General features: G+C 64.2%; 50 protein-coding genes (2 of these 50 only partly in view). 30 read left to right on the top strand and 20 right to left on the bottom strand.

Translation table 11 applies throughout. From position 1 onward, the window contains the following. The 8 genes from ercA to exaC all read right to left on the bottom strand — a co-directional run. Positions 1–637, bottom strand: the 5' portion of a protein-coding gene (gene ercA, locus AC0ZJQ_RS09350) for an alcohol dehydrogenase-like regulatory protein ErcA (RefSeq protein WP_008567771.1). 527 nt of this gene lie to the left of the window's left edge; only the first 637 of its 1,164 coding nucleotides appear in the window; the start codon lies at positions 635–637; the stop codon falls past the left edge of the window. Positions 638–738: 101 nt separating this feature from the next. Continuing rightward, complete coding sequence (locus AC0ZJQ_RS09345) at positions 739–2,634, bottom strand: alpha/beta hydrolase family protein (protein ID WP_008567772.1); 1,896 nt, start codon at positions 2,632–2,634, stop codon at positions 739–741. A gap of 5 nt (positions 2,635–2,639) precedes the next feature. After that, a complete protein-coding gene (pqqE, locus tag AC0ZJQ_RS09340) occupies positions 2,640–3,794 on the bottom strand; it encodes a pyrroloquinoline quinone biosynthesis protein PqqE (RefSeq protein ID WP_008567773.1) in 1,155 nt (384 codons plus the stop codon). Next, entirely contained in the window at positions 3,766–4,044 is a 279-nt protein-coding gene (gene pqqD, locus AC0ZJQ_RS09335; protein ID WP_008567775.1) for a pyrroloquinoline quinone biosynthesis peptide chaperone PqqD, read from the bottom strand. The genes pqqE (AC0ZJQ_RS09340) and pqqD (AC0ZJQ_RS09335) overlap by 29 nt, the downstream gene beginning before the upstream one ends. 108 nt (positions 4,045–4,152) lie before the next feature. Then, positions 4,153–4,905, bottom strand: a complete 753-nt coding sequence (gene pqqC / locus AC0ZJQ_RS09330; RefSeq protein WP_008567777.1) for a pyrroloquinoline-quinone synthase PqqC — start codon at positions 4,903–4,905, stop codon at positions 4,153–4,155. A 57-nt stretch (positions 4,906–4,962) separates the two neighbouring features. Next, the gene (pqqB, locus tag AC0ZJQ_RS09325) at positions 4,963–5,874 is read right to left on the bottom strand and encodes a pyrroloquinoline quinone biosynthesis protein PqqB (protein WP_003291120.1); all 912 of its coding nucleotides are present in this window, start codon (positions 5,872–5,874) and stop codon (positions 4,963–4,965) included. Positions 5,875–5,921: 47 nt separating this feature from the next. Beyond that, entirely contained in the window at positions 5,922–5,993 is a 72-nt protein-coding gene (gene pqqA, locus AC0ZJQ_RS09320) for a pyrroloquinoline quinone precursor peptide PqqA (protein WP_003291121.1), read from the bottom strand. 305 nt (positions 5,994–6,298) lie between these two features. Beyond that, a complete protein-coding gene (gene exaC / locus AC0ZJQ_RS09315; protein ID WP_102828411.1) occupies positions 6,299–7,819 on the bottom strand; it encodes an acetaldehyde dehydrogenase ExaC in 1,521 nt (506 codons plus the stop codon). Between the two features lie 419 nt (positions 7,820–8,238). On the opposite strand from exaC, the gene pqqA (AC0ZJQ_RS09310) reads away from it, so the two are divergent. The 6 genes from pqqA (AC0ZJQ_RS09310) (at position 8,239) to AC0ZJQ_RS09285 (ending at position 12,281) form a co-directional block, all read left to right on the top strand. Next, on the top strand, positions 8,239–8,313 hold the full coding sequence (pqqA, locus tag AC0ZJQ_RS09310) for a pyrroloquinoline quinone precursor peptide PqqA (RefSeq protein ID WP_003296405.1): 75 nt from the start codon (positions 8,239–8,241) through the stop codon (positions 8,311–8,313). Between the two features lie 49 nt (positions 8,314–8,362). Further along, positions 8,363–8,656: a pyrroloquinoline quinone biosynthesis peptide chaperone PqqD gene (pqqD, locus tag AC0ZJQ_RS09305; protein WP_008567781.1), complete on the top strand. Its 294-nt coding sequence runs from the start codon at positions 8,363–8,365 to the stop codon at positions 8,654–8,656. Further along, complete coding sequence (pqqE, locus tag AC0ZJQ_RS09300; protein ID WP_167135256.1) at positions 8,625–9,770, top strand: pyrroloquinoline quinone biosynthesis protein PqqE; 1,146 nt, start codon at positions 8,625–8,627, stop codon at positions 9,768–9,770. The genes pqqD (AC0ZJQ_RS09305) and pqqE (AC0ZJQ_RS09300) overlap by 32 nt, the downstream gene beginning before the upstream one ends. A gap of 85 nt (positions 9,771–9,855) precedes the next feature. After that, positions 9,856–10,359, top strand: coding sequence for a urate hydroxylase PuuD (locus AC0ZJQ_RS09295; protein ID WP_003291238.1), 504 nt, complete (start codon positions 9,856–9,858; stop codon positions 10,357–10,359). Further along, positions 10,340–11,440, top strand: a complete 1,101-nt coding sequence (gene serC, locus AC0ZJQ_RS09290; protein WP_476477720.1) for a 3-phosphoserine/phosphohydroxythreonine transaminase — start codon at positions 10,340–10,342, stop codon at positions 11,438–11,440. Before AC0ZJQ_RS09295 ends, serC begins: the two co-directional genes overlap by 20 nt. Then, positions 11,433–12,281: a dihydroorotate dehydrogenase gene (locus AC0ZJQ_RS09285; RefSeq protein ID WP_476477719.1), complete on the top strand. Its 849-nt coding sequence runs from the start codon at positions 11,433–11,435 to the stop codon at positions 12,279–12,281. The genes serC and AC0ZJQ_RS09285 overlap by 8 nt, the downstream gene beginning before the upstream one ends. A 6-nt stretch (positions 12,282–12,287) precedes the next feature. Here the strand turns inward: AC0ZJQ_RS09285 and glgB are convergent, their stop codons facing one another. The 3 genes from glgB to AC0ZJQ_RS09270 form a co-directional block, all read right to left on the bottom strand. After that, on the bottom strand, positions 12,288–14,498 hold the full coding sequence (gene glgB / locus AC0ZJQ_RS09280; RefSeq protein ID WP_476477718.1) for a 1,4-alpha-glucan branching protein GlgB: 2,211 nt from the start codon (positions 14,496–14,498) through the stop codon (positions 12,288–12,290). Further along, positions 14,495–17,818 carry a maltose alpha-D-glucosyltransferase gene (treS, locus tag AC0ZJQ_RS09275; RefSeq protein WP_476477717.1) on the bottom strand — a complete coding sequence of 1,108 codons (3,324 nt, stop codon included), beginning with the start codon at positions 17,816–17,818 and terminating at the stop codon, positions 14,495–14,497. Before treS ends, glgB begins: the two co-directional genes overlap by 4 nt. Positions 17,819–17,945: 127 nt before the next feature. Next, a complete protein-coding gene (locus tag AC0ZJQ_RS09270; protein WP_476477716.1) occupies positions 17,946–19,949 on the bottom strand; it encodes an alpha-1,4-glucan--maltose-1-phosphate maltosyltransferase in 2,004 nt (667 codons plus the stop codon). 281 nt (positions 19,950–20,230) lie between these two features. Between AC0ZJQ_RS09270 and AC0ZJQ_RS09265 the strand changes: the two genes are divergently transcribed. After that, entirely contained in the window at positions 20,231–20,395 is a 165-nt protein-coding gene (locus AC0ZJQ_RS09265; RefSeq protein ID WP_476477715.1) for a hypothetical protein, read from the top strand. A gap of 45 nt (positions 20,396–20,440) precedes the next feature. Here AC0ZJQ_RS09265 and ligD read toward each other — a convergent pair whose 3' ends face one another. From ligD to AC0ZJQ_RS09245, 4 genes are all read right to left on the bottom strand, one after another. Next, positions 20,441–21,370, bottom strand: a complete 930-nt coding sequence (gene ligD, locus AC0ZJQ_RS09260; protein ID WP_476477714.1) for a non-homologous end-joining DNA ligase — start codon at positions 21,368–21,370, stop codon at positions 20,441–20,443. Then, positions 21,367–22,332 carry a non-homologous end joining protein Ku gene (gene ku / locus AC0ZJQ_RS09255; RefSeq protein WP_476477713.1) on the bottom strand — a complete coding sequence of 322 codons (966 nt, stop codon included), beginning with the start codon at positions 22,330–22,332 and terminating at the stop codon, positions 21,367–21,369. The genes ligD and ku overlap by 4 nt, the downstream gene beginning before the upstream one ends. Positions 22,333–22,356: 24 nt before the next feature. Further along, entirely contained in the window at positions 22,357–23,211 is an 855-nt protein-coding gene (locus AC0ZJQ_RS09250; RefSeq protein WP_476477712.1) for an SDR family oxidoreductase, read from the bottom strand. Positions 23,212–23,298: 87 nt separating this feature from the next. Then, positions 23,299–24,312, bottom strand: a complete 1,014-nt coding sequence (locus AC0ZJQ_RS09245; protein ID WP_102828399.1) for a zinc-dependent alcohol dehydrogenase family protein — start codon at positions 24,310–24,312, stop codon at positions 23,299–23,301. 250 nt (positions 24,313–24,562) lie between these two features. Between AC0ZJQ_RS09245 and AC0ZJQ_RS09240 the strand changes: the two genes are divergently transcribed. The 5 genes from AC0ZJQ_RS09240 (at position 24,563) to AC0ZJQ_RS09220 (ending at position 32,858) form a co-directional block, all read left to right on the top strand. After that, complete coding sequence (locus tag AC0ZJQ_RS09240) at positions 24,563–25,480, top strand: LysR substrate-binding domain-containing protein (protein ID WP_165595490.1); 918 nt, start codon at positions 24,563–24,565, stop codon at positions 25,478–25,480. A 303-nt stretch (positions 25,481–25,783) separates the two neighbouring features. After that, positions 25,784–27,013 (top strand): multidrug efflux RND transporter periplasmic adaptor subunit MexE, encoded by a 1,230-nt coding sequence (gene mexE, locus AC0ZJQ_RS09235; RefSeq protein ID WP_155552741.1) that lies wholly within the window; start codon positions 25,784–25,786, stop codon positions 27,011–27,013. Between the two features lie 95 nt (positions 27,014–27,108). Further along, positions 27,109–30,279 carry an efflux RND transporter permease subunit gene (locus AC0ZJQ_RS09230; protein ID WP_476477711.1) on the top strand — a complete coding sequence of 1,057 codons (3,171 nt, stop codon included), beginning with the start codon at positions 27,109–27,111 and terminating at the stop codon, positions 30,277–30,279. Then, on the top strand, positions 30,276–31,658 hold the full coding sequence (locus AC0ZJQ_RS09225) for an efflux transporter outer membrane subunit (protein ID WP_476477710.1): 1,383 nt from the start codon (positions 30,276–30,278) through the stop codon (positions 31,656–31,658). Before AC0ZJQ_RS09230 ends, AC0ZJQ_RS09225 begins: the two co-directional genes overlap by 4 nt. 207 nt (positions 31,659–31,865) lie before the next feature. Continuing rightward, positions 31,866–32,858 (top strand): TRAP transporter substrate-binding protein, encoded by a 993-nt coding sequence (locus AC0ZJQ_RS09220; protein ID WP_476477709.1) that lies wholly within the window; start codon positions 31,866–31,868, stop codon positions 32,856–32,858. Between the two features lie 49 nt (positions 32,859–32,907). Here AC0ZJQ_RS09220 and tusA read toward each other — a convergent pair whose 3' ends face one another. Then, on the bottom strand, positions 32,908–33,159 hold the full coding sequence (gene tusA, locus AC0ZJQ_RS09215) for a sulfurtransferase TusA (RefSeq protein WP_003289923.1): 252 nt from the start codon (positions 33,157–33,159) through the stop codon (positions 32,908–32,910). Between the two features lie 206 nt (positions 33,160–33,365). On the opposite strand from tusA, the gene acnA reads away from it, so the two are divergent. Both acnA and AC0ZJQ_RS09205 read left to right on the top strand, forming a co-directional pair. Further along, positions 33,366–36,041 carry an aconitate hydratase AcnA gene (acnA, locus tag AC0ZJQ_RS09210; protein ID WP_476477708.1) on the top strand — a complete coding sequence of 892 codons (2,676 nt, stop codon included), beginning with the start codon at positions 33,366–33,368 and terminating at the stop codon, positions 36,039–36,041. A gap of 341 nt (positions 36,042–36,382) precedes the next feature. After that, positions 36,383–37,951, top strand: a complete 1,569-nt coding sequence (locus tag AC0ZJQ_RS09205) for a methyl-accepting chemotaxis protein (RefSeq protein WP_314020159.1) — start codon at positions 36,383–36,385, stop codon at positions 37,949–37,951. On the opposite strand, the gene AC0ZJQ_RS09200 is transcribed toward AC0ZJQ_RS09205, so the two are convergent. After that, complete coding sequence (locus AC0ZJQ_RS09200) at positions 37,948–38,679, bottom strand: alpha/beta family hydrolase (protein WP_314020244.1); 732 nt, start codon at positions 38,677–38,679, stop codon at positions 37,948–37,950. The two genes, AC0ZJQ_RS09205 and AC0ZJQ_RS09200, sit on opposite strands and share 4 nt — an antisense overlap. A gap of 62 nt (positions 38,680–38,741) precedes the next feature. On the opposite strand from AC0ZJQ_RS09200, the gene ccoN (AC0ZJQ_RS09195) reads away from it, so the two are divergent. From ccoN (AC0ZJQ_RS09195) to AC0ZJQ_RS09140, 12 genes are all read left to right on the top strand, one after another. Further along, positions 38,742–40,166, top strand: coding sequence for a cytochrome-c oxidase, cbb3-type subunit I (gene ccoN, locus AC0ZJQ_RS09195; RefSeq protein ID WP_003289928.1), 1,425 nt, complete (start codon positions 38,742–38,744; stop codon positions 40,164–40,166). A 12-nt stretch (positions 40,167–40,178) separates the two neighbouring features. Further along, the gene (gene ccoO / locus AC0ZJQ_RS09190; RefSeq protein ID WP_003289929.1) at positions 40,179–40,790 is read left to right on the top strand and encodes a cytochrome-c oxidase, cbb3-type subunit II; all 612 of its coding nucleotides are present in this window, start codon (positions 40,179–40,181) and stop codon (positions 40,788–40,790) included. A 95-nt stretch (positions 40,791–40,885) separates the two neighbouring features. Continuing rightward, positions 40,886–41,821, top strand: a complete 936-nt coding sequence (ccoP, locus tag AC0ZJQ_RS09185; RefSeq protein ID WP_003289930.1) for a cytochrome-c oxidase, cbb3-type subunit III — start codon at positions 40,886–40,888, stop codon at positions 41,819–41,821. A 352-nt stretch (positions 41,822–42,173) separates the two neighbouring features. Next, positions 42,174–43,601, top strand: a complete 1,428-nt coding sequence (gene ccoN, locus AC0ZJQ_RS09180) for a cytochrome-c oxidase, cbb3-type subunit I (RefSeq protein WP_155552727.1) — start codon at positions 42,174–42,176, stop codon at positions 43,599–43,601. A 14-nt stretch (positions 43,602–43,615) separates the two neighbouring features. Further along, on the top strand, positions 43,616–44,227 hold the full coding sequence (gene ccoO / locus AC0ZJQ_RS09175; RefSeq protein WP_054093035.1) for a cytochrome-c oxidase, cbb3-type subunit II: 612 nt from the start codon (positions 43,616–43,618) through the stop codon (positions 44,225–44,227). 6 nt (positions 44,228–44,233) lie between these two features. Continuing rightward, complete coding sequence (locus AC0ZJQ_RS09170) at positions 44,234–44,419, top strand: CcoQ/FixQ family Cbb3-type cytochrome c oxidase assembly chaperone (RefSeq protein WP_008567805.1); 186 nt, start codon at positions 44,234–44,236, stop codon at positions 44,417–44,419. Continuing rightward, a complete protein-coding gene (gene ccoP, locus AC0ZJQ_RS09165; protein WP_167135224.1) occupies positions 44,420–45,337 on the top strand; it encodes a cytochrome-c oxidase, cbb3-type subunit III in 918 nt (305 codons plus the stop codon). It abuts the gene before it with no gap. A gap of 138 nt (positions 45,338–45,475) precedes the next feature. Continuing rightward, on the top strand, positions 45,476–46,888 hold the full coding sequence (ccoG, locus tag AC0ZJQ_RS09160) for a cytochrome c oxidase accessory protein CcoG (protein WP_476477707.1): 1,413 nt from the start codon (positions 45,476–45,478) through the stop codon (positions 46,886–46,888). A 12-nt stretch (positions 46,889–46,900) separates the two neighbouring features. After that, positions 46,901–47,401, top strand: coding sequence for a FixH family protein (locus AC0ZJQ_RS09155; protein ID WP_155552723.1), 501 nt, complete (start codon positions 46,901–46,903; stop codon positions 47,399–47,401). 7 nt (positions 47,402–47,408) lie between these two features. Continuing rightward, entirely contained in the window at positions 47,409–49,808 is a 2,400-nt protein-coding gene (locus AC0ZJQ_RS09150; protein ID WP_476477706.1) for a heavy metal translocating P-type ATPase, read from the top strand. A gap of 62 nt (positions 49,809–49,870) precedes the next feature. Then, positions 49,871–50,083, top strand: a complete 213-nt coding sequence (gene ccoS, locus AC0ZJQ_RS09145; RefSeq protein WP_008567810.1) for a cbb3-type cytochrome oxidase assembly protein CcoS — start codon at positions 49,871–49,873, stop codon at positions 50,081–50,083. Then, the gene (locus AC0ZJQ_RS09140) at positions 50,076–50,786 is read left to right on the top strand and encodes a sulfite exporter TauE/SafE family protein (RefSeq protein ID WP_476477705.1); all 711 of its coding nucleotides are present in this window, start codon (positions 50,076–50,078) and stop codon (positions 50,784–50,786) included. The genes ccoS and AC0ZJQ_RS09140 overlap by 8 nt, the downstream gene beginning before the upstream one ends. Before the next feature lie 36 nt (positions 50,787–50,822). On the opposite strand, the gene nadE is transcribed toward AC0ZJQ_RS09140, so the two are convergent. Next, positions 50,823–51,650, bottom strand: a complete 828-nt coding sequence (gene nadE / locus AC0ZJQ_RS09135; protein WP_155552717.1) for an ammonia-dependent NAD(+) synthetase — start codon at positions 51,648–51,650, stop codon at positions 50,823–50,825. A gap of 196 nt (positions 51,651–51,846) precedes the next feature. Here nadE and hemN point away from each other — a divergent pair, with 196 nt between their 5' ends. The 4 genes from hemN to AC0ZJQ_RS09115 all read left to right on the top strand — a co-directional run bounded on the left by hemN (position 51,847) and on the right by AC0ZJQ_RS09115 (position 55,266). Further along, positions 51,847–53,229, top strand: a complete 1,383-nt coding sequence (gene hemN, locus AC0ZJQ_RS09130; RefSeq protein WP_476477704.1) for an oxygen-independent coproporphyrinogen III oxidase — start codon at positions 51,847–51,849, stop codon at positions 53,227–53,229. Between the two features lie 105 nt (positions 53,230–53,334). Next, entirely contained in the window at positions 53,335–54,072 is a 738-nt protein-coding gene (gene fnr, locus AC0ZJQ_RS09125) for a fumarate/nitrate reduction transcriptional regulator Fnr (RefSeq protein ID WP_008567816.1), read from the top strand. Positions 54,073–54,089: 17 nt separating this feature from the next. Beyond that, positions 54,090–54,638, top strand: coding sequence for an adenine phosphoribosyltransferase (locus AC0ZJQ_RS09120; protein WP_167135211.1), 549 nt, complete (start codon positions 54,090–54,092; stop codon positions 54,636–54,638). 28 nt (positions 54,639–54,666) lie between these two features. Next, positions 54,667–55,266, top strand: a complete 600-nt coding sequence (locus AC0ZJQ_RS09115) for an SCO family protein (RefSeq protein ID WP_476477703.1) — start codon at positions 54,667–54,669, stop codon at positions 55,264–55,266. Positions 55,267–55,275: 9 nt separating this feature from the next. On the opposite strand, the gene AC0ZJQ_RS09110 is transcribed toward AC0ZJQ_RS09115, so the two are convergent. Then, complete coding sequence (locus tag AC0ZJQ_RS09110) at positions 55,276–55,938, bottom strand: type 2 periplasmic-binding domain-containing protein (protein WP_476477702.1); 663 nt, start codon at positions 55,936–55,938, stop codon at positions 55,276–55,278. 11 nt (positions 55,939–55,949) lie between these two features. Beyond that, positions 55,950–56,467, bottom strand: the 3' portion of a protein-coding gene (locus AC0ZJQ_RS09105; protein ID WP_043295583.1) for an ABC transporter permease. 256 nt of this gene lie beyond the right edge of the window; the window shows 518 of its 774 coding nt (coding positions 257–774); the start codon falls outside the window, past its right edge; its stop codon occupies positions 55,950–55,952.

Raw genomic sequence — 56,467 nt, 5'->3', positions numbered from 1 at the left:
CGTGGCCAGTGGAGACGAATGCCTCGATGGCATGCACCAGCGCGTCGATGCCGGTACAGGCGGAGAGGAACGGGTCCATGCTCAGGGTGGTTTCCGGGTCGATCAGCGAGACGTCCGGCACGGCGGCCTTGCTGACGATGGAAAACTTCATCCGCTCGTCCTGATTGGAGATGATCACGAACTGCGAGACGTCCGCCGAAGTGCCAGCAGTGGTGGGAATCAGGATCAGCGGCGGACTGGGAATCCGCAGGGTGTCCACGCCTTCGAACTCGACGATGTGGCGGCCGTGAGCAACGACAATGCCGATGCCCTTGGCGCAATCCATCGGGCTACCGCCACCGACGGCGACGATCACGTTGCAGCCCTGGTTGCGGTAGGCCTCGGCGCCGAGCATTACCTCCTCGCAACGGGGATTCGGCGATACCTCGGTGAACAGGTGGTGCTCGATGCCCTGGCGCTCCAGGCTGGCCTGCACATCGGCCACCCAACCCGCAGCGACCACGCCGGGGTCGGACACCAGCAACACCTTGCGCGCGCCGAAGTTGCTCGCGCAGGTGCCGACGCTGTGCCGACAGCCGGCGCCGAAGACGATTTCAGGGGATACGAATTTACGCTGAAGGCTGATATTCGGGCTCATGACTGCGGCCTTTTTATTTTTTGTTACAACGGCGCAAGCCTACTGCATTACCCAGCTAAAGCAATCCACCGAAAGACGACCGACCGTCGCCGGCCCGCACCTCACAGCAACCGCTGGTAAAAGCGCCATTCACCAGTAAACGCGTCAGCCAAATGGCGCGCCTGGCGGAAGCCGTGCCGTTCCTTGGGATAGAGCCGGTACTCGACCGGAACGCCGCGTGCGCGCAAGGCCGCAACCATCGACTCGGTCTGACCGGGCAGCACCACGGCATCGCGGCCGCCCTGGAAGAAGATCACCGGCGCCTCGATCCGCCCGGCATTGTGCAGTGGCGCGCGCTGCTGGAAGCGCTGCGGCACCAGGCACGGATCGCCGATCAGCCAGTCCAGGTAGTCGCCCTCGAACTTGTGGGTGCCGCGCCGCAGCGCCAGGGGGTCGCTGACGCCATACAGGCTGGCGCCGCCGCGCCAGCGCGAATCGGCGGCCAGGGCGCAGAGCGCGGTATAGCCGCCAGCGCTGGACCCGCGGATGAAGGCCCGCGTGGCGTCGATCCAGCCGCGCTCGGCCAGCGCATCGACCACCCGGCAGGCATCCTCGACATCCAGCACGCCCCACTGCTCGCGCAGCCGCATCCGGTAGGCGCGACCGAAGCCGCTGCTGCCGCGATAGTTGACGTCGACCACGGCAAAACCGCGCTGCGTCCAGAACTGGATACGCGGATCGAAGACCGGATAACACGCCGACGTCGGCCCACCGTGGACGAATACCAGCAGCGGCGGTCGTGCACCGTCCGGGCCATCGCAGTGCGCGTTGCACGGGGGGTAAAAGAACGCATGTGCGCGTTCGCCTGCCTCGACTCCGGTCGCAAAGTACAGACTCTGCGGACGTGCAAGCTCATCGTCGGGCAACGGTCGTGCGCCGCCGGCGAGTATCCGCGCGCTGCCGCTGTCGCGAGCAATCGCCAGCACTGCCGGGGTGTGCGCGGGCGAGCCGGCGATGCAGTAGAAGTGGTGATCGTCGGCGGCCAGCTGGCGGCAGCGCGAGAATTCATTGGCCAGTTGCCGCGCCCTGCCCGTCTCGGCGTATTCGAATAACAGGCCCTGACCACCGCTCATGCGGGTCAGCAGCATGTCGCCGGTAGCCAGCGGCAGGTAACTGCAGGTCGCCAGTTCCCAGGGTGCTGGCGCGCAGTCCGTATCCGACGCCATATCCAGTTCGAGCGGCTGCAAGCGCCCCGCCTGCTCGCGCCAGGGCTGCCAACCACCTGCACGGTCGGACAGGCAATACAGCTCGCCGGCGGTGCAGAAACGCGGTTGCTGCAACGCTTCGTCACCCGCAGCCCCAGCCACGCAATGGGGCGCGCCCCAGACGCCGTCGGCGCCGCACTCGGCGAGCCAAAGGCTGGTGGACGTCCAAGGCTGTTCGGGGCGGTTCCACTGGATCCAGGCCAGGCGGTCGCCCTGGCTGCTCGTCACCGGTGAGGCGTAGAAGTCCGCGCCCTCGGCAACGACCCGGCGCGCGCCATCGGCCAGAGCGATGCTGACGATGCGATGCCGCACGGGCTGTTGTGCGTGGTCCTCCTCCACCGCAAAGATCGCCGCGCCGCGGCTATCGAAGTGCAGCGCGCCGTAGCGACAGTTGCCGTCGGCGGTCAGCGGCGTTGGCGGGCTGATGCCGCCATCCGCTGTCAAGCTCTGCAGGTGAATCTGCTGGTCGGCTTCGTTGACGAAGGCTATGCCCTGCGCGGTCAGGCAGAAGGCGCCGCCGCCATATTCATAGACCCGGCTGCGCAGCGAGTAGCCGACCGGCGTCAGGCAGCGCGCGCCGCCGTCGAGCCAGTACCACAGGCTGCAGCGTGCCTCGCCGGGGTCGTAGGCGACCCAGAACAGTCCGCCATGCCCGGCGCGCAGCTCGGTGAAATCGCCGCAGGCCGCAGCGGCGCTTTCGGCGCTCCAGCCGCTGGGCCAGAAGCCATAGGGAACCGTCGCACGCTCACTCATGGGCGCTACATCTTGCAGATCAGTTTCGAGGCCTTCTCATTGCGATGCTGCAGCTGGTCGAGCCCCAGCGCCGCATGTTCGGCCTGCTCGCGCGCGGCGAGAATCTTGCCGTGCTGTGGCGACTTGCTGCACACCGGGTCGGCATTGGCGGCATCGCCGGTGAGCATGAAGGCCTGGCAGCGGCAGCCGCCGAAGTCCTTTTCTTTCTCATCGCAGCTGCGGCAAGGCTCAGGCATCCAGTCGTAGCCGCGGAACTTGTTGAAGCCGAACGAGTGGCGCCAGATGTACTCGATGCTGTGCTCGCGCACATTGGGGAACTCCACCGGCAGCTGCCGCGCGCTGTGGCAAGGCAGCGCGGTGCCATCCGGGGTGATGTCGAGGAACAGGCTGCCCCAGCCGTTCATGCAGGCCTTGGGGCGCTCCTCGTAGTAATCCGGGGTGACGAAGATCAGCTTGCACGGGTGGTTTTCCGCAGCCAGCTTGTCGCGCCATTCATTGGTGATGCGCTCGGCGCGTACCAGCTGCTCCTTGCTCGGCAACAGGCCGGCGCGGTTCAGCTCGGCCCAGCCGTAAAACTGGCAGGTGGCGAGTTCGACGAAATCGGCTTCCAATTCGATGCACAGGCGGATGATTTGGTCGATGTTGTCAATGTTGTGCCGGTGAGTGACGAAGTTAAGCACCATCGGGTAGCCATGCTTCTTCACCGCGCGGGCCATTTCCAGCTTATGGGCGAAGGCCTTCTTCGAGCCGGCGAGCAGGTTGTTCACCTCCTCGTCGGCGGCCTGGAAGCTGATCTGGATGTGATCGAGCCCGGCCTCGGCAAAGCTGGCGATCTTCTCTTCCGTCAGGCCGATGCCCGAGGTAATCAGGTTGGTGTAGTAGCCCAGCTTGCGCGCCGCGCCGATCAGTTCAGCCAGATCCTCACGGACCAGCGGCTCGCCGCCGGAGAAACCCAGCTGTGCGGCGCCCATCTCGCGGGCTTGGCGAAACACCTCGATCCATTCCGCGGTGCTCAGCTCCTCGTGACTGCGGGCGAAATCCAGCGGGTTGGAGCAGTACGGACACTGCAGCGGGCAGCGATAGGTCAGCTCGGCGAGCAGCCAGAGCGGCGGGCCGGGTTCAAAGCCCGGTTTAGCGAAGCTCGATCCAGAACCGTTCAACGGCCACCTCCAGGAACGCCAGGATGTCTTCGGCGATACCTTCCGCCGTCGGGAAGCTCGCCTGCAGGTCGGCGACGATGCCGCCCACGGTGCGCGCACCGTCCACGCGCTTGAGAATCTCGCTGGCGCTGTCGTTGAGTTTGATCATGCCCTCGGGATAGAGCAGCACGTGACACTGCTGCGCCGGCTCGAACTGAAAGCGAAAGCCGCGGCGCAGGGCCGGAATCTTGAGCAGGATGTTCTCGCTCATCGTCATTCTCCGTCGGGTGGGAAACGCGCACAGCGCGTCCCACCTCTGTTCACCACGGTGGAAAAGACCTGTGGTCGTTTTCCACCCTACGCAGCCGATCCTAGGCGCTTACAGCGCGATACCCTTGTGCCAGACCCGCTCGGCGGTCACGGTGTGGTAAGGCGGGCGATCCAGCTCGTAAGCCATGCTCATGGCGTCCAGCATGCTCCAGAGCACGTCGAGCTTGAACTGCAGGATGTTCAGCATGCGCTCCTGGGCTTCACGGGTGCGGTAGTGTTCCAAGGTAATGCGCAGGCCATGCTCGACGTCTCGGCGCGCCTCCTTCAGGCGCTTGCGGAAATAGTCGTAGCCGGACGTATCGATCCACGGGTAATGCTGCGGCCAGGCATCCAGGCGCGACTGGTGGATGGTCGGCGCAAAGAGTTCGGTCAGCGAGCTGCTGGCCGCCTCCTGCCAGCTGGCACGACGGGCGAAGTTGACGTAGGCATCCACCGCGAAGCGCACGCCGGGCAGCACCAGCTCCTGCGACAGCACCTGCTCGCGATCCAGCCCCACCGCTTCGGCCAGCCGCAGCCAGGCTTCGATGCCGCCCTCCTCGCCGGGCCGACCGTCGTGGTCGATGATGCGTTGAATCCACTCGCGGCGGGTGTCGCGGTCCGGGCAGTTGGCCATGATCGCCGCATCCTTCACCGGAATGCAGACCTGATAGTAGAAGCGGTTGGCGACCCAGCCCTGGATCTGTTCGCGCGTGGCCTGGCCGGCATACATCGCCCGGTGGAACGGATGATGGATGTGGTAGTACTCGCCTTTGGCGCGCAGCGCCTGTTCGAACTCGGCGGGGCTCATGGCTGGCAGGGTCATAGCGGTATTCCTTTTCTTATCGTTCTGTTCGGTGTTCGGAGCGCGGTGGGTACGTGGTTACAGTTCGATGCTCATGCCATCGAACGCCACCTCGATGCCGTGTTCGCCGAGGATTTCCCGCTCGGCGGAGTCCTCGTCGAGGATCGGGTTGGTGTTGTTGATGTGGATGAGCACCTTGCGTGCCGCCGGCAGCCCATCGAGCACCTCGATCATGCCGCCCGGGCCGCTCTGCGGCAGGTGGCCCATCTCGGTGCCGAGCTTGTCGCCGACCTCACGCACGCGCATCTCGTCATCACGCCAGAGCGTGCCATCCACCAGCAGGCAGTCGGCGCGGCGCATGATCGCCAGCAGCCCATCGCTGATCTGCCCCAGCCCCGGCGCATAGAACAGCGTGCCGCCGCTGCGCCGATCCTCGATCAGCAGGCCGATGTTGTCACCCGGATGCGGATCGTTGCGATGCGGCGAATATGGCGGCGCCGAGCTGCGCAGCGGAACCGGCGTGATCAGCAGATTCGGGCACGCCGGAATGACGAAACTGCCCTGCAGCTCGATGCGATTCCACTTCAGCCCGCCATTCCAGTGTTCGAGCATGTTGAACAGCGGAAAGCCACTGGTCAGGTCCTGGTGGACCATCTCGGTGCACCAGACTTCATGCGGACAGCCTTCGCGCAGCGTCAGCAGCCCGGTCGTGTGGTCGATCTGGCTGTCGAGCAGGACGATTGCGGCGATGGCGGTATCACGCGGCTTGCGGGCTGGCTGCAGTTTGGGAAAGCCTTCCAGCTGGGCGCGGATGTCCGGTGAGGCGTTGCACAGCACCCATTCGACGCCGTCCTCGCTGATGGCGATAGACGACTGGGTGCGCGGCTGGGCCCGCAGCGTGCCGGCGCGCAGGCCGGCGCAGTTGGCGCAGTTGCAGTTCCACTGCGGAAAACCGCCGCCCGCAGCGGATCCGAGAACCTGGATGAACATGGGCTACCCCTGAAAGCAAAGCCCCGGCCGGAGCCGGGGCGGGACGATCAACGATTGGCGAAATACATCGTCACTTCAAAACCAATACGCAGATCGGTGTATTCGGGTTTGGTCCACATGGCTCGATCCTCTTCTTATACGTGGCGCCGGAAATGCCCGGCACCCTCATTAAGCACCCAGTCCGCCACCGGCAGAATGGTACTTTGGAAGTAGATTTCAACCTGCCTTCGTAGTGCCCCGGAACATGCGGCCTGCCGACGAATGCCGCTTCTGCCGCGCATAAAAAAAAACGCGGCTGAAAAGCCGCGTTGCGAACGAGTCACCCGGGTGACATGAGGGAGAAACTCCCGGAAAGACCCTGCACCCTAAGGTGCCAGCAAAGAAACCGGCGCGGCGGGAGCGCGCTGCGCCGGAGCCCATCCAATCAGAAGAAGCCCAGCGGGTTGATGTCGTAGCTGACCAGCAGGTTCTTGGTCTGCTGGTAGTGGTCGAGCATCATCTTGTGGGTTTCGCGGCCTACGCCGGACTTCTTGTAGCCACCGAACGCGGCGTGCGCCGGGTACAGGTGGTAGCAGTTGGTCCACACGCGGCCAGCCTTGATGCCGCGGCCCATGCGGTAGGCGCGGTTGATGTCGCGGGTCCAGACGCCAGCGCCCAGGCCGAACTCGGTGTCGTTGGCGATCGCCAGCGCTTCGGCTTCGTCCTTGAAGGTGGTGACAGCCACCACCGGCCCGAAGATTTCCTCCTGGAACACGCGCATCTTGTTGTGACCCTTGATCAGGGTCGGCTGCACGTAGTAACCGCTGGCCAGGCCGCCTTCGAGTTTCTCTGCGGCACCGCCGGTGAGGATCTGCGCGCCTTCCTGTTGGGCGATGTCCATGTAGGACAGAATCTTGTCGAACTGCTGCTCGGAAGCCTGGGCGCCGACCATGGTGTCGGTATCCAGCGGGTTGCCGCGCTTGATTGCCTTGATCTTCTTCATCACCACTTCCATGAAGGGCTCGAAGATCGATTCCTGAATCACCGCGCGCGACGGGCAGGTGCACACCTCGCCCTGGTTGAAGAACGCCAGTACCAGGCCCTCGGCAGCCTTCTCGATGAACGCAGGCTCTGCATTCATGATGTCTTCGAAGAAGATGTTCGGGCTCTTGCCGCCCAGCTCGACGGTGCTCGGAATGATGTTTTCGGCCGCGCAACGCATGATGTGCGCGCCAACCGGGGTCGAGCCGGTGAAGGCGATCTTGGCGATGCGGGTGCTGGTGGCCAGCGCCTGACCGGCTTCGCGACCGAAGCCCTGGACGATGTTGAGCACACCCGGCGGCAGCAGATCGCCGACCACTTCGATGAACACCATGATCGACAGCGGGGTCTGCTCGGCCGGTTTGAGCACGATGCAGTTACCGGCAGCCAGGGCCGGAGCCAGTTTCCAGGCGGCCATCAGCAGCGGGAAGTTCCACGGAATGATCTGACCGACCACGCCCAGCGGCTCGTGGAAATGGTAGGCGGCGGTGTGCTCGTTGATCTCGGCGGCGCTGCCTTCCTGCGCACGGATGCACCCGGCGAAGTAGCGGAAGTGATCGGCAGCCAGCGGCACGTCGGCGTTCAGGGTTTCGCGCACGGCCTTGCCGTTGTCCCAGGTTTCGGCGACGGCGAGCTTTTCCAGGTTGGCTTCGATGCGATCGGCGATCTTCAGCAGGATCAGCGCACGGTCCTGCACCGAAGTCTTGCCCCAGGCATCGGCGGCGGCGTGGGCGGCGTCCAGCGCCTTCTCCACGTCTTCGGCGCCCGAACGCGGGAACTCGGCGATCACTTCACCGTTCACCGGCGAGGTGTTGACGAAATACTCCCCCTTCACCGGCGGCACGAATTCGCCACCGATGTAGTTGCCGTAGCGCGGCTTGAAGGAAATGACGGCGCCTGGAGTACCGGGTTGGGCGTAGATCATGTTGGGCCTCTCTCTTCTGCTTGTGGAGCCTGCGCCAGACATGGCTCAGGGCATGGGACCGATCTTAGGCAGTGCCCTCCCGCCCCCGGTATGCACCCATGGCAGCGGAGCCCTCCTCATTTGGTAGTAGATGCCAACGATGCTGCAGCACGCGGATTACGCGGCGTCGCGCCAATTTGGATGCAGCAAATAGCTACCGAACCGCAAGAAAAAGCCGCACATCTTAGTTCCCTTCCCGACTACGAAATTGACCATGAACAAGAATGCCGAGTCGCATCGAAAATATTTTCCAAACTCAAGAAAAGCTCGACCAAATGCCCGCAAAACCAACCCGAAAGTCCTATTAGTCACCCCCGCAAAGCGCCCTAATTTCGAGCTGCGACATCCTGTCCCCCCGTAAAAACCTGAGGAGATTTGCCATGCAGTGGATCAATCCCGATTTCTGCGATCTGCGTCTGGGCTTCGAAGTCACCGCGTACGTCTACGTGCGCTGAGCCTGTGGCCGGGGCGGTCGCGATCGCCCCGGTTTGCGAGGAAATGGTCATGACAACAACAAACATTCTGCCGACGACCCGCTACGAGATTCGCCCGCCCTTCCTGTTCCGCTGGGAGGAGTCGCAGCAGGCCCACGTGCTGCTCTACCCCGAGGGCATCGTCAAGCTCAACGCCACCGGCGGCGACATCCTCAAGCGCTGCGACGGCAAGACCAGCGTCGCCGAGCTGATCGAGCAGCTGGGCCGCGATTACCACGCATCCGATATCGACGCGATCGGCAAGGGCGTACTGAATTTCCTGGAGGTGTCCCATGGCAAAGGCTGGATCCGAGCTAAGGCTTGATGGCAGCGGCAATCCGGTCTGGCTGTTGCTGGAGCTGACCTATCAATGCCCGCTGCAGTGCGTGTTCTGCAGCAACCCGCGCAACTTCGCCGACTACCGCCCGCATGAGCTGAGCACCGCCGAATGGATCGACGTGATGGCCCAGGCCCGCGCAATGGGCGCCATGCAGATCGGCTTCTCCGGCGGCGAACCGACCTTGCGCAAGGACCTCGAAACACTGGTCGCCGAAGCCGACCGCATGGGCTACTACACCAACCTGATCACCTCCGGCATCGGTCTGACCGAAGCGCGCCTGCGCGCCCTGAAGGATGCCGGTCTGCGCCATATCCAGCTGGGCTTCCAGTCCACCGACCGTAACGTGGCGCGCGAGCTGGCCGGCGTCGATGCCTGGGAGCGCAAGCTCGGCATGGCGCGGCTGATCAAGTCGCTGGACTTCCCGATGGTGCTGAACGTACCGATCACCCGGCAGAACATCAGCCAGATACCGGACATCATCGATTTCGCCGTCGAGCTGGGCGTCGAGTACCTCGAGCTGGCCAACGTGCAGTACTACAACTGGGCGCTGCTCAACCGCGACGCGCTGATGCCGACCCACGCCGAGCTGCAACGCGCCGAGGATCAGGTGCAGCGTGCGCGCGAGCGTTACGGCGATCGACTGACGATCTTCTTCGTCATCCCCGACTACTACGAAGGCCGGCCCAAGGCCTGCATGAACGGCTGGGGCGCGATCCACGTCACTGTGGCGCCGAACGGCGATGTGCTGCCCTGCTCGCAGGCCACCAACTTCAAGAACCTGACCTTCCCCAACGTGCGTCAGCAGCGCCTGGAAGAGATCTGGCACGACTCGCCGGTGTTCAACCTTTACCGCGGCGACGCCTGGATGCCCGAGCCGTGCCGCAGCTGCGACGAGAAGGAAAAGGACTTCGGTGGCTGTCGCTGCCAGGCCTTGCTGCTGACCGGCAACGGCGCCAACACCGATCCGGCGTGCAGCAAGTCGCCGCATCATCAGCTGATCCAGCAGGCCGTCGCGCTGGCGCAGGACGCCACTCGACCGCAAGGCACGCTGATCGCCCGGCAGGCCAGCCAGGGGGTGGAAATTGAAACTACCCCATGACTCGTTCGGCGGCACCGTCAGCGCGGGCCTCGCGCTGACGCTCGGCTGCTACCTGCTGCTGCGCGTGCTGATCTAGGAGGCATCGATGCAACTGTCCGTCTTCGATGTGCTGGCGCGTTACGCGCACCTCGTGTTCGCGCTGGTGTGGGTTGGCCACAACTACGCCAACTTCATCCAGAACCCGCGCTTCGTGCCGCTGCAGAACGGCATCGATACTGCCACGCTGAACCGCGATCTGGAGGTGCGGATGAAACGCGAGCACGGCATCTTCCGCTACGCCTCGCTGGTGGTCTGGGCGTCGGGGATGTTCATGCTCTGGCAGCGCGGCTGGCTGGTCGATGCACTGCTGCTGCAGGGGCCGCTGGCGGCTATCGGCCTGGGTGCCTGGATCGGCACGGCGATGCTGCTCAATCTCTGGCTGGTGCTCTGGCCGCATCAGAAGAAACTGCTTGGCTTCGTTCCGGCGACGCTCGAAGAGCGCGTGCGCTGTTCGCGGATCACCTTCCTGTCCTCGCGCAGCAACACCATCCTCTCGTTTCCCCTGCTATTTCTGATGGCGGCCGGCGGTCATGGCCTGCACCTCTTCTGAAAAGGCCGAGCGCTACAGCTTCGCCGCCGGTCCGGCGCAACTGCCGCGCGAGGTGCTGAGCCAGATCCACGAGGAGCTGCCGGACTGGCAAGGCAGCGGTTTCTCCCTGCTGGAACAATCGTTCACCAGCACCGCCTACAAGCAATTGATGAGCGACACCGAGCAGGACCTGCGCGCGTTGCTGGAGATTCCCGCCAACTATCGTGTGCTGTTCATGCAGGGTGGCGCCTCGGCACAGTTCGGCCTGCTGCCGCTCAACCTGCTGCAACCCGGACAGCGCGCCGACTACCTGGAAAGCGGCCACTGGGCACGCAAGGCCATTACCGAGGCACGCCGACATACGCCGGTCAACGTGGTGGCGAGCGGTGCGACGGACGGCTTCAACGCCCTGCCCGCTGTCGAGACCTGGCAGCTCGACCCCGACGCCGGCTACTGCCACCTCACCAGCAATGAAACCGGCAACGGCCTGCAGCTGCGCGATTTTCCGCAACTGTCGGTGCCGCTGGTGGCGGACATGACCTCGGACTTCCTCACCCGCCCGGTTCCCGTCGAGCGCTTCGGGCTGATCTACGCCAGCGCGCAGAAGAACGTCGGTGTCGCCGGGCTGTGCATGGTCATCGTCCGCGACGACCTGCTGCGCCCGCCATCACCCGGGCTGCCCGCGGCGTTCAGCTATGCGGTGCAGGCCGAGCAGCAGAGCCGCTTCAACACGCCGCCGACCTTCGCCCTCTACGTTGCCGCGCTGATGCTGCGCTGGATTGCCGCAAACGGCGGCCTCACCGCGATGGCGGCGAGCTGCCGCGAAAAAAGCCAATACCTATACGCCTGCCTCGACCGCAGCGAGTTGTATCGCTGTCGCCAGCGCAAGGAGGATCGTTCAACCGTCAACGTCTGCTTCGAGCTGCGCGAGCCGGCGTTGCTGCCGCTGTTGCTCGCCGAGGCCGAACAGGCCGGGCTGCATCATCTGGCCGGGCATGCGGCCATCGGCAGTCTGCGTGCCAGCCTGTACAACGCCATGCCGCAGGCGGGCGTCGAGCGACTGGTTGCCTTCCTGCAGCGCTTCGAGCGTGAACATGGCTGAGCGCAACTTGGCCCTGCGCCGGCTGGGCCAACGGCTGGCACTGCAACTGGCCTGCGCCGCCAGCTATCTGCCGGCGACGCGCAGCTATGCGCAAGCGGTGGATGTCATGGGCTTGCGCTTCCCCTCACCCGTGGGCATCGCCGCTGGATTCGACCGCTGCGGCAGGCTCGGCCGGCGCGCCGCCCGGCTGGGCTTTGGCTTCACCGAAGTCGGCAGCTGCACCCCGGCCGAACTGTTGGGGATGCGCCCGCCCAACGCTGGTGGACGCGCCCTGGTCGGCCTCAATCTGAGTCTCGACCCGACCCGATCTTCGGCAGAGCTGTGCGCCGACCTGACGCTTGCCTGGGTGCAGGCCGATTACCTGATGCTGAACCTGATCAGCCCGCTCAGCGCGCCGCTGCTGGCCGAGGAGCAGCGTGCGCCGCTGATCGAACTGCTGCGCGCGCTACGCAATCGTGCGCATGCATTGAACAGCTGTGGCAGCCGCCGCGTGCCGCTGGCGGTCAAGCTGCGCAGCCTGCCCGGCCAGGTGCCGATGGCGCTGGCCGAAGCGTTGCTGGTACTGGGCTTCGATGGCCTGCTCGCCGCCCATGACCCCGGCCCGCCAGCCACGGCCGAGCGCTATTACGGCTGGCAGGACGATGATCAGCAATTGCTGGCCTGCCGGCAGATCGAGCAGCTGCATCAGCTCTGCGACGGCGCACTGGCGTTGATGTCGGTCGGTGGAGTGCAGACCGCCGCGCACCTGCATGCCCGGATGGCTGCCGGCGCGCGGCTGGTGCAGGTGCACAGCGCGTTGCTGCGTGAGGGGCCGTTCATCGCCCACCGCCTGCTGGGTTGATCCTCCTCAGTCCTGCGGGCGCAGGATGATCACTCCGAGCGGTGGCAGCGTCAGTTGCAGCGAATGCTGTTCGCCGTGCGCCGGCGTGGCTTCGGCAAGAATCCCGCCGCCATTGCCGACATTGGAACCTCCGTAGCAAGCCGCATCGCTGTTGAAGATTTCCTGCCAGCGCCCTTCCTGCGGCACACCCACCCGATAGCCCTCGCGCACCACCGGGGTGAAGTTGCCGATCACCAGCAGCGGACGGCCCTCGGCATCGCGGCGCAGCCAGGCGAGTACGCTGTTGCCCCGATCATCGCCGATCAGCCACTGGAACCCGCGCGGGTCGCTGTCAAGCTGATGCAGCGCCGGCTCCGTGCGATACAGCCGGTTCAGGTCGCGCACCAGATGCTGCGCGCCGCGGTGGTCGGGCTCCTCGAGCAGGAACCAGTCCAGTTCGCGGTCATGATTCCATTCTCGCCACTGGCCGAATTCGCTGCCCATGAACAGCAGCTTCTTGCCCGGATGCGTCCACATGAAGCTCAGATAGGTGCGCAGGTTGGCGAACTTCTGCCAGCGGTCGCCCGGCATCTTGTCGATCAGCGAGCCCTTGCCGTGCACTACCTCGTCATGGGAGATCGGCAGCACGAAGTGCTCGAAGTACGCATAGATCATGCCGAAGGTCATCTTGTCGTGGTGATACTGGCGATGGACCGGGTCTTCCTGGATGTACTTGAGCGTGTCGTGCATCCAGCCCATGTTCCATTTGTAGGAGAAGCCGAGCCCGCCTTCGCTGGTTGGCTTGCTGACGCCCGGGAAGGCGGTGGATTCCTCGGCGATCACCAGTGCGCCGGGCGTTTCGCTGGCGACCACGTCGTTCAGGTGACGAAGGAAATCGATCGCCTCCAGGTTCTCCCGGCCGCCGTGGCGATTGGGAATCCACTCGCCGTCCTTGCGTGAGTAGTCGCGGTAGAGCATCGAGGCGACCGCATCCACGCGCAGTGCATCGACGTGGAACTCGCGCAGCCAGTGCAGCGCCGAGGCCAGCATGAAGCCGTGCACCTCGGTGCGGCCGAGGTTGTAGATGTAGGTGTCCCAGTCCTGGTGGAAGCCCTCGAACGGATGGTCGTACTCATACAGCGAGGTGCCGTCGAAGTCGCCCAGACCGTGGGCATCGGTCGGGAAATGCGCCGGTACCCAGTCGAGGATCACGCCGACCCCCGCCTGGTGGCAGGCATCGACGAAGGCAGCGAAATCGTGCGCCGTGCCGTAGCGCGCGCTGGGGGCGAACTGCGACAGCGGCTGGTAGCCCCAGGAACCGCCGAATGGATGCTCCATGATCGGCATCAGCTCGATATGGGTGAAGCCCATCTCGACCACGTAGGGAATCAACCGCTCGGCCAGTTCGTGCCAGTCATACAGGCGGTCGTCGCCGGGACGCTGCCACGAGCCGGCATGCAGCTCGTAAATGCTCATCGGCGCGTCGTAGGCCTGCAGCGCCTTTCGCCGTTGCAGCCAGTCAGCGTCGCGCCACTGGTAGTCCAGCGGGCGCGCGACCACCGAGGCCGTGCCCGGCGGGTGCTCGGTGGCCAGCGCCACCGGGTCGGCCTTGAGCGGCAGCACGCCCTGCGGGCCGAGAATCTCGTACTTGTAGGCATCGCCCGGCTGCAGCCGCGGGATGAACAGCTCCCACACCCCCGAAGGGAAGCGCAGCCGCATCGGGTGGCGGCGCCCGTCCCAGCCGTTGAAATCGCCCACCACCGAGACACGCCGCGCATTCGGCGCCCATACCGCAAAGCGCACGCCCGCTACGCCATCGACCTCCACCACCTGGGAACCGAACACACGGCCGATCTCGCGGTGGTTGCCTTCGGAGAACAGATGCATGTCGATCTCGCCCAGCTGCGGACCGAAGCTGTACGGGTCTTCGGTGATCTGCTCGCCGCCAGCCCAGCGGATGCGCAGCAGGTATGGCTGCGGATGCAGCAGGCGGGTGACGAAGAAGCCCGGGACCTGCCCCTGCTCCATGCTGCCCAGCGCGTTGGCACCGGAGCGATCCAGCACCTCGACGCCCAGCGCATTCGGCAGATAGGCACGAATGACCAGACCGTCGCCGTCAGCGTGCGGCCCGAGAATGGCGAACGGATCGCCGTGTTCGGCACGCACCAGCGCATCCACGTCGGCATCGCTGGGCAGCAGGTTTTCTCCGGGCATGACCACGGCCGGACGATTACTCATTGGGAACCTCCACTGGAAAGCTGTTGGGCCAGCGCGGCCAGCCCCTGCAACGGGACGGGCAGCCAGGCCGGGCGATTCTCTGCTTCGTAGGCCACCTCATAGGCCGTCTTGTCCAGGCTGAACAACGCCAGCGCGGCAGCGGCGCCATCAGCCTCGCGCCAGGCTTGCGGCAGGTCGGCGGTTGCCTGTTGATAGGCGTCGAGGAACACCCGGCGCGCGCTCTGCCGGTAGTTTTCGGCAATGGTGCGGCGCGCCAGGTCGGCCTCGGCGGAGCTGTCGCTGACCTGGGCGTTGCGAATGGTCATCGCGGCGGCGTAGTCGAACGAGCGCAGCACGCCGGCGACATCCTTGAACGGGCTGAGCTTGGCGCGTCGCTGCTCCAGCGGCCGCGCCGGCTCGCCCTCGAAGTCGATGAAATAGGCATCGCCATGTGCCACCAGAATCTGTCCCAGATGCAGGTCGCCGTGTACGCGGGTGCGCAGGCCACCCAGCGTTCTAGCAGCCAGAGATTGCACTTGTACGATCAGCTGCTCGCGCTGCGCCAGCAACTGCTCGACCAGCGCGGCATCCTTGCGCTCCAGCGTGCCGCGATGCTCGCCAAGCAAACTCAGCGCGCGTTCCAGCTGCGCGGTCACGGCCTCGGTGGTTTCCTGAACGTGGCGTTCGGCGGTGGTTTCGCGGGCGAAATCGGGGTTGTCGGTGTCACTGGCGAGCACCCGGTGCATCTCGCCCAGGCGCTGGCCGAGCAGGCGGTTGAAGGCTTCCAGCTCGCCGAGCGCGCTGTACTGGTTCTCGTGCTCGGAAACGCCGCCGGCCAGCTGGTCGCGCACCGCACGGTCGAGCGTGTTGATCGTCCATTCCCAGGCGTCGCCCTGGTTGTCCAGGTAGCGCTGCACGACGATCAGCGCATGTAGCTCGCCACGGGCGTCGACGCGGTTGACCTGTCCGAGCATCGCAGAGATGTGGGTGAAACCCTGCGCGGTGAGGAAGCGCCCCATCTCCAGCTCCGGGTGGATGCCCGGGGAAACCCGGCGCAGCAGCTTGAGCATCATGGCGTTGCCGATGATCGCCGAGCTGTTGGACTGCTCGCTGGATAGGTAGCGCACCTCGGCATCGGCCGGCAGGCTGACTTGCGCCAATTGCGGCATGGCCTCGAAGCGAATCTCCCCGTCACCGCAGGCCAGCACGCGGCCCTCGCGCAGGCTCTGGATGACACCGTGCACGAAGTGTTCGAGGGTGAAGGCGTCGGTCAGCAGGCCGACCTGCGGCCCGCGCCGCGCACGCGCAATCGCCAGTTGCTGCGGTAGCGCGGTACCGAAATCCGCTTCGGCAAGATAGCCCAGCGGCAGTTGGTAGCGATCGCTGCGCCCTGCGCTCTGCACGGCGATTTCGCTCAGCAGCAGCGGATGCTGCGCGTCGCCGAACGGCACCGCGTAGCAGATCTGGATCGAGTCGATGGCCGCATCCTTGCTGGCGAACCAGCGCCGTTTGGGCAGGTAGGCCCGCAGCGAGTCGTTTTCGAGGATGCGTTTGTTGCTGCCGCTAAGCGTATCCAGACGCTGGAACACCAGGGTCTGGAAGTCCGGCATGACGTCCACCGGCGCCTGGTGCCAGCTCGGCATCTGATGCGTGGCCGCCAGCTGGAACCAGTAGAAGCCGTACGGCGGCAGCGTCAGCAGATACGGTAGCTGGCCGATGGGCGGAAAGGCACTGCCGCCGAGCATCTCCACCGGCACCATGCCGGCGTATTGCGACATTTCCAGTTCCGCCGCCTGCGCCGAGCGCGACAGGTTGGCGACGCAGAAGATCTGCTCGGTCTGCCCGTCCGGTCCGGGGAATTCGCGCAGATAGGCGAGGATGCGCCGGTTGCTCGGCGCCAGCATCTTCAGCGTGCCGCGGCCGAAGGCCTTGAACTGCTTACGGATGGCGAGCATGCGCCGCGTCCAGTTGAGTAGCGAGTGCGGATCGCGCTGCTGCGCCTCGACGTTGATGGTGTAGTAGCCGTAGAGCGGGTCCATGATCGGCGGCAGCACCAGCCTGGGCTGGTCGGCGCGGGAGAAGCCGCCGTTGCGGTCCACCGACCACTGCATCGGCGTGCGCACGCCGTCGCGGTCGCCGAGAAAGATGTTGTCGCCCATGCCGATCTCGTCGCCGTAATAGATCACCGGCGTGCCCGGCATCGACAGCAACAGGCTGTTGAGCAGCTCGATGCGTCGCCGGTCGCGCTCCAGCAACGGCGCCAGCCGGCGACGGATGCCCAGGTTGATGCGCGCACGGGTGTCCGAGGCGTAGTAGTTCCACAGGTAGTCACGCTCGCGGTCGGTCACCATTTCCAGCGTCAGCTCGTCGTGGTTGCGCAGGAAGATCGCCCACTGGCAGTTGTCCGGGATATCGGGCGTCTGACGCAGGATGTCGGTGATCGGGAAGCGGTCCTCCTGGGCGATGGCCATGTACATGCGCGGCATCAGCGGGAAGTGAAAGGCCATGTGGCACTCGTCGCCGGGGCCGCCGTTCTCGCCGCCGAAGTACAACTGGGTGTCTTCCGGCCACTGGTTGGCTTCGGCCAGCAGCATGCGGTCGGGGTAGTTGGCGTCGATCTCGGCGCGAATCGCCTTGAGCACCGCATGGGTCTCCGGCAGGTTCTCGTTATTGGTGCCGTCGCGTTCTACCAGGTAGGGAATGGCGTCCAGCCGCAGGCCGTCGATGCCCATATCCAGCCAGTAGCGCATCACGCCGATGACGGCCTTCATCACCTGTGGGTTGTCGAAGTTCAGGTCCGGCTGGTGCGAGTAGAAGCGGTGCCAGTAGTACTGCTGGGCGACCGGGTCCCAGGTCCAGTTGGACTTTTCGGTATCGAGGAAGATGATCCGCGTGCCCGGGTATTTGTCGTCGGTGTCGGACCACACGTAGAAATTGCGCGCCGCCGAGCCCTTCTTCGCCTTGCGTGCGCGCTGGAACCACGGGTGCTGGTCGGAGGTATGGTTGATGACCAGCTCGGTGATCACCCGCAGCCCGCGCTTGTGGGCCTCGGCGATGAAGCGGCGGGCGTCGGCCATGTCGCCGTAATCCGGATGCACGCCGCGGTATTCGGCGATGTCATAGCCGTCGTCGCGCCGCGGCGAGGGGTAGAACGGCAGCAGCCAGATGGTGTTGACGCCCAGATCGGCGATGTAATCGAGCTTCTCGATCAGCCCGGCGAAGTCGCCGACACCATCGTTGTTGGAGTCGAAGAACGACTTCAGGTGCACCTGATAGACCACCGCGTCCTTGTACCAGAGCGGGTCCTTGATGAAGGCGGCGGGTTTGCGGGCTTTGGCCATGTCTTTCGGTCCTCGTACCGCTGTGCCCCGGGCAATGTTGCCGCGCGGGCGTCAGTCGCTCGAAGCGACATTCGATTTGCTCGGTATGCGTCTGTTTCTAACGCACTTGGTCAGCTCTCTTGAGTCGTCACTTAAGGTCTGGATCGACGGGCGCGGCGGTTAACCGCCAGATGCCGAACGGCAGATGCGCCGGGTCGATACGCATCCACTGGGTCTTGCCGTACCAGGTCCAGCGGTGGCCGTTCATCAGGTCTTCGCCTTGGGTATGGGCGTCGTCACGCAGGCCCAGCTCCCATAACGGCAGCTCGAAGTGCGCTTCCTGCGGGTGATGCGGGTCGAGACTGATGGCGACCAGGATGAAATTGCTGCGGTCCTCGGTGCGTTTGCCGAAGTAGAAGATGTTGTCGTTCCACGCCAGATAGGGCTGGAAACCCAGGTGCGTCTGCAGCGCTGGGTTCTGCCGGCGGATGCGGTTGAGCTGGGCGATCTCGGCGACGATGTTGCCGGGTGCGTGGTAGTCGCGCGGGCGGATCTGGTACTTCTCCGAATCCAGGTATTCCTCCTTGCCGGGAATCGCCGCCGCCTCGCACAGCTCGAAGCCGGAATACATGCCCCACAGCCCTGAGCCCATGGTCGCCAGCGCGGCGCGGATGAGAAATCCGGCGCGGCCGGAGTCCTGCAGGAAGAACGGATTGATGTCCGGCGTGTTGACGAAGAAGTTCGGCCGGTAGCAGTCGCGCAGCGGCGCTTCGTTGAGTTCGCTGAAATACTCGGAAAGCTCCGCCTTGCTGTTGCGCCAGGTGAAGTAGGTGTAGCTCTGGCTGAAGCCGACCTTGCCCAGGCGCGCCATCATCGCCGGCCGGGTGAACGCCTCGGAGAGGAACATCACGTCCGCGTCGCGCTCGCGGATATCGGCGATCAGCCATTCCCAGAACGGCAACGGCTTGGTGTGCGGGTTGTCGACGCGGAAAATCTTCACGCCCTGCTCCACCCAGTGCCAGACCACGTCGCGCAGGGCGAGCCACAGGTCAGGCATGGCGTCTTCGGCGTAGAAGTCGACGTTGACGATGTCCTGGTACTTCTTGGGCGGATTCTCGGCGTACTTGATGGTGCCGTCCGGGCGCCAGGAGAACCAGCCGGGATGCTCCTTGAGCCAGGGGTGGTCCTGCGAGCACTGGATGGCGAAATCCAGCGCGATCTCCATGCCGTGCTCGGCCGCCGCGGCGACCAGCGCGCGGAAGTCTTCATGGGTGCCGAGCTGCGGGTGGATGGCATCGTGGCCACCGTCCTCGCTGCCGATGGCATAGGGGCTGCCGGGGTCATTGGGGCCGGCCTCCAGGCTGTTGTTCGGTCCCTTGCGGAAGGAACGGCCGATGGGGTGGATCGGCGGGAAATACAGCACGTCGAAGCCCATGTCGCGGATCGCCGGCAGGCGCTTGATCACGTCGCGCAGGGTGCCGTGGCGGTTGGGGTCGTCGGTTTCCGAACGCGGGAACAGCTCGTACCAGCTGGCGAACTGCGCGCGCGTACGCTCCACCTCCAGTGCAAAGATCGGGCTGTGGCTGCAATGCTCGCGCGGGTCGGCATCGGCCATGACCGCGGCGGTCTCCTGCGCCAGCAACAGCGAAACCCGCTCGTCCTCCAGATGCGCCATCTGCAGGCGATGCAGCAGGTCGTCGAGCATCGCGCGGGTTTCGCCCTGGGCACGCTCGGTCGCACGCTGCAGGTGCAACCGCCCTTCTTCCAGCTCCACGCCGATCGGCACGCCGGCCGCGTGTTTCTTCGACAGTTCATAGCGATAGCTCTCGAACACATCCCACCAGGCTTCGATGCGAAATTCGTGCGCCGCCACCTGCGTCGGCGTGAACTGGCCGGACCAATGATCGTTACCCAGCAGCTTCAGGCGCGCCCGCCGCCAGCTCTCCTCGCCACGTGCCCGCCAGCACACCGAGGCGGCCAGCTGGTCGTGGCCATCGGCGAAGATGCGGCTGGTCACCGTCACCGGCTGGCCGATGATCGCCTTGGCCGCGAACCGGCCGTTCTCCACCACCGGCTCGGTGGATTCGATGGCGATACGCCCCATCTGCAGGGCTTCTTCGAGGCGCGGGTGAAGGGCGTGTGCATCGGTCATCGGCGGGCTCCTGTGCGTTGCGTTGCGGCACGCACCGGCCGACAGGCACAAGGCAGTCGGTTGCACGGGTGGCCGCAAGGACCGTCCGCATGGTGCGGACTCCCTTCTTCCGAGCCGAGGCCGGGCGGAAAAGTTCAGGCCGCGCGGCCCTGCGCTACCAACGGCAGCGCCCGCCCGTCGCGCATACCGTGCCTGGCGATGACCGGCTGGAACCACCGGATGCCCGCCACCTCCATCGCTATGGCTATGCTCGTTCAGCAGCATCCGGCAGGAGGACTTCCATGACCCACGCACGCCCCGATATTCCGCAGCCCGATCCGGTGGTCCACGACAAGCCCGGCGATGTGCCGCAGGTGCCCTGCCCCGATGAGCTGGACGAGAACACACCCGGCTCGCCCTATGGCGGCCAGACCGTCGCCGACCCGGACGACCAGCAGCCCAGCTAGGTCTCGTGCTCGCGGCCGTCGCGACTGGGGTGCGGCAGCCGCCTGCTAGACGCCGGGCAGCTGCCCAAGCGCCGCCGCAAGGTTCTGGCGGGTCGAGCGGTAATCCGCCCAAGGATCGTCGGTGAGTGTTGCCAGCCGCTCGCCGAGGTTGCGGATGTGCCACTGATTCGCGCCATCGATGCGCGCCAGCTCGGCGCGCTGCAACGGTACCGAAACCGCCAGCCCCGGCCGTGCCCGCACCGAATAGGCGGCCACGGTGCTGGCGCCCTTCTGGTTACGCAGGTAATCGACGAAGATCCGGCCGACGCGGTTCTGTGGTCCCATCTTGTCGACGATCAGCGTCGGCGCCTCGTGCGCCAGACGCTCACTGACCGCGCGGGCGAACTGCCGCACCCGCTCCCAGTCATGCCGGCGGTCGATCGGCACCACCACGTGCATGCCGCGCCCGCCGCTGGTCTTGATGAACGCCCGCAGGCCGAGCGTGTCGAGCAGTTGCAGCGTCAGTTCGGTGGCTTCGACCATGCTCGACCATGGCAGCGCCGGATCGGGGTCAAGATCGAAGATCACCCGGTCGGGTCGCTCGATGCGGTCGCTGCGGGCGTTCCAGGTGTGGAATTCGATGCTGCCCATCTGCACCGCCTCGATCACCGCCGTGATGCTGTCGGCCTGCATCAGCCGAGCATGCTCGGGATCGAGCGCGCGGTCGAGCAGGCGCATGTGCGGCATCTTCAGCCGCCCGCAGTGGCGCTGGAAGAAGGTTTCTCCGGCAAGACCCTCCGGCGCGCGAACCAACGACAGCGGCCGCCCCCCGAGCTGCGGCAGCAACCATTCGGCAACGCCGAGGTAATACTCGGCCAGCTCGCGCTTGCTGACGCCACTGGCGGCATCGATGACCCGCTGCGCACTGCTGATGCCCACGCCGCCGACCTGCGGGCGGCCCGTATTCTTGCGCGGCGCGCGCATGCCGGCCGTCATCCGGCCTTCTTGCGAGGCGTGGTTTTGCGCGGCTCGCTTGCGGCGGATTTGCCCGCCCGGGAGGTGGTGCTCTTCGGCTTGGCCTTGCTCGACGGCTTGGCCTTGGCGGCCGGCTTCTCGCCTTCGTCAGCATCGTCCTCGGCGTCATCTGCTGCTGAACGGGCCTTGCCCGGCTTGGCAGCCAGGCTGCGCTTGAGCAGTTCGGTGAGGTCGATGACGTCCGCTCCACGCCGGTCCACGGCCTCCTCCGGCCCGCCGACGGCTTCGAGCTTGCCTTCGTGGGCCTTTTTCTCCACCAGATCCATGATCTGGTTCTGGAAGGTGTCCTTGTACTGCTCGGGCTTCCATTTCTCGCTCATGTCCTCGACCAGCCGTTTGGCCATCTCCAGTTCGCGTTCGGCCAAGTCGGGATCGAGCGCTTCGTCCTTCAGCTCCAGATATTCCACGCCACGCACTTCCTCGGCCCAGCGCAGGGTATTCATCACCAGCGCCTTGCCCAGCGGCATTACCACCGCCAGGTGCTGCTTGTTGCGCAGCACCACGTTGGCGATGCCGACCTTGCCGGTCTGGATCAGCGTCTCGCGCAGCAGCGCGTAGACCTTCTCGCCGCGCCGGTCGGGCGTCAGGTAATACGGCGTGTCGATGTAGAGAAAGGAAATGTCCTTGGCATCGACGAAGGCAACGATGTCCACCGTCTGCGTCGCCTTGGGGTGCGCCGCCTTGATCTCGTCATCGCTGAGCACGATGTAATGGCCCTTCTCGTACTCGATGCCCTTGACGATGTTTTCGCTGTCGATGTCCTCGCCGGTGGTCTTGTTGATGCGCTTGTAACCGACGCGGTCCATGCTGCGCTTGTCCAGCCAGTCGAAATCGATGCCGGTGCGCGTGGTGGCCGGCACCAGCGCCACCGGGATGTGCACCAGACCGAAACTGACGGCCCCCTTCCAGATCGTGCGAGGCATGGCGATTCTCCCGAATGTGAACGGTCAGCCGTTGACCACCGTACCGCCGTTGACGTGCAGCACCTGCCCGCTGACGTAGGACGAGTCGCTGCTGGCGAGGTAAACGTAGGCCGGCGCGACTTCCTCCGGCTGGCCGGGGCGCTTCATCGGCACGTTGCTGCCGAATTCGGCAACCTTGTCCGCATCGAACGTCGACGGGATCAACGGCGTCCAGATCGGCCCCGGCGCCACGCCGTTAACGCGGATGCCGCGCTCGGCCAGATGCATGGCCAGCGCCCGGGTGAAACCGACGATGGCTCCCTTGGTCGAGGAATAGTCGATCAGCATCGGATTGCCCTTGTAGGCCGTCACCGAGGTGGTGTTGATGATCGAAGCCCCTTCCGGCAGGTGCGGCAGCGCGGCCTGGGTCATCTGGAACATGCCGAACACGTTGGTGCGGAAGGTCTTTTCCCACTGCTGCTGGCTGACGTCCTCGAAGCGCTCCTGCGGGTGCTGTTCGGCGGCATTGTTGACCAGGATGTCGAGCCGGCCCAGCTGCGCCAGCGTTTCGTCGACCACCCGGCGACAGACGTCCTTCTCGGCCACGTCGCCGGCGAAGGTCAGACAGCGGCGGCCGTGCTGTTCGACCACCTTGCGGGTTTCTTCGGCGTCCTGGTGCTGATCGAGGTAGAGAATCGCCACGTCCGCCCCTTCGCGGGCGAACAGCACCGCCACCGAGCGGCCGATACCACTGTCACCGCCGGTGATGATCGCCACCTTGCCGGCGAGCTTGCCGGCGGCCTTATAGTCATCGCCGCGGTATTCCGGGCGCGGATGCATCAGCCCTTCCTTGCCGGGTTCGGGTTGCTGCTGCGGCGGCAGGGTCTGGTTGTCGGCCATAAAAAATCCTCCGTCAAGGTAAGTAACCTGTCTTCGGAGGACTTGGCGTGCGGTGGAAAAGTTTCTACGCCGCGATGAGAGGGCCTGTTACAGCGTCAGCACGACGCGGCCGCGCGGCACGCCGCTCTCCACGTAGCGGTGGGCCTCGACGACCTGCTCGAAGCGGAACGGCCGGTCGAGCTGCGGCTTGATCAGGCGGTCGGCGGTCAGCTGGTTGATGTGCTGCAGCGCGCGCTCGACGGCTTCGCGCTTCTGCTCGATGCCCAGCTCCGGCTGGCCGGTGAAATCGCACAGGCAGTGCAGGAAGAACTTGAAGTTCTTCTTGAACGCCGCGCAGGCCGGGAACGCCGTTTCGTTGCCGCCGTTCATGCCGTAGAGAATCAGTTTGCCCAGCGGGGCGATCACGTCGCCGAGCAGTTTCATCTGCGAGCCGCCGCAGGCATCAAGCACCACCTCGACGCCGCGACCGTCGGTAATCTTCTGCAGACGCCCGACGAGGTCTTCCTCTTCGGTGACGATGACCGTCTCGGCGCCCAGCTCGCGCAGGTAGGCGCGGTCTTCGGCGGTGTCGCAGGTGGCGATCACCCGCGCGCCCAGCGCCTTGCCGAGCTGCACGGCAGCCGGCCCGGTGCAGTGATTGGCCTGGGTGATCAGTACGTACTGGCCAGGCTCCAGCTGCGCCAGATCGACCAGCGCGAAATAGCTGATCAACATCGGCACGTAATGGATCGCCGCCTCGCTGGCATCGAGCATGTCCGGGTAATGCACCAGCGACTGTTGCGGCAGCAGCACCTGCTCGGCATACAACGGATACTGGTTGAGATCATGCGCGGGGAAACTCGCTACCCGGTCGCCGACGGCGAAGCCCTGCACATCCGCACCGACGGCGATCACCTCGCCGGCCACTTCGCTGCCCAGCCCGGCCGGCAGGCGTGCATGGCGTGGAGCCAGGTCCTGACGCCAGAGCACATCGTTCCAGCTCACGCCGATGGCGCGAACATCGAGCAACACTTCGCCCGGCCCCGGCACGGGCGTGTCGCGTTCTTCCAGACGTAGAACGTCGGCCGTGCCGAACTGGTGGAAACGGATGATGCGGGACATCGCGACCCCTCGCTTACTGCTTGTGCAGGTAGGACTCTATCGCCCCTACCGGGACAACTCCAGCCGGCGGCCCTGCATTCCGGTCGATAATCGCCATGCGTGCAAATGATGCGAAGGTGCATGTATCGACGCATGCGGCTCGTCGGTACGCGCAGTTACAAAGCGCAAAAGCGCTATGCCGATGCACCGCCGATCTGTCTAGAATGCAGCCCGGCCCGCTTCCGCCGGACTTCAAGCAGAAGAACAAGGTATGAACCGCAACGACCTGCGCCGCGTGGATCTGAACCTGCTGATCGTCTTCGAAACGCTGATGCACGAGCGCAGCGTCACGCGCGCGGCGGAAAAGCTCTTCCTCGGCCAGCCGGCCATCAGCGCCGCGCTGGCGCGCCTGCGCACGCTGTTCGACGATCCGCTGTTCGTGCGTACCGGGCGCAGCATGGAACCCACCGCCCGCGCCCAGGAAATCGCCCAGCTGCTGTCCCCGGCGCTTGATTCGATCTCCACGGCGGTCAGCCGCGCCTCGACCTTCGATCCTGCCACCAGCAACCAGGTATTCCGTATCGGTCTGACCGACGAGGTGGAATTCGCTCTGCTGCCACCGCTGCTGCGCCGCCTACGGGCCGAAGCGCCCGGCGTGGTGCTGGTAGTGCGCCGCGCCAATTACCTGCTAATGCCCGGGCTGCTGGCCTCTGGCGAGATCTCGGTGGGCGTGTGCTACACCGAGGAGCTGCCGGCCAACGCCAAGCGCAAGGTGCTGCGCCGGCCTCGGCCGATGCTGCTGCGTGCCGACAGCATTCCAGGCCCGCTCAGCTTCGAGGATTACTGCGCGCGCCCACACGCGATGGTCTCCTTCGCCGGCGACCTGACCGGCTACATCGACGAGGAACTGGCCCAGCACGGCTGCAAGCGCCGGGTGGTGCTGGCGGTGCCGCAGTTCAACGGGCTGTCCGCGCTGCTCGCCGGCACCGACATCATCGCCACCGTGCCGGACTACGCCGCCGCCGCGCTGGTGGCCCACGGCGGTCTGCGCGCCGAGTCACTGCCGTTCGCGACCAGCCAGGACTTCGAGCTCTCGATGGCCTGGCGCGGCGCCCAGGACAACGACCCCGCCGAGCGCTGGCTGCGCTCGCGCATCCAGATGTTCATCGGCGATCCCGACAGCCTGTAGGGTGGAAAACGGCGCAGCCTTTTCCACGCGCCTCCCCGCCCCAGCACGCCGTCACGCCTTTCTCGACTTCACTGCCGATTTCTAGCGCAGCACCGGACGCCAGCCGACGCAGCCAAGCGACACCGCAAATCGGTGGAAAAGACCTGGCGGTCGTTTTCCACCCTACCGTTATCGCGTGCTACTGATGATCTATGCGCAACCATCATCGCCAATGATATTCACCTTCGGCTCGTTCGATTTCTGCCAGCCGGATTGACCGCGCAGACTCCCGCCATCGACAAAACCCGACTTGCGGAGTCAAGCATGGACCGTTCGCTCTACGCCTTGCGTTTTCCCCTTCTGGCCCTGGTGGTGCTGGTCAGCGCCGCCTGCGGCAAAACACCGGAGGCCACCCAGTCGGGCATGCCGCCGCCCTCGGTCAGCGTGGCCGAAGTCATTGAACAGCCCGTGACCGAATGGGACGAAGTCACCGGCCGGCTGGAAGCGCCGGAATCGGTGGAAATCCGTCCGCGCGTCTCCGGCTTCATCGACAAGGTCGCCTTCGAGGAAGGCGCGCTGGTCAACAAAGGCGATCTGCTGTTCCAGATCGACCCGCGGCCGTTCCAGGCCGAGGTCAAGCGCCTGCAGGCACAGCTGCAGCAGGCCCGCGCCACGCAGCAGCGCACCGCCACCGAAGCCGAACGCGGCCAGCGCCTGCGGCAGAAGAATGCGATTTCCGCGGAACTCGCCGATGCCCGTGTCAGTGCCGCCAGCGAAGCGAAATCGGCGGTCGCGGCGATCCAGGCGCAGCTGGACAAGGCCCAGCTGGACCTGTCGTTCACCCGCGTCACCGCGCCCATCGACGGCCGCGTCGGCCGCGCGCTGATCACCTCGGGCAACCTGGTCAACGCCGGCGAGGCGCTGCTGACCACGCTGGTCTCCACCGACAAGGTCTATGCCTACTTCGAGGCCGACGAGCGCACCTATCTGAAGTATCGCGAGCTGGCCCGCGAGGGCGAGCGCGGCGAGGCAACGCCGGTGTATCTCGGCCTGTCCGACGAAGACGGTCACCCACACCTGGGTCGCATGGACTTCATCGACAACCAGGTCGACCCGCGCACCGGCACCATTCGCGGCCGCGCGGTGTTCGATAACCGCGACGGCCGCTTCACCCCCGGCCTGTATGCGCGTCTCAAGCTGGTCGGCAGCGCCACCTACGACGCCGTACTGATCAAGGACGTGGCGGTCGGTACCGACCTGGGCAAGAAATTCGTACTGGTGCTCAAGCAGGACGGCACGGTCGATTACCGCCCCGTCGAGCTAGGGCCGAAGCTCGAAGGGCTGCGCATCGTGCGCGCCGGGCTGGCGAAGGACGAAACCATCGTCGTCAACGGCTTGCAGCGGGTACGCCCGGGCAGCGCCGTGAAGCCGGAGACGGTACCGATGGCCGATGCCGAAACCCTGGCCGCGCTGAAGCAGCAGAACCGCGCGATCAGCGAGGCGATGAAGCCGCAAGTGGTCGAACGCAGCCTGGCGCGGCGCCCCAGCAGCTGAACGCCAGCCAACCGCTGACCTGAATCCGGCGCGTCTCGCGCCCATCCGATCGATCCGCCTGGGCGCGCCCGCCGCGCCCGTGCCCGGAGTGCGCCATGAATTTCTCGCAATTCTTCATCAAACGGCCAATCTTCGCCGCCGTGCTGTCGCTGGTGATCCTCATCGCCGGCGCCATCTCGCTGTTCCAGCTGCCGATCAGCGAATACCCCGAAGTGGTGCCGCCGACCGTGGTGGTGCGCGCCAACTTCCCCGGCGCCAACCCCAAGGTGATCGGCGAAACCGTCGCCTCGCCACTGGAACAGGCCATCACCGGCGTCGAGGGCATGCTCTACATGTCGTCCCAGGCGACCGCCGACGGCAAGCTGACGCTGACCATCACCTTCGCCCTGGGCACCGACCTGGACAACGCCCAGGTGCAGGTACAGAACCGCGTCACCCGCACCATGCCAACGCTGCCGACCGAAGTGCAGCGCCTAGGCGTGACGGTGGACAAGGCCTCCCCCGACCTGACCATGGTCGTGCACCTGACCTCGCCGGATAACCGCTACGACATGCTCTACCTGTCCAACTACGCTGCGCTCAACGTCAAGGACGAGCTGGCGCGGCTGGACGGCGTGGGTGACGTGCAGCTGTTCGGCCTGGGCAACTATTCCCTGCGCGTCTGGCTCGATCCGAACAAGGTCGCCCAACGCAATCTCACCGCCACCGACGTGGTCAATGCCATCCGCGAGCAGAACCGTCAGGTCGCCGCCGGTGCCCTGGGCGCCCCACCTGCGCCGGGCGCCACCGACTTTCAGCTGTCGATCAACACCCAGGGGCGCCTGGTCGACGAGGAGGAGTTCGAGAACATCATCGTGCGTGCCGGCGCCAACGGCGAGATCACCCGTCTGAAGGACATCGCCCGCATCGAACTGGGCTCCAGCCAGTACGCCCTGCGCTCTCTGCTGAACAACCAGCCGGCGGTGGCCATCCCGATCTTCCAGCGCCCGGGTTCCAACGCCATTGCCATCTCGGACCTGGTGCGCGAGCGCATGGCCGAGCTGAAGCAGGAGTTCCCCCAGGGTGTTGACTACGAGATCGTCTACGACCCGACCATTTTCGTGCGCGGTTCGATCGAAGCGGTGGTGCATACCCTGCTCGAGGCCATCGTGCTGGTGGTACTGGTGGTGATCCTGTTCCTGCAGACCTGGCGCGCGTCGATCATTCCGCTGGCCGCCGTGCCGGTGTCGCTGATCGGCACCTTTGCGGTCATGCACTTGCTCGGTTTCTCGCTCAATGCACTGTCGCTGTTCGGCCTGGTGCTGGCCATCGGCATCGTGGTGGATGACGCGATCGTCGTGGTGGAGAACGTCGAGCGCAACATCGGTCTGGGCAAATCGCCGGTAGAAGCAACCCGCCAGGCCATGAAGGAAGTGACCGGGCCGATCATCGCCACCGCCTTGGTACTCTGCGCGGTGTTCATCCCGACCGCGTTCATCTCCGGCCTCACCGGGCAGTTCTACCAGCAGTTCGCGCTGACTATCGCCATTTCCACGGTGATCTCGGCGATCAACTCGCTGACGCTGTCGCCGGCGCTGGCCGCGACCCTGCTCAAGGCCCATGACGCACCGAAGGACGGCTTCTCGCGGCTGCTCGACCGGCTGCTCGGCGGCTGGCTGTTCCGCCCGTTCAACCGCGTGTTCGATCGCGCCAGCCACGGCTACGTCGGCGTGGTGCGGCGCATTCTGCGCGGCAGTGCCGTGGCGCTGGTGGTCTACGTCGGGCTGGTGGGGCTGGGTTACATGGGTTTTGCCAGCACGCCGACCGGCTTCGTCCCTCCGCAGGACAAGCAGTACCTGGTCGCCTTCGCCCAGTTGCCGGACGCCGCCACCCTGGACCGCACCGAGGACGTGATCAAGCGCATGTCGGAAATCGCCGGTAAGCATCCGGGCGTGGAGAACACCGTGGCCTTCCCGGGCCTGTCAATCAACGGCTTCACCAACAGCACCAACAGCGGCATCGTCTTCACCCCGCTCAAGCCCTTCGATGAGCGCAAGGACCCGTCGCTCTCGGCCGGCGCCATCGCCGCCGACCTCAACGGCCAGTTCGCGCAGATCCAGGATGCCTTCATTGCCATCTTCCCGCCGCCGCCGGTACAGGGCCTGGGCACCATCGGCGGCTTCCGCGTGCAGGTGCAGGACCGCGGCAACCTCGGCTACGAGGAGCTGTACACCCAGGTGCAGAACGTCATCGCCAAGAGCGCGGACTATCCGGAGCTGGCCGGCCTGTTCACCAGCTACCAGGTCAACGTGCCGCAGGTGGATGCCGACATCGACCGTGAGAAGGCCAAGACCCACGGCGTGGCAATCGACGAGATCTTCGACACCATGCAGGTCTACCTCGGCTCGCTGTACGCCAACGACTTCAACCGCTTCGGCCGCACCTATCAGGTCAACGTCCAGGCCGACCAGAAGTTCCGCCTGGCGCCGGAGCAGATCGGCCAGCTGAAGGTGCGCAACAACCGCGGCGAGATGGTCCCGCTGTCGACCTTCGTCAACGTCACGGACAGCGCCGGCCCGGATCGGGTGATGCACTACAACGGCTTCCTCACCGCAGAGATCAACGGCGCCGCCGCGCCGGGTTACAGCTCCGGGCAGGCCGAGGCGGCCATGGAGCGCCTGCTCAAGGCTGAATTGCCGAATGGCATGAGCTACGAATGGACCGAGCTGACCTTCCAGCAGATCCTCGCCGGCAATACCGCGGTGTTCGTCTTCCCGCTCTGCGTGCTGCTGGCCTTCCTAGTGCTGGCCGCGCAGTACGAAAGCTGGAGCCTGCCGCTGGCGGTGATCCTGATCGTGCCGATGACGCTGCTCTCGGCGATCACCGGGGTGATCCTGGCTGGCAGCGACAACAACGTGTTCACCCAGATCGGTCTGATCGTGCTGGTGGGCCTGGCCTGCAAGAACGCGATCCTCATCGTCGAGTTCGCCAAGGACAAGCAGGAAGAAGGCATGGACCGCCTCGCCGCCACGCTGGAAGCCTGCCGCCTGCGTCTGCGGCCGATCCTGATGACCAGCTTCGCCTTCATCATGGGCGTGGTGCCGCTGGTGCTTTCCAGCGGGGCCGGCGCCGAGATGCGCCATGCCATGGGCGTGGCGGTGTTCAGCGGCATGCTCGGCGTGACCTTCTTCGGCCTGCTGCTGACCCCGGTGTTCTATCTGGTGATTCGCGCCTTCGTCGAGAAGCGCGCAGCGCGCAAAGCGGTATTCAAGGAGGCCCGCGCATGAAGTTCTTTGCCCTTTCCCTGCTAACTCTGGCTCTGAGCGCCTGCGCGGTCGGCCCGGATTACCGCGCGCCGCAACCGGAACCGGCACAGATCGAGCGTGCCGCCGCTGAAGGCTACGACCGCTCGCGGTTCGAAGCGGCCTGGTGGCGACAGTTCGACGACCCGACGCTGGATGCGCTGGTCAGCAAATCCCTCGCGGAAAACCGCGAATTGCGCATCGCCTATGCCCGCCTGCAGGCGGCGCGGGCGATCCGCGACGACATCAGCAACGACCGCCTGCCGACCGTCACGGCAGGTGCCCGCGCCGATATCGGCAAGGCGCAGCAACCGGGCGTCACCGAGCGACGGGTGAACAGCGAGCGTTACGATCTGGGCCTGGACATGATCTGGGAACTGGACCTGTTCGGCCGCATCCAGCGCAGTCTGGAGGCCAGCGAGGCACAGGCCGATGTCGCCGAGGCGGAGTTGTATCAGTTGCAGGTCAGCCTGATCGCCGAGCTGGTCGACGCCTACGGGCAACTGCGTGGCGCCCAGCTGCGCGAGCGCATCGCCCGCGACAACCTGGCCAACCAGCGCAACTCCCACGAACTGACCGAACAGCTGCGCGACGCCGGCATGGGCAGCGAACTGGACGTGCTCCGTGCCGATGCGCGGCTGGCGGCCACCGAGGCCAGCCTGCCGCAACTGCAGGCGCAGCAGACCCGCGCGCGCAACCGCATCGCCACCCTGCTCGGCCAGCGCGCCGATCAGCTCAGCGTCGATCTTGCGCCGCGCGAGCTGCCGGCGATTGCCAAGGCGTTGCCGATCGGCGATCCGGGCGAATTGCTGCGTCGACGGCCGGACATTCGCGCGGCCGAGCGCCAGCTGGCCGCGGCAACCGCCAATGTCGGCGTGGCCACAGCCGATCTATTCCCGCGGGTGAGCGTCAGCGGTTTTCTCGGCTTCATCGCCGGGCGCGGCTCGCAGATCGGCTCCAGTGCGGCACAGGCCTGGGGCGTGGCACCGAGCATCAGCTGGGCAGCGTTCGATCTCGGCAGCGTGCGCGCCCGTCTGCGCGGCGCCGAAGCCGACGCCGACGGCGCCTTGGCGAGTTACGAGCAACAGGTGCTGCTGGCGCTGGAGGAATCGGAAAACGCCTTCAGCGATTACGCCCGCGCGCAGGAGCGCCAGCTGTCGCTGCTGCGCCAATCCACGGCCAGCCGCGCCGCGGCGCAACAGGCGGCGATCCGCTATCGCGAAGGCACGGTGGATTTCCTCGTTCTGCTCGACGCCGAACGCGAACGTCTTGCCGCCGAGGACGCCCAGGCGCAAGCGGAGATCGAGGTCTACCGCGGCATCGTTGCGCTGTACAAGGCGCTTGGGGGCGGCTGGCAAGGCTGACGCATCCGGCAACCGGTCGAGGGCGTGCACGGGCACAGAATGTGATCTGGTGCCGCTCCCGCCCGGTTGAGCGTACAAAGCGCTTTCGATCGTCATCGGTCTTTGGCATAAGACTCGGCTGAAAGTCCAAAAGCATCCGCCTGGGCTGCCGACTGTGCCGACAGCTCAAGAAGCGGAGATTGCCAACCACCAAACAAAGAGTCTTTCATGAAGCCAATCGTTACCCTTGCTGGGCTTGTGCTGGCTGCCGCCAGCGCATTCGCTCAGGCCGAGCCTATCGTCATCAAGTTCGCCCACGTCGTGGCCGAAGACACTCCCAAGGGCAAGGGTGCACTGCTGTTCAAGCGCCTGGCCGAGGAGCGCCTGCCCGGGCAGGTGAAGGTCGAGGTCTACCCGAACTCGACGCTGGTCGGCGATGCAACCGAGATCCAGGCCCTGCGCGACAACGAAGTGCAGCTGATCGCCCCCTCGCTGGCGAAGTTCGAGCAGTACACCAAGCAGCTGCAGGTTTTCGACCTGCCCTTCCTGTTCGACGACATCGAGGCCGTCAATCGCTTCCAGAAGCGTGCCAAGGGCAGGCAGCTGCTGCGCTCGATGGAAGACAAGAACATCATCGGCCTCGCCTACTGGCACAACGGCATGAAGCAGCTCTCGGCCACCCAGCCGCTGCGCATGCCTGGCGATGCGGCCAATCTGGCGTTCCGCATCCAGCCCTCGGCGGTGCTAGAGGCGCAGTTCGGCGCCGTTGGTGCGACGACCAAGAAACTCGCCTTCGCCGACGTCTTCGGCGCGCTGCAGGCGGGCACGGTGCAAGGCGCCGAGAACCCGTGGTCGAACATCTACAGCAAGAAGATGCACACCGTGCAGCCGTACATCAGCGAAACCAACCACGGCGTGCTGGACTACATGGTGGTCAGCAACACGCGCTTCTGGATGGGCATGCCGCACAAGGTCCGCTTCGAGCTGGAAGCGATTCTCGATGAAGTGAGCTACGCGGTGAACCGCGAAGCCGAAGAGCTGAACCAGGCCGACCGCGAGCGCATTCGTCAGGCCGGCACCACGGAAATTATCAGCCTGACGCCGGAGCAGCGGCTGGCCTGGCGCGAGCGCATGCGTCCGGTGTGGCAGCAGTTCGAGTCGGACATCGGCGCCGACATCATCAAGGCGGCGCAGACGGTGAACCGCAAACAGCACAACTGAAATCGCCGCGCATAAAAAAACCAGGCTTCGGCCTGGTTTTTTTATGCCATCACTCACTCTTCTTGCGAATCCAGTACAGATAGATGTCAGCGTCCTGTTGCTGATCGACCAATTCATGGCCGAGAAAGACGCAGAACTTGGGAATATCGCGCTGGGTCGAGGGATCGGTGGCGATCACCTTGAGCACCGCACCGCCAGCCAGATCGCGGACCTTGTTGTGCAGCATCATCACCGGCTCGGGGCAATTCAGACCGCTGGCGTCGAGGACGGCATCGGCAGTCATTTCAACAGATTGGCTCATCACGGACTCCTGAAACAGGCCGGCATTGTGGCGCAAGCGCGCTGCCGGGTCATCCTCGGCCGATCGACCACGCAGCCGAAGCCCTCATGCATCAGGGGGAACCCCGGCTCGGCGCGGCAGGTCCAGTGATTGGCGAAACCCGTTGCGCGGGTCTAGCTTCAACAATCTGCCCTCAACGCCATGCTGGCGGGACTAAGGAGACCTGAATGCCTTCCCTGGATAGCCTGCAATGCCGTCGCAGCCTCGAGGCAGCGGGCAAGACCTATCACTATTTCAGCCTGCCGGCCGCCGCAGCGACGCTGGGCGAGATCGATCGCCTGCCGGTATCGCTCAAGGTGCTGCTGGAAAACCTCCTGCGCTGGGAGGATGGCGTCACGGTACGTCGCGAGGACTTCGTGGCCCTGGCGCAGTGGCTGAATACACGCAGTTCCGAACAGGAAATCCAGTATCGCCCGGCGCGGGTGCTGATGCAGGACTTCACCGGCGTACCCGCTGTGGTCGATCTGGCGGCCATGCGCGACGCGGTGGCCCGGGCCGGTGGCGATCCGCAGCGGATCAATCCGCTGTCGCCGGTGGATCTGGTGATCGACCACTCGGTGATGGTCGACCGTTTCGGCAACGATCAGGCCTTTGCGCAGAACGTCGCGATCGAGATGCAGCGCAATGGTGAACGCTACGAATTCCTGCGCTGGGGCCAGCAGGCCTTCGACAATTTCCGCGTGGTGCCGCCGGGCACCGGCATCTGCCATCAGGTCAATCTGGAATACCTGGGCCAGGTGGTTTGGACCCGCGACGAGGATGGCGATACCTACGCCTATCCAGACACGCTGGTCGGCACCGACTCGCACACCACCATGATCAACGGCCTAGGCGTGCTCGGCTGGGGCGTCGGTGGTATCGAGGCGGAAGCGGCGATGCTCGGCCAGCCGGTGTCGATGCTGATCCCGGAGGTCATTGGATTCCGCCTGACCGGCCGACTCAATGAGGGCGTCACCGCCACCGATCTGGTGCTGACCGTGACGCAGATGCTGCGTAAGCACGGCGTGGTCGGGAAGTTCGTCGAATTCTACGGTCCGGGTCTGGATCACCTGCCGCTGGCCGACCGGGCGACCATTGGCAACATGGCACCCGAATACGGCGCGACCTGCGGCTTCTTCCCGGTCGACCGGATCACTCTCGACTATCTGCGCCTGACTGGCCGCAGCGAAGAACGCATCGCGCTGGTCGAGGCCTACGCCAAGGCGCAGGGCATGTGGCGCGAGCACGACTCACCCGATCCGCTGTTCACCGCCACGCTGGAGCTGGAACTGAGCCAGGTACGTCCCTCCGTGGCCGGTCCCAAGCGCCCGCAGGATCGTGTCGCACTCGGCGATATCGGCGCCAGCTTCGACCTGTTGCTGGAAACCAGCGGCCGCAAGCCGCAGACCGATACCCCGTTCGCCGTCGCCGGCGAGAACTTCCTGTTGAAGCACGGTGCCGTGGTGATCGCGGCCATCACCTCCTGCACCAACACCTCCAACCCGAGCGTGCTCATGGCCGCCGGACTGCTGGCGAAGAAGGCCGTCGAGCGCGGCCTCAAGCGCCAGCCCTGGGTGAAGTCATCGCTGGCGCCGGGCTCGAAGGTGGTGACCGATTATCTGGAGCGCGCCGGGCTGACAGCCTATCTGGATCAGCTCGGTTTCAATCTGGTGGGCTACGGCTGCACCACCTGCATCGGCAACTCCGGGCCGCTGCCGGACGCAATCGGTCAGACCATTGCCGACAATGACCTAATCGTCTCGTCGGTGCTTTCCGGCAACCGCAACTTCGAAGGCCGCGTGCACCCGCTGGTCAAGGCCAACTGGCTGGCTTCGCCGCCGCTGGTGGTGGCGTTTGCCCTGGCCGGCACCACGCGCATCGACATGGAACGGGACCCGCTGGGCTACGACGCGCAGAATCAGCCGGTGTACCTGAGGGACATCTGGCCGAGCAGCGCAGAGATCGCCGCAGCGGTCGGCTGCATCGACGGCGAGATGTTCCGCAGCCGCTACGCCGACGTATCCACCGGCGACGAACACTGGCAGAAGATTGCCGTCAGCGCCGGCGATACCTATCAGTGGAATGCCGACTCCAGCTATGTGCAGAACCCGCCGTTCTTTACGGACATCGGCCATCCACCAGCCCCGCCTGCGGACATCGAGCACGCGCGGGTGCTCGCCGTGTTCGGCGACTCGATCACCACCGACCACATCTCCCCGGCCGGCAACATCAAGGCCAGCTCGCCGGCAGGCCTTTACCTGCAGTCGCTCGGTGTGCAGCCGGAGGATTTCAACTCCTACGGTTCGCGGCGTGGCAATCATGAGGTGATGATGCGCGGCACCTTCGCCAACATCCGCATCAAGAACGAGATGCTCGGTGGCGAGGAAGGCGGCAACACGCTGCACCAGCCCAGCGGAGAACGCCTGTCGATCTACGATGCGTCCATGCGCTATCAGGCCGAGGGCGTACCTCTGGTGGTGATTGCCGGCAAGGAGTACGGCACCGGCTCCAGCCGTGACTGGGCCGCCAAGGGCACCAATCTGTTGGGAGTGAAGGCGGTCATTGCCGAGAGTTTCGAGCGCATTCACCGCTCGAACCTGATCGGCATGGGTGTGCTGGCGCTGCAATTCGTTGGCGAGCAGACACGCCAGTCGCTGGGTCTGAACGGTACCGAACGGCTGTCGATTCGCGGCCTGGGTGCCGACATCCGACCGCACCAGCTGCTGACCGTGGAAGTTGTGCGCAGCGATGGCTCGCACGGCAACTTCCAGGTTCTGTGCCGCATCGATACGCTCAATGAAGTGGAGTACTTCAAGGCGGGCGGCATCCTGCACTACGTGCTGCGCCAGCTGATCGGCAGCTGAGGCTACAAAAAAACGCCGAGGTGATCCTTCACCTCGGCGCCCCGCCGTCCGTGACTGTTTCCCTGCTGGCTGCCGTGCCGATATTCGGCCGTTTCCATACGGCCCGATCCACATCCTTGAATCCGTCGCGATGATCCCACCCGCACCGGTGAGCCCCGACGTGAGGCCAAGTTAATCATCCGAGGATTGCAGGAATATGACCCTCTCGGAGGGTTTGCGTATTTTTTGCTCAAGAACCCGCGCCCCCCGCCGATCCCCTGACACAGCCTGAAAGCGAAAAACTCATATAAATCAAAAAGTCAGGCGAGCGTTTTCTTTGATTTCTGCCGACGTGAGACCCAATGCGTAACAACCAGCCTGTCACCCAGCGTGAATACGCCTTTCCGGACCAGCAGCGTCTGGTTTCCACGACCGACCTCAAAGGCCGGATCACCTATTGCAACGATATCTTCGCCGAGGTCAGCGGTTTTGTGCGTGAGGAGCTGATTCGCGCGCCGCATAACCTGATTCGTCACCCCGACGTGCCGCCAGCCGTATTCGCCCACATGTGGGCCACCCTGCAGCAGGGCAAGCCGTGGATGGGCATCGTCAAGAATCGCCGCAAGAACGGCGATCATTACTGGGTCGACGCTTATGTAACGCCCGTTCTGGACAGCCAGCGCAGCGTTATCGGTTACGAATCGGTGCGCACCAAACCGAGTCGTGAACAGATTCAGCGCGCCGAAGCGCTCTATGCGCGCATCAATGCCGGCAAGAGCGGCGTGCCGCGGCGCGATCACTGGCTGTCGGTTGCGACCAAATGGCTGCCGTTCATTCTGGTCAGCCAGATCGGTTTCATGATCGGCGCCTGGCTCGATCATTCGCTCGGCTTCGCGCTGGCAGCACTTCTTTCGATACCGCTCGGCCTGGCTGGTCTGCACTGGCAGCAGCGTGGCCTGATGCGCCTGTTGCGTCTGGCCGCGCAGTCCACCAGCGACCCGCTGATCGCCCAGATGTATACCGACAGCCGCGGCGTCGAAGCGCAGCTGGAGATGGCGATATTGAGCCAGCAGGCGCACCTCAGGACGTGCCTGACCCGCCTGCAGGACAGCGCGGTACAGTTGCAGGAGCAAGCGAAGAAGGCTGATTCGCTGGCACACAGCTGTTCGAATGGCCTGGCGCAACAGCATCAGGAAACCGAACAGGTCGCTACCGCGATCAACCAGATGGCGGCGACCACCCAGGAAGTCGCCGCCAATGTCGCCCTCGCAGCCGAAGCCACCCGGCATGCCAGCCAGCTCACCGTGCAAGGTCGGGACGTCGCCGCCGAAACCCGCGCGGCGATCCAGCAATTATCCGCGTCGGTGGCACGCACCGGCGAGGCGGTTGACCGCCTCGCGCTCGACAGCAACGAGATCGGCACCGTGGTCGATGTGATCAAGAGCATCACCGATCAGACCAACCTGCTCGCGCTCAACGCCGCCATCGAGGCGGCCCGGGCTGGCGAGAGCGGGCGCGGTTTCGCTGTGGTCGCCGATGAGGTCCGGCAACTGGCGCGACGCACGGCCGACGCCACCGGCGAGATCCATCAGCTGATCGAGAAACTGCAGCAGCAGGCCCGCCATGCGGTCGAGACCACCGAGGAAGGTCGCATCCAGGCCACCCGGGGCGTCGAGCAGGTTGCCCAGGCCGATCAGGCACTCAGCGGCATCAGCGAGGCGATGAACAACATCATCGACATGACCACGCAAATCGCCTCGGCGACCGAGCAGCAGAGTGCCGTGGCCGACGAGATCAGCCAGAACGTCAGCACTATTGCCAGGCTGGCCGACCAGACGTCGGGGGATGCGCGCGACACGGCTCTGCTCAGCGAGGAATTGAGTTCGACCGCCGAAGGCCAGTACTCGCTGGTCGAGCGCTTCAACCGCTAGGGTTCCTCCGCGCGCAAAGCGTTCTGGTGGTCGGCCGGATGCTGCGCGACGACGGATAGAAAGGTGGCGATCGCCTGCGCTGCGCTATCCAGGTGCTGCGCATGACTCAGCCCGGAGCTTTTCAGGGGCTTGAGATCGTGGTCGGCGGCGCTCAACCAGTGCAGCTGGATCATCGGCGAAAGCCGATAGCCTTCGACCGTGGCGCGATTGCCCAGTGCATCGCGCTCGCCCTGGAGAATGAGCGCAGGCGTGCGCAGCTCGGCCAGATGTTCGACGCGCGGCTTTTCCGGCCTGCCCGCAGGGTGGAACGGATAACCCAGGCACACCAGCGCGTCGGCGCCCAGTTCATCGGCCAGCAAACTGGCCATCCGCCCGCCCATCGACTTGCCTCCGATAGCCAACGGCCCTGTGGCCTGCTGTCGCACCAGCGCATGCTGTTCCCGCCATTGCTGCAGCAACTGCGGCTGCCGCTCGGGTGGGCGCTTGCGCCCCGTCGTGCGTCGTTCGGCCATGTAGGCGAATTCGAAGCGATATACCGCAACCCCGCGCGCCGCAAGGCGTTCAGCCATCTGCTGCATGAACGGACTGTCCATCGGCGCACCGGCACCGTGCGCCAGAATCAACGTTGCGAACGCTTCGTCGGACGGCCGCGTCCAGAGCCCGGAATGCCCCTGCGCGGCCTGCGTGTATTGACCAGCGTCAATACCGGCAAATTGCCCTTTCCCCATCCTTGCCCCCGCTTTCCTAGGAAAGAAAAAACTGCTCATTACCCGTGGATGGAAGCCCATACATGAACACAGCAACCAGTACCGCCTACCATTACAAGGTGGTCCGCCAATTTGCCATCATGACGGTGGTGTGGGGAATCGTCGGGATGGGGCTCGGCGTTTTCATCGCAGCGCAATTGGCCTGGCCATTCCTGAACCTTGACCTACCGTGGACCAGCTTCGGTCGTCTGCGTCCTTTGCACACCAACGCGGTGATCTTCGCCTTCGGCGGCTGTGCTCTGTTCGCAACTTCCTACTATTCGGTCCAGCGCACCTGTCAGACCACCCTGTTCGCGCCGAAACTGGCAGCGTTCACCTTCTGGGGCTGGCAACTGGTCATCCTGCTCGCCGCAATCTCCCTGCCGCTGGGCTTCACCAGCTCCAAGGAATACGCCGAGCTGGAATGGCCGATCGACCTGCTGATCACCATCGTCTGGGTTGCCTACGCGATCGTGTTCTTCGGCACCCTGGCCACGCGCAAGGTCAAGCACATCTATGTCGGTAACTGGTTCTTCGGTGCCTTCATCCTGACCGTGGCGATTCTGCACATCGTCAACAACCTGGAAATCCCGGTCAGCGCGATGAAGTCCTACTCGCTGTACGCCGGTGCGACCGACGCGATGGTGCAGTGGTGGTACGGCCACAACGCCGTGGGCTTCTTCCTCACCGCCGGCTTCCTCGGGATCATGTACTACTTTGTGCCGAAGCAGGCCGAGCGTCCGGTGTATTCCTATCGCCTGTCGATCGTGCACTTCTGGGCACTGATCACCGTCTACATCTGGGCCGGCCCGCACCACCTGCACTACACCGCGCTGCCGGACTGGGCGCAGAGCCTGGGTATGGTGATGTCGCTGATCCTGCTCGCACCGAGCTGGGGCGGCATGATCAACGGCATGATGACCCTGTCGGGTGCCTGGCACAAACTGCGTAGCGACCCGATCCTGCGCTTCCTGGTGGTATCGCTGGCGTTCTACGGCATGTCGACCTTCGAAGGTCCGATGATGGCGATCAAAACCGTCAACGCCCTCTCCCACTACACCGACTGGACCATCGGCCACGTACACGCCGGCGCCCTCGGCTGGGTCGCCATGGTGTCGATCGGTGCGCTGTACCACCTGATTCCGAAGGTCTTCGGTCGCGAGCAGATGCACAGCATCGGCCTGATCAACAGCCACTTCTGGCTGGCTACCATCGGCACCGTGCTCTACATCGCCTCGATGTGGGTCAACGGCATCGCCCAGGGCCTGATGTGGCGCGCGATCAACGAAGACGGCACGCTCACCTACTCCTTCGTCGAGGCACTGGAAGCCAGTCACCCCGGCTTCGTAGTCCGCATGATCGGTGGTGCGATCTTCTTCACCGGCATGCTGGTGATGGCCTACAACACCTGGCGCACCGTGCAGGCTGCCAAGCCGGCCGAGTACGACGCTGCCGCGCAGATCGCCTGAGGAGCCTAGGGAATGAAATCGCACGAAAAACTCGAGAAGAACGTCGGTCTGCTGACCCTGTTCATGATCCTGGCCGTGAGCATCGGTGGTCTGACTCAGATCGTTCCGCTGTTCTTCCAGGATGCGGTCAACGAGCCGGTCGAGGGCATGAAGCCTTACACCGCGCTGCAGCTGGAAGGTCGTGACATCTACATCAAGGAAGGTTGTGTCGGCTGCCACTCGCAGATGATCCGTCCGTTCCGCGCCGAGACCGAGCGCTACGGCCACTACTCCGTTGCGGGTGAAAGCGTCTACGACCATCCGTTCCTGTGGGGCTCCAAGCGCACCGGTCCGGACCTGGCTCGCGTCGGCGGCCGCTACTCCGACGACTGGCACCGTGCCCACCTGTTCAACCCGCGCAACGTGGTACCGGAATCGAAGATGCCGTCCTACCCGTGGCTGGTCGAGAACACCCTCGACGGCAAGGACACCGCCAAGAAAATGCAGGCGCTGCGTACTCTCGGCGTGCCTTACACCGACGAAGACATCGCCGGCGCACGGGAAGCCGTCAAGGGCAAGACCGAGATGGACGCCATGGTGGCCTATCTGCAGGTCCTCGGCACCGCGCTCACCAACAAGCGTTGAACCGTTACGCCTAAGAGAGACGACGGTTGCGTGGCAACCGTCAGGGACTTAAATCGCGGACAGCCAGAGTGCCTCGGGCTGTCCAGGAGTAGCACATGAGCACATTCTGGAGTGGATACATCGCCCTGCTAACGCTGGGCACCATCGTCGCTCTGTTCTGGCTGATCTTCGCCACCCGCAAGGGTGAATCGGCCGGTACGACCGACAAGACCATGGGTCACTCTTTCGACGGCATCGAGGAGTACGACAACCCGCTGCCCAAGTGGTGGTTCATGCTGTTCATCGGCACGCTGCTGTTCGGCATTCTCTACCTGGTGCTCTACCCCGGTCTCGGTAACTGGAAGGGCGTGCTGCCGGGCTACGAGAACGGCTGGACCCAGGAAAAGGAATGGCAGCGTGAAATGGACCAGGCCGAGCAGAAATACGGCCCGATCTTCGCCAAGTATGCATCCATGAGCGTCGAGCAGCTGGCTCAGGATGAACAGGCGCTGAAAATGGGTAGCCGCCTTTTTGCCAACTATTGCGCCATCTGCCACGGCTCCGATGCCAAAGGCTCGATGGGCTTCCCCAACCTGGCCGACCACGAGTGGCGCTGGGGCGGCGAGCCTGACGCGATCAAGGCCAGCATCCTCAATGGCCGCATCGGTGCCATGCCGGCCTGGGGTCAGGTGATTGGCGAAGAAGGCGTGGCGAACGTGGCAGCCTATGTGCGCGCCGAACTCGCCGGTCTGCCGCTGCCTGAAGGTACGCAAGCCGATCTGGCCGCTGGCAAGGCTGTCTTCGCGCAGAACTGCGTGGCTTGCCACGGTGCAGCTGGCGAGGGAATGGCAATGCTCGGCGCGCCCAAGCTGACCAACCCGGCTGGCTGGATCTACGGTTCGAGCCTGGGGCAGCTGCAACAGACCATCCGCCACGGTCGTAACGGGCAGATGCCGGCGCAGCAGCAGTACCTGGGCAATGACAAGGTGCACCTGCTCGCCGCTTACGTTTACAGCCTGTCACAAAAACCGGAACAACTCGCCCGCCAGTGAGTCTCAAGGGGCGGTACACTCGGACCGCCCTCTTGACCTTGTCCCGACACAAGTTTTTCTCGCCTGCGACGTTCTGTCGCAGGCGCGTCGACCAGCCGCACTACCCCCCTTCCGCACTCACGTCCTAAGCTTTGCCGATTGGTCCGCCGAGCCCCCGCAACTACGCGAAAACGCCGGAGATCAGCGCACCGGAACGGCGCAAAAACGACCTTGTAGAACGTCTGGAAAACGCTTGGATTCTGGGTTTTGACGCGTTGCGAGCGCCCCGCAGCCGTTTGCATTGCCCCCCTGCTTTATCCATACTCGCCGCCGTTTTTGCCTTTGAAAATGCCATTAGCGTGGAAGCCTTTGCATGAGCACAGCAATAAGTGAGTCTGCTTATAACTATAAGGTGGTCCGCCAATTCGCCGTCATGACGGTGATCTGGGGGATCGTGGGGATGGGTCTGGGTGTGCTGATTGCCGCACAATTGGTGTGGCCTTCGCTCAACTTCGATCTGCCGTGGACAAGCTTCGGTCGACTGCGACCGCTGCATACCAACGCGGTGATTTTCGCCTTCGGCGGTAGCGCACTGTTCGCCACCTCCTATTACGTGGTTCAGCGCACCTGCCAGGCGCGCCTGTTCTCCGACAGCCTCGCAGCCTTCACCTTCTGGGGTTGGCAGGCGGTGATCGTCCTCGCGGTCATCACGTTGCCGCAGGGCTTCACCAGCTCGAAGGAATATGCCGAGCTGGAATGGCCGATCGACATCCTCCTGGCCATCGTCTGGGTTTCCTACGCGCTGGTGTTTTTCGGCACCATCATGAAGCGCAAGGCCAAGCACATTTATGTGGGTAACTGGTTCTTCGGTGGCTTCATCTTGGTCACGGCGATGCTGCACATCGTCAACAACCTGGAAATCCCGGTCAGCTGGTTCAAGTCCTACTCGATCTATTCGGGCGCTACCGATGCGATGGTGCAGTGGTGGTACGGCCACAACGCCGTGGGCTTCTTCCTGACCACCGGCTTCCTCGGCATGATGTACTACTTCGTGCCGAAGCAGGCCGAGCGTCCGGTGTATTCCTATCGCCTGTCGATCGTGCACTTCTGGGCGCTGATCACCCTTTATATCTGGGCCGGCCCGCACCACCTGCACTACACCGCGCTGCCGGACTGGGCGCAGTCGCTGGGCATGGTGATGTCGATCATCCTGCTGGCACCGAGCTGGGGCGGCATGATCAACGGCATGATGACCCTCTCCGGCGCCTGGCATAAGCTGCGCACCGACCCGATCCTGCGCTTCCTGGTGGTCTCGCTGGCGTTCTACGGCATGTCGACCTTCGAAGGTCCGATGATGGCGATCAAGACCGTCAACGCCCTCTCCCACTACACCGACTGGACCATCGGCCACGTACACGCCGGCGCCCTCGGCTGGGTAGCGATGATCACCATCGGTTCGATGTATCACCTGATCCCGAAGGTCTTCGGTCGTGAGCAGATGCACAGCATCGGCCTGATCAACGCGCACTTCTGGCTGGCCACCATCGGCACCGTGCTCTACATCGCCTCAATGTGGGTCAACGGCATTACCCAGGGTCTGATGTGGCGCGCGGTCAACGAAGACGGCACGCTCACCTACTCCTTCGTCGAAGCACTGGAAGCCAGCCACCCCGGGTTCATCGTCCGCGCTCTGGGCGGTGCGTTCTTCCTCGCCGGCATGCTGCTGATGGCTTACAACTCCTGGCGCACCATTCGTGCCGCCAAGCCAGCCCAGTACGACGCTGCCGCGCAGATCGCTTGAGGAATCGAATCTAAATGAAACAGCACGAGAAACTAGAGAAGAACATTGGTCTGCTGACCCTGTTCATGATCCTGGCAGTGAGCATCGGCGGCCTGACCCAGATCGTTCCGCTGTTCTTCCAGGATGCGGTCAACGAGCCGGTCGAGGGCATGAAGCCCTACACCGCGCTGCAGCTCGAAGGCCGTGACCTGTATATCCGCGAAGGCTGCGTTGGCTGCCACTCGCAGATGGTCCGTCCGTTCCGCGCCGAGACCGAGCGCTACGGCCACTACTCCGTTGCGGGTGAAAGCGTCTACGACCATCCGTTCCTGTGGGGCTCCAAGCGCACCGGTCCGGACCTGGCTCGCGTCGGCGGCCGCTACTCCGACGACTGGCACCGTGCTCACTTGTTCAACCCGCGCAACGTGGTACCGGAATCGAAGATGCCGTCCTACCCGTGGCTGGTCGAGAGCACCCTGGATGGCAAGCACACTGCCCGGAAGATGGAAGCGCTGCGCACCCTCGGCGTGCCCTATACCGACGAAGACATCGCCGGTGCTCGGGATGCCGTCAAGGGCAAGACCGAAATGGACGCCATGGTGGCCTATCTGCAGGTCCTCGGCACTGCACTCACGAACAAACGGTAACGCATGATGGATATCGGGACTCTTCGCGGCCTGGGCACTGTGCTGGTTTTCGTCGCTTTCGTCGGCGTCGTGCTCTGGGCCTACAGCAGCAAACGCAAGAATAGCTTTGACGAAGCCGCCAACCTGCCCTTCGCAGACGACGAGACCGACGCCAAGAAGCGTGATGAAGAAGCTTCCAGGAGTAATAAATAAATGACCTCGTTTTGGAGTGGGTACATCACCCTGCTGACCCTCGGCACCATCGCCGCTCTGGTCTGGCTATTGCTGGCCACTCGCAAGGGACAACGCCACGACAGCACCGAAGAAACCGTCGGCCATTCCTATGACGGCATCGAGGAGTACGACAACCCGCTGCCGCGCTGGTGGTTCATGCTGTTCGTCGCCACCGTCATCTTTGCCTTGGGCTATCTGGTTCTCTACCCGGGCCTGGGTAACTGGAAAGGCGTCCTACCGGGCTACGAAGGTGGCTGGACCCAGGTTAAGGAATGGCAGCGCGAGATGGACAAGGCCAGCGAGCAATACGGCCCGCTGTACGCCAAGTACGCCGCCATGCCGGTTGAGGAAGTCGCCCGCGATCCGCAGGCACTGAAGATGGGTGGCCGTCTGTTTGCATCGAACTGCTCGGTCTGCCACGGCTCCGACGCCAAGGGCGCCTACGGCTTCCCGAACCTGACCGACAACGACTGGCTGTACGGTGGCGAACCCGACACCATCAAGACCACCATCCTGCACGGCCGCCAAGCCGCCATGCCGGCCTGGAAGGACGTGATCGGGGAAGAAGGCATCCGCAACGTGGCTGGCTATGTACGCAGCTTGAGCGGCCGTGATACCCCAGAGGGTATCAGCATGGACGTTGAGCAGGGTCAAAAGATCTTCGCTACCAATTGCGTAGTCTGTCATGGACCTGATGCCAAGGGCATCGCTGCGATGGGCGCACCGAACCTGACCGACAATGTCTGGCTGTACGGTTCCAGCTTCGCCCAGATTCAGCAAACCCTGCGCTACGGTCGTAACGGCCGCATGCCAGCCCAGGAAGCCATCCTTGGCAACGACAAGGTGCACCTGCTGGCCGCATACGTTTACAGCCTGTCCCAGCAGCCGGAGAACTGATTCCGGCGGGGTCGGAAGCGACCACCTGTCGCACCTGACCCCGTATCTCCGGGCGTACCATTCGCAGCTGAACAGAAAAATGATCCCGATCGGCATGCATCGGTCGGGACACCCACCTTCCGCCGTGGTATGCACTTGATGACTGAGCAGATTCCCGTTCGCGATGTAACTCCTCCGGCCAAGGTCGCAGCCTCAAATGACCTGTACGCCGCCCGTGAAAAAATCTACACCCGTGCCTTCAGTGGCCTGTTTCGCAACCTGCGACGCGTAGGCGGCGCAGCGCTGTTCATCCTGTTCTTCGGCACGGTCTGGCTCAACTGGGATGGCCGCCAGGCCGTCTGGTGGGATTTGCCGGAGCGCAAGTTCCACATCTTCGGGGCAACCTTCTGGCCCCAGGACTTCATGCTGCTGTCGTGGCTGCTGATCATCTGCGCCTTCGGCCTGTTCTTCATTACCGTGTTCGCCGGACGCGTCTGGTGCGGCTATACCTGTCCGCAGAGCGTGTTTACCTGGGTGTTCATGTGGGCCGAGAAGATCACCGAGGGTGATCGCAACCAGCGCAGGAAGCTGGACAAGGCACCGATGAGCGCCAACAAGTTCCTGCGCAAGTTCGCCAAACATGCGATCTGGATTGCCGTCGGCGTTCTCGTCGCCATCACTTTCGTCGGCTACTTCACACCGATTCGTCAGCTCGTTCCCGACCTCGTCACCCTCCAGGTCAATGGCTGGACGGCTTTCTGGATCGGCTTCTTTACGCTCGCCACGTACGGCAGCGCCGGCTTCCTGCGCGAGCAGGTGTGCATCTATATGTGTCCTTACGCGCGCTTCCAGAGCGTGATGTTCGACAAGGACACCCTCATCGTTTCCTACGATCCGCGTCGCGGCGAGAAGCGCGGCCCGCGCAAGAAGGAAGCGGACTACAAGGCCATGGGGCTGGGCGACTGCATCGACTGCACCATGTGCGTGCAGGTCTGCCCGACCGGCATCGACATCCGCGATGGCCTGCAGATCGAATGCATCGGCTGCGCGGCGTGCATCGACGCCTGCGACGCGATCATGGACAAGATGAACTACCCACGCGGGCTCATCAGCTACACCACCGAGCACAATCTCTCCGGCCAGCAGACCCACCTGCTGCGTCCGCGCCTGATCGGTTACGCCGTGGCGCTGAGCGTGATGATCGGACTGTTCGCCTACGCGGTGTACGACCGTCCGCTGGTCAAGCTGGACGTCCTCAAGGACCGCGTACTGTATCGCGAGAACGAGCAAGGTCGGATCGAGAACGTCTACACCCTCAAAGTGATGAACAAGGCCCAGCACGCGCAGAGCTTCGTCATCACGACGTCCGGGTTGGACGGGCTGGCCTACGAAGGCCGCAGCGAAGTTCGTGCGCAGGCTGGCGAGCTGGTCACCATTCCGGTCGAACTGTCCATGGCGCCGGAGAAGCTGCCATCCAGCACCAATGAGATCGTCTTCCACATCAAATCGATGGACGACGAGTCGATCAGCGATGAGGCTGACAGCCGCTTCATCGGCCCAAGCATCCGTTAAACAAGGTTCTGCATGCGCTCCAATAACGAACAGACGCGTTGGTACACCCAGTTCTGGGCCTGGTTCGTCATCGGCATCCTGCTGATCTCGGTGATACTCGGGGTGTCGATGTTGACCATCGCGATCCGCAACGCCGACAGCCTGGTCGCCGACAACTATTACGATGCCGGCAAAGGCATCAACCAGTCGCTGGAGCGCGAGAAACTCGCCGAAAGCCTGGGGATGCGCGCGCAGCTGGTGCTGAATGAGCAGCGAGGACTGGCCGAGATCCAGCTCAGCGGTGCCAGCAAGCCACAGCAGCTGGTGCTGAACCTGCTTTCGCCGACGCAGCCGGAGCGGGATCGCCGCATCGTCCTGCAACCGCAGGGCGATGGTTTCTACCAGGGTCAGATGCAGGAATCGGTCAGTGGCCGGCGCTTCATCGAACTGCTCGGCCGGGAGGGCGAGCAGGACTGGCGCCTTTACGGAGAGCGGACCATCGAGCCCGGCCAATCGCTGGAACTGATTCCTTGAGCCTCTGATGGCCCAGCCTACCCCCTGCTACCACTGCGGCCTGCCGGTTCCGACCGGCAGCCACTACCAGACGCTCGTGCTCGGTCAGATCCGAGCGATGTGTTGCCCAGGCTGCCAGGCCGTGGCGGAAACCATCGTCAAGAGCGGTCTCGAGAGCTACTACCAGCACCGCAGCGACGCAGCGATCAATCCGCAAGCCCTACCCGAGGCGCTCAGCGACGAACTGGCGCTGTACGATCGTCAGGACGTGCAACAACCCTTCGTCAAGCATGACGGCGAGCTGGCCAGCACTTCCTTGCTGATCGAAGGCATCAGCTGCGCCGCCTGCGGCTGGCTGATCGAACGGCATCTCAAAGGGGTCGATGGCGTAGCCGAGGCCAGCCTCAATCTTTCCAATCATCGCCTGCAGGTACGCTGGAGCGACGCCCGCCTGCCACTCAGCGAGCTGCTGGCAGAGCTACGTCGCATCGGTTACGCCGCGCACCCCTATCACCCCGATCAGGCCACCGAACACCTGGCCAGGGAGAATCGTCGGGCCATGCGTCAACTCGGCGTTGCCGGGCTGCTGTGGATGCAGGTGATGATGGCGACGATGGCCACCTGGCCGGAATTCAATCTCGATCTTTCCGCCGGCATGGACAGCATCCTGCGCTGGACGGCGCTGCTGCTCACGACGCCCATTGTTTTCTACTGCTGCACAGATTTTTTCAAAGGTGCGCTACGCGATCTGCGCACTCGTCACCTGACCATGGACGTCTCGGTCTCGCTGGCCATCGGCGGTGCGTACATCGCCGGCATATGGTCGACACTCACCGGCCAAGGCGAACTGTATTTCGATGCGGTCGGGATGTTCGCTCTGTTCCTGCTCGCCGGCCGCTATCTGGAACGACGCGCCCGCGAGCGGACCGCCGCGGCTACTGCGCAGCTGGTCAATCTGCTGCCCGCCTCCTGTCTGAAGCTGGACGAAGCTGGACACAGCAGCCGAATCCTGCTCAGTGAACTGCAGGTCGGTGATCGGGTGCTGGTGCAACCCGGCGCGCTGATTCCAGCCGACGGCGTTATTGCCAGCGGCCAGTCGAGCGTTGACGAATCGGTGCTGACCGGCGAGTACCTGCCGCTGGCGCGCGGCGTCGGCGATAGCGTGACCGCCGGCACGCTGAACGTCGAAGGTCCGCTGACCGTTGCAGTCCAGGCACTGGGCGACGACACCCGCCTTTCGGCAATCGTTCGCCTGCTCGAACGCGCCCAGGCAGACAAGCCGAGACTGGCAGAGCTCGCCGACCGTGTCGCGCAATGGTTCCTTCTGATCGTATTGGTAGTCGCCACGGTGGTGGGGTTGGTCTGGTGGCAGATCGATTCGGCGCGGGCGTTCTGGATCGTGCTCGCGCTGCTCGTCGCCACCTGTCCCTGTGCGCTGTCACTGGCGACGCCGACCGCGCTGACCACCGCGACGGGTACGCTGCACAAACTTGGGCTGCTGTTGACCCGGGGGCATGTGCTGGAAGGACTCAACCAGATCGACACTGTAATTTTCGACAAGACCGGCACCCTCACCGAAGGCCGCCTGACGCTCACAGCCGTGCACAGTCTCGGCGCGCTGGATGGCGATGCGTGTCTGGCACTGGCTGCAGCGCTGGAAAACCGCTCGGAGCATCCGATTGCACGAGCGTTCGGACGCGCGCCGCAGCCGGCAGACACGGTGGACAGCGTGCCCGGTTTGGGCCTGCAAGGTAGCGTGGGCGGGCGTAACCTACGCATCGGCCAGCCGGCCTTCGTCGCAGCGGGTTACGGCGCTGCGGCACCGGTGATTCCCGGGGATCAGGGCCAATGGCTGCTGCTCGGCGACGAACAGGGACCGCTTGCCTGGTTGGTACTGGACGATCGCCTGCGCGAGGACGCTCCCGCCCTGCTTGCTGCCTGCCGGCGCAAGGGCTGGAAGACCGTGCTGCTCTCCGGCGACAGCTCACCGATGGTTGGACAGATCGCCGAGCAGCTGGTCATCGATCAGGCTGAAGGCGGCCTGACGCCAGCGGCCAAGCTGGCGCGTCTGCAGGAAATCCAGGGGCAAGGGCGTCGCGTGCTGATGCTGGGCGATGGCGTCAACGATGTGCCCATTCTGGCCGCCGCCGATATCAGCGTAGCAATGGGTTCGGCAACCGATCTTGCAAAAACCAGCGCCGATGCGGTTCTGCTGTCCAACCGTTTGCATAGCCTGGTGCAGGCCTTCGACATCGCCCGCCGCAGCCGTAGGATCATCGTCGAGAACCTTGCGTGGGCCAGCCTCTACAACGGCCTTATCCTGCCGTTCGCCGCGATTGGCTGGGTCACCCCGCTGTGGGCCGCGCTGGGCATGTCCGCCAGCTCGCTGCTGGTGGTCCTGAACGCCCTGCGCCTGACACGTCATTAGGACTGGACCTTCCGCGCCCGGCTCCGCGACACTGAACTTTCCCTCGTAACCGGAGATTCGCTATGGCTGCTCTATACATTCTGATTCCGGTTGCCGTTGTCCTGGTCGCTGTGGCGATCTGGATATTCTTCTGGGCCGTGGATAGCGGCCAGTACGACGATCTCGACGGCCCGGCGCACAGCATCCTCTTCGATGACGACGAAGCCCCGCAGGCGTCCTCGGAACAACAGCCGCGCCGTCCGCAGGCTGGTGAGGAGAAATCCGATCGTGACTGAGCTGGCGCCGCTGCTGCTTTCGGCGTTGGTGCTCGGGCTGCTCGGCGGCGGGCACTGCCTGGGCATGTGCGGCGGATTGATGGGCGCTCTGACGCTGGCGATTCCGCCCGAACAGCGGGGCAAGCGGTTGCGCCTGCTGCTGGCCTACAACGTCGGCCGCATCCTGAGCTATGCCCTGGCGGGGCTGCTCATCGGTCTTGCCGGCTGGGCAGTCGCCAACAGTCCCGCAGCACTGGCGCTACGCGTCATTGCGGCGCTGCTGCTGATCGGCATGGGACTTTACCTGGCTGGCTGGTGGAGCGGCCTGACGCGGGTAGAAGCGCTGGGACGCGGCCTCTGGCGTCACATCCAGCCCTATGCCAGCCGCCTGATGCCGGTCACCAGCCTCCCGCGCGCACTGCTGCTCGGCGCGCTGTGGGGTTGGCTGCCTTGCGGTCTGGTCTACAGCACGTTGCTCTGGTCAGCCAGCCAGGGCGATGCACTCGACAGCGCGCTGTTGATGCTGGCGTTTGGGTTGGGCACCTGGCCCGTGCTGCTGGCCACCGGGCTGGCGGCCGAACGGCTGACGATATTGCTGCGCAAGCGCGGCATCCGCGTCATCGGCGGTGTGATGGTCATCCTGTTCGGCCTCTGGACCATGCCCGGCCCGCATCAGCAGTGGCTCATGGGGCACGTTGGCGTCTCAGCGCATTCGGCGCACTGACAGCGACACACAGCGGGCGCGTTCGCCGCCTGCTCATCACGGCTCTTTTGGCATCTGCCGCTTGTGCGCCGTCTTGTCGTAGGTCTCGACGATGATACGCGCGGCCTCTGCCGATACCGGCTGCCCGAGCAGGAAGGCATCGATGTCACGATAGGCCACTCCGTGCGCCTCCTCGTCCGGCCGACCCGGCATCAGCTCTTCCAGATCCGCAGTCGGCACCTTGTGCACCAGCTGCGCGGGGGCACCAAGGGCGGCGGCCAGCTGGCGCACCTGCCCTTTCACCAGGCCGGCAAGCGGTGTGAGATCGCACGCCCCATCACCGAACTTGGTGTAGAACCCCATTACCGCCTCGGCCGCATGGTCGGTACCGATCACCAAGCCCTGCCGAGCATTGGCGATGGTGTACTGCGCCACCATGCGCATCCGCGCCTTGGTGTTGCCGAGCACGAAGTCGCGCTTGCCAGCCGGCAGCGGAGTCAGCGCCTCGGTAGCCTCTGCGAGCCCGAGTACCGCGGCGGCTATGTTCACCGTGTGGCACTCATCGGGTTGGATGGTCTCGATCGCCAGCTGCGCTTCATGCTCGTCATGCTGAGTCTGGTACGGCAGGCGCACCGCGATGAAACGGTAGTCATCGCCCTCGCCCGCCGCGCGCATTCCTTCCACGGCACGTTGTGCGAGCAGGCCCGCGGTAGTCGAATCGACACCACCACTGATGCCAAGCACCAGCGTCTTCATTCCCGACTCACGCAGACAGTTCTGGATGAATCGGACCCTGCGATCGATCTGGGCCTGGATCGCGGCGTCCCCATCAAAGGGCGGCTGGACTCCGAGCGCGGCGGCGATTTCGGCTTGGCGACTGTGCATGTTTTCTCCTGGCCTGAGGCGCAAATGAACATGGAGGGTTGGGTACTCATCAGACCACGATCGGCCGAGATTTCTCTGGTTCGAACCGCTGATCTGGATGGCGCGGCTAGCGTCAGGGCTAGTTTGATACAGGTCAAGTCGATTGACAGGCGCCCCCCCTAGAATCCGGCCACCGCTGCCAAAACCGGGAAGCCATATGCTCAATTCCATTCGTTGGGATGCCGACCTGATCCGTCGCTACGATCAGGCAGGGCCGCGCTATACCTCCTATCCGACGGCAGTACAGTTCAACGGCGGCATCGGTTCGTTCGAATTGCTGCATGCGCTGCGCAGCAGCCGCCACGCCTCCCGCCCGCTCTCGCTCTACGTCCACCTGCCGTTCTGCGCCAACATTTGCTACTACTGCCGCTGCAACAAGGTCATCACCAAGGACCACGGCCGCGTGCTGCCCTATCTGGAGCGACTCGAGAAAGAAATCGAGCTGGTAGCACGCCACCTCGGGCCGGATCAGGTGGTGGAGCAACTGCACTTTGGCGGCGGAACACCGACATTTCTCAGTCATGACGAACTGCGTCGCCTGATGGCTCACCTGCGCAAGCACTTCAATCTGCAGGATGACGATCATGGCGACTTCAGCATCGAAATCGATCCACGTGAGGCCGACTGGTCCACGATGGGACTGCTACGCGAACTGGGCTTCAACCGAATCAGCGTCGGCGTCCAGGATCTGGACCCGGAGGTCCAGCGTGCCGTCAACCGCATGCAGACGCTGGAGCAGACCAGTACGCTCATCGAAGCTGCACGCACCTTGCAATTTCACTCGGTGAACATCGATCTCATCTACGGCCTGCCGCTGCAGACGCCCGAGCGCTTCGCCATAACGGTGGAGACGGTCATTGCCCTACAACCGGATCGGTTGTCGTTGTTCAACTATGCCCATCTGCCGGAACGCTTCATGCCGCAGCGACGTATCAATGCCGCTGATCTTCCCAGCCACGCTGACAAGCTCGCTATGCTCCAGCGCAGCATCGAGCAGCTGACGGATGCAGGCTATCGCTACATCGGCATGGATCACTTTGCGCTACCCGATGACGACCTGGCGATGGCTCAGGAGGACGGCACACTGCAGCGCAACTTCCAGGGCTATACCACCCACGGGCATTGCGACCTCATAGGTCTGGGCGTCTCGGCGATCAGCCAGGTCGGCGATCTCTACAGCCAGAACAGCAGCGACATCACCGTCTACCAGCACACGCTCGACCAAAACCAGCTGCCTACCACACGCGGCCTGCGCTGCAGTGAGGACGACCGCATCCGGCGGATGGTGATTCAGAAACTCATCTGTGATTACGAACTGAGCTTTGCCAGCATCGAGCAGACCTTCTCGATCGATTTCAAGAGTTACTTCCGTGCCGTCTGGCCACAACTCGAGCAGATGGCCGCTGACGGTCTGGTCGAGCTGAGCGAACATCATCTGATTGTCCAGCCCGCTGGGCGGCTGCTGGTCCGGGCAATCTGCATGTTGTTCGATCACTATCTCACCGATACTGCGGACCAGCGTTATTCGCGCATCATCTAGATAACGAAAAAGTTCCATCTTGTCGCATGCAACCTCGGGCCGATTGGATATTGCCGCCCGCTGGGGTAACCTTGCCCGATATACACAGGCTCTCTGGAAACCCCCATGCCCGAGTCGATCAAGATCCGCGCGCAGCGCCAAGCCCATTGCAAGGATTGCAGCCTTTCCGGCCTCTGTTTGCCGCTTTCCTTGAATATGCAGGACATGGACGCGCTCGATGACATCGTCAAGCGCGGACGACCGCTGAAAAAAGGTGAAACTCTGTTTCGTCAGGGCGACGCCTTCAGTTCGGTATTCGCGGTGCGTTCCGGCGCACTGCGCACATTCAGCGTCACCGATGGTGGCGAGGAGCAGATCACCGGCTTCCATCTGCCGAGCGAAATGGTCGGGCTGTCCGGCATGGATACCGAGAGCTACCCGGTCTCCGCACAGGCGCTGGAAACGACGTCGGTGTGCGAGATCCCCTTCGAGCGCCTCGACGAATTGAGCGTGCTGCTGCCGCAGCTGCGCCGCCAACTCATGCGCATCATGAGCCGCGAAATTCGGGACGATCAGCAGATGATGCTGCTGCTATCGAAGAAAACGGCCGACGAACGCATTGCGACGTTCCTGATCAACCTGTCGGCGCGCTTCAGTGCTCGCGGCTTCTCAGCCAATCAGTTCCGCCTGCCAATGTCGCGTAACGAAATCGGCAACTACCTGGGTTTGGCGGTCGAGACAGTCTCGCGCGTTTTCACCCGTTTCCAGCAGAACGGTCTGCTCGAGGCCGAAGGCAAGGAAGTCCGCATTCTTGACTCCATCGGTCTGTGCGCCCTGGCTGGCGGCAGCATGGACGCTCAGTAGACCGCCAGGGTGCGCGCATGATCTTCGATGAATTCAGCATCAAGACCCTGATCCGCCCAGTACCGGACTTCCCCCGCCCCGGCGTGATCTTTCGCGATATCACGCCGCTGCTGCAGTCACCCAAAGCCTTGCGCATGGTCGCCGACAGCCTCATCCAGCGCTATGTGGAAGCGGAATTCAGCCACATCGGCGCACTGGATGCGCGCGGCTTTCTGCTCGGTTCGATTCTCGCCTACGAACTGAACAAACCGTTGGTGCTGTTTCGCAAGCAGGGCAAGCTGCCGGCGGATGTCCTTTCGCAGACCTACTGCACGGAATACGGCGAAGCGCAGCTTGAAATCCATGCCGACAGCCTGTGCGAAGGCGATTCGGTCGTGCTTTTCGATGATCTGATCGCAACCGGCGGTACGCTGATTGCCGCGGCGCAACTCGTTCGCCGGATGCGCGCGACCGTCCACGAAGCGGCCGCAATCATCGATCTGCCGGAACTTGGCGGCTCGCGCAAACTGCAGGACATGGACATTCCCACCTTCACGCTCACAGCGTTCTCGCTCAAAGATCGCTGAGCAAGAATATCTATTGAGGGCGGCTTTCATGCGCGTGTTTCGCGGCTTTCTGTTCGCCCTGCTGACAATGACCAGCGTGGCCCATGCGCTGGATCGCAATGCGCTGCTGGATGAGGCCAATCTGCTGTTGCTGCCGCGCGAACGAGCAATACCAGCGCTGCAACTGGTCGATCAGGATGGCCAAGCGTTCGACACCCGTGATCTGCATGGCCGCTGGCACCTGCTGTTCCTTGGTTTCACCGCCTGCCCGGACGTTTGCCCAACCACACTCAGCGATCTGCGTCGCCTGCTTGGTCGTTTGCAGCCCGAGGTACGTGAGCGCGTTCAGGTGGTGCTCGTCAGCGTGGATCCGGCGCGCGACACGCCGGAACGCCTGAAGCAATATCTCGCCTACTACCGCTCAGGATTCAAGGGATTGACCGGCGAACTGTCCGAGCTGACGAAGCTGTCCAAGGCGCTCGGCCTACCCTTCGTACCCGCGAATGAAACAGGTGGCGATTACAGCGTAAGCCACAGCGGCAACATCGCACTCGTTGCGCCAGACGGTAGCCTGCGTGGGCATATACGCGCGCCACTCAAGCTGGATGGCTTGGCAGATGCGCTGCCAGAATTGGTCGAGAGCCAGTAACGTCCAGCGTCAGTGGCAATCCAGGGTGTCGGCCAAGACGTAGGCCTGAAACGCGACATCATCAATGGCCTGCTCGACGAGTGCCTGCAGCCGCCCATTGGCGTGCCACTGCTGCTGTAGTGCATCCACCTTCCCCTGCAGCTCCGGCGTCCTTGCTGCCACCCATAGCTGCATGTCCGCATCCGCCAGGCGCGGCAGGAGACGGTTGAAGCGGCGCCACTCAGGCAGTTCGGCAATGTTCTCCAACAAACTCGCATCCTCGACGACAACGCGGCACTCGCCCAGCTTCAAACCAATCAACGCCTCGGCCGAGCTGGGATAAGGGCGCGCAACAGCGCCAAAGCGTTCCGCCACGGCTGCCATCTGCGGATTGCCCGCCGCGATGCAGAACGATTCACCGTGCAGCTGCGCCCACTCGCGCGGCCCATCGGAGGCGGCGCCGAGTGCAGCGATTTCCGTCCGGTAAAAGAGCGAACCATCCCCAGTCGCGCCGATGCGGAAATCGTCGACAGTCGACTGCAATGTTTCACCCAACACCGTAGCGATCGTACTGTCGAGACTGCTCTGGGCATCGCTCGATAGTGCACGATAGGTTTCGGACAGCGGCTCGCCCAGCGTCAGGCCTGGCAGGCACAGAGCCGCGAGCAAGGCGATGCGCGGGAACGCAGCCACAGGCAGCCTCCTCAGACGTACTGGTAGCGCAGCATGCGCTGCTTGAACTTCTCCAGGACCACCTGATCGATCAAGGTCGCCAGAATGGCGATCACTAGGATGTTCATCATCACCCCGACCATATCGGCGATTTCGCCGGAATAAGCCAGCGAGCGACCGAGGCCCTGGCCGAAGCCGATCAGCATCTCGGCGGAAATCAGCGCACGCCAGGCGTTGCCGAACGCCAGCTGGGCACCGGTGATCAGCTCCGGCATCACCGCCGGCAGGTAGACGCGGCGCAGCAGCTGCCAGCGCGAGGCTCCCATTACACGCGCCGCCGCTACATGTACGGGCTGCACGCTCTCGGTGGCATTCATCACCGACAGCGCCATCGGGAAGAACGCCGCCAGGGCCACCACCACGATGATCGGCAGATTGCCGAAGCCCATGACGATGAGAAACAGCGGCACCCAGGCAATCGACGGAATCGACTGCAGGATGACGATGGCCGAACGGAGAATCTCGCGGAAGAAGAAAAGCACCCCGCCCA

It is taken from the genome of Stutzerimonas sp. 21-1, assembly GCF_056336065.1.
The sequence above is the reverse complement of the archived record's forward strand: the minus strand, read 5'-3'. Positions and strand labels throughout refer to the sequence as shown.

What these genes read in the sequence shown, in the direction of transcription:
- AC0ZJQ_RS09345 (WP_008567772.1), bottom strand. Translation starts at nt 2,634, where the DNA reads ATGAGTGAGCGTGCGACGGTTCCCTATGGCTTCTGGCCCAGCGGCTGG.
- pqqD (WP_008567775.1), bottom strand. Translation starts at nt 4,044, where the DNA reads ATGAGCGAGAACATCCTGCTCAAGATTCCGGCCCTGCGCCGCGGCTTT.
- pqqC (WP_008567777.1), bottom strand. Translation starts at nt 4,905, where the DNA reads ATGACCCTGCCAGCCATGAGCCCCGCCGAGTTCGAACAGGCGCTGCGC.
- pqqB (WP_003291120.1), bottom strand. Translation starts at nt 5,874, where the DNA reads ATGTTCATCCAGGTTCTCGGATCCGCTGCGGGCGGCGGTTTTCCGCAG.
- exaC (WP_102828411.1), bottom strand. Translation starts at nt 7,819, where the DNA reads ATGATCTACGCCCAACCCGGTACTCCAGGCGCCGTCATTTCCTTCAAG.
- pqqD (WP_008567781.1), top strand. Translation starts at nt 8,363, where the DNA reads ATGACAACAACAAACATTCTGCCGACGACCCGCTACGAGATTCGCCCG.
- pqqE (WP_167135256.1), top strand. Translation starts at nt 8,625, where the DNA reads ATGGCAAAGGCTGGATCCGAGCTAAGGCTTGATGGCAGCGGCAATCCG.
- AC0ZJQ_RS09295 (WP_003291238.1), top strand. Translation starts at nt 9,856, where the DNA reads ATGCAACTGTCCGTCTTCGATGTGCTGGCGCGTTACGCGCACCTCGTG.
- serC (WP_476477720.1), top strand. Translation starts at nt 10,340, where the DNA reads ATGGCCTGCACCTCTTCTGAAAAGGCCGAGCGCTACAGCTTCGCCGCC.
- AC0ZJQ_RS09285 (WP_476477719.1), top strand. Translation starts at nt 11,433, where the DNA reads ATGGCTGAGCGCAACTTGGCCCTGCGCCGGCTGGGCCAACGGCTGGCA.
- glgB (WP_476477718.1), bottom strand. Translation starts at nt 14,498, where the DNA reads ATGAGTAATCGTCCGGCCGTGGTCATGCCCGGAGAAAACCTGCTGCCC.
- treS (WP_476477717.1), bottom strand. Translation starts at nt 17,818, where the DNA reads ATGGCCAAAGCCCGCAAACCCGCCGCCTTCATCAAGGACCCGCTCTGG.
- AC0ZJQ_RS09270 (WP_476477716.1), bottom strand. Translation starts at nt 19,949, where the DNA reads ATGACCGATGCACACGCCCTTCACCCGCGCCTCGAAGAAGCCCTGCAG.
- AC0ZJQ_RS09265 (WP_476477715.1), top strand. Translation starts at nt 20,231, where the DNA reads ATGACCCACGCACGCCCCGATATTCCGCAGCCCGATCCGGTGGTCCAC.
- ligD (WP_476477714.1), bottom strand. Translation starts at nt 21,370, where the DNA reads ATGACGGCCGGCATGCGCGCGCCGCGCAAGAATACGGGCCGCCCGCAG.
- ku (WP_476477713.1), bottom strand. Translation starts at nt 22,332, where the DNA reads ATGCCTCGCACGATCTGGAAGGGGGCCGTCAGTTTCGGTCTGGTGCAC.
- AC0ZJQ_RS09250 (WP_476477712.1), bottom strand. Translation starts at nt 23,211, where the DNA reads ATGGCCGACAACCAGACCCTGCCGCCGCAGCAGCAACCCGAACCCGGC.
- AC0ZJQ_RS09245 (WP_102828399.1), bottom strand. Translation starts at nt 24,312, where the DNA reads ATGTCCCGCATCATCCGTTTCCACCAGTTCGGCACGGCCGACGTTCTA.
- AC0ZJQ_RS09240 (WP_165595490.1), top strand. Translation starts at nt 24,563, where the DNA reads ATGAACCGCAACGACCTGCGCCGCGTGGATCTGAACCTGCTGATCGTC.
- mexE (WP_155552741.1), top strand. Translation starts at nt 25,784, where the DNA reads ATGGACCGTTCGCTCTACGCCTTGCGTTTTCCCCTTCTGGCCCTGGTG.
- AC0ZJQ_RS09230 (WP_476477711.1), top strand. Translation starts at nt 27,109, where the DNA reads ATGAATTTCTCGCAATTCTTCATCAAACGGCCAATCTTCGCCGCCGTG.
- AC0ZJQ_RS09225 (WP_476477710.1), top strand. Translation starts at nt 30,276, where the DNA reads ATGAAGTTCTTTGCCCTTTCCCTGCTAACTCTGGCTCTGAGCGCCTGC.
- AC0ZJQ_RS09220 (WP_476477709.1), top strand. Translation starts at nt 31,866, where the DNA reads ATGAAGCCAATCGTTACCCTTGCTGGGCTTGTGCTGGCTGCCGCCAGC.
- tusA (WP_003289923.1), bottom strand. Translation starts at nt 33,159, where the DNA reads ATGAGCCAATCTGTTGAAATGACTGCCGATGCCGTCCTCGACGCCAGC.
- acnA (WP_476477708.1), top strand. Translation starts at nt 33,366, where the DNA reads ATGCCTTCCCTGGATAGCCTGCAATGCCGTCGCAGCCTCGAGGCAGCG.
- AC0ZJQ_RS09205 (WP_314020159.1), top strand. Translation starts at nt 36,383, where the DNA reads ATGCGTAACAACCAGCCTGTCACCCAGCGTGAATACGCCTTTCCGGAC.
- AC0ZJQ_RS09200 (WP_314020244.1), bottom strand. Translation starts at nt 38,679, where the DNA reads ATGGGGAAAGGGCAATTTGCCGGTATTGACGCTGGTCAATACACGCAG.
- ccoN (WP_003289928.1), top strand. Translation starts at nt 38,742, where the DNA reads ATGAACACAGCAACCAGTACCGCCTACCATTACAAGGTGGTCCGCCAA.
- ccoO (WP_003289929.1), top strand. Translation starts at nt 40,179, where the DNA reads ATGAAATCGCACGAAAAACTCGAGAAGAACGTCGGTCTGCTGACCCTG.
- ccoP (WP_003289930.1), top strand. Translation starts at nt 40,886, where the DNA reads ATGAGCACATTCTGGAGTGGATACATCGCCCTGCTAACGCTGGGCACC.
- ccoN (WP_155552727.1), top strand. Translation starts at nt 42,174, where the DNA reads ATGAGCACAGCAATAAGTGAGTCTGCTTATAACTATAAGGTGGTCCGC.
- ccoO (WP_054093035.1), top strand. Translation starts at nt 43,616, where the DNA reads ATGAAACAGCACGAGAAACTAGAGAAGAACATTGGTCTGCTGACCCTG.
- AC0ZJQ_RS09170 (WP_008567805.1), top strand. Translation starts at nt 44,234, where the DNA reads ATGGATATCGGGACTCTTCGCGGCCTGGGCACTGTGCTGGTTTTCGTC.
- ccoP (WP_167135224.1), top strand. Translation starts at nt 44,420, where the DNA reads ATGACCTCGTTTTGGAGTGGGTACATCACCCTGCTGACCCTCGGCACC.
- ccoG (WP_476477707.1), top strand. Translation starts at nt 45,476, where the DNA reads ATGACTGAGCAGATTCCCGTTCGCGATGTAACTCCTCCGGCCAAGGTC.
- AC0ZJQ_RS09155 (WP_155552723.1), top strand. Translation starts at nt 46,901, where the DNA reads ATGCGCTCCAATAACGAACAGACGCGTTGGTACACCCAGTTCTGGGCC.
- AC0ZJQ_RS09150 (WP_476477706.1), top strand. Translation starts at nt 47,409, where the DNA reads ATGGCCCAGCCTACCCCCTGCTACCACTGCGGCCTGCCGGTTCCGACC.
- ccoS (WP_008567810.1), top strand. Translation starts at nt 49,871, where the DNA reads ATGGCTGCTCTATACATTCTGATTCCGGTTGCCGTTGTCCTGGTCGCT.
- nadE (WP_155552717.1), bottom strand. Translation starts at nt 51,650, where the DNA reads ATGCACAGTCGCCAAGCCGAAATCGCCGCCGCGCTCGGAGTCCAGCCG.
- hemN (WP_476477704.1), top strand. Translation starts at nt 51,847, where the DNA reads ATGCTCAATTCCATTCGTTGGGATGCCGACCTGATCCGTCGCTACGAT.
- fnr (WP_008567816.1), top strand. Translation starts at nt 53,335, where the DNA reads ATGCCCGAGTCGATCAAGATCCGCGCGCAGCGCCAAGCCCATTGCAAG.
- AC0ZJQ_RS09120 (WP_167135211.1), top strand. Translation starts at nt 54,090, where the DNA reads ATGATCTTCGATGAATTCAGCATCAAGACCCTGATCCGCCCAGTACCG.
- AC0ZJQ_RS09115 (WP_476477703.1), top strand. Translation starts at nt 54,667, where the DNA reads ATGCGCGTGTTTCGCGGCTTTCTGTTCGCCCTGCTGACAATGACCAGC.